52 protein-coding genes and 2 pseudogenes (1 of these 54 cut by a window edge) are annotated in these 56176 nt (G+C 75.1%); 23 read left to right on the forward strand and 31 right to left on the reverse strand.

The features are described 5' to 3' along the window. Positions 1-216 precede the first annotated feature (216 nt). The 3 genes from D0Z06_RS20655 to D0Z06_RS20665 are packed head-to-tail and all read right to left on the reverse strand — an operon-like array spanning position 217 to position 3289. Positions 217-1683 (reverse strand): aldehyde dehydrogenase, encoded by a 1467-nt coding sequence (locus D0Z06_RS20655; RefSeq protein ID WP_117379436.1) that lies wholly within the window; start codon positions 1681-1683, stop codon positions 217-219. A gap of 27 nt (positions 1684-1710) precedes the next feature. After that, positions 1711-2157, reverse strand: coding sequence for a nuclear transport factor 2 family protein (locus tag D0Z06_RS20660; RefSeq protein WP_117379437.1), 447 nt, complete (start codon positions 2155-2157; stop codon positions 1711-1713). Positions 2158-2167: 10 nt separating this feature from the next. After that, the gene (locus D0Z06_RS20665) at positions 2168-3289 is read right to left on the reverse strand and encodes an NDMA-dependent alcohol dehydrogenase (RefSeq protein WP_117379438.1); all 1122 of its coding nucleotides are present in this window, start codon (positions 3287-3289) and stop codon (positions 2168-2170) included. A gap of 249 nt (positions 3290-3538) precedes the next feature. Here D0Z06_RS20665 and D0Z06_RS20670 point away from each other — a divergent pair, with 249 nt between their 5' ends. The 5 genes and pseudogenes from D0Z06_RS20670 to D0Z06_RS20680 all read left to right on the forward strand — a co-directional run bounded on the left by D0Z06_RS20670 (position 3539) and on the right by D0Z06_RS20680 (position 8054). Continuing rightward, positions 3539-4480, forward strand: a complete 942-nt coding sequence (locus D0Z06_RS20670; RefSeq protein ID WP_117379439.1) for an alpha/beta hydrolase — start codon at positions 3539-3541, stop codon at positions 4478-4480. Positions 4481-4499: 19 nt separating this feature from the next. After that, positions 4500-4940, forward strand: coding sequence for a flavin-containing monooxygenase (locus D0Z06_RS26520; RefSeq protein ID WP_233517853.1), 441 nt, complete (start codon positions 4500-4502; stop codon positions 4938-4940). A gap of 6 nt (positions 4941-4946) precedes the next feature. Then, positions 4947-6191 (forward strand): flavin-containing monooxygenase, encoded by a 1245-nt coding sequence (locus D0Z06_RS20675; protein WP_233517854.1) that lies wholly within the window; start codon positions 4947-4949, stop codon positions 6189-6191. Positions 6192-6360: 169 nt separating this feature from the next. Next, positions 6361-6546, forward strand: a pseudogene (locus tag D0Z06_RS27220) (NAD(P)-binding protein); the annotation flags it as partial. A gap of 17 nt (positions 6547-6563) precedes the next feature. Continuing rightward, positions 6564-8054, forward strand: coding sequence for a flavin-containing monooxygenase (locus D0Z06_RS20680; RefSeq protein WP_255419366.1), 1491 nt, complete (start codon positions 6564-6566; stop codon positions 8052-8054). Positions 8055-8109: 55 nt separating this feature from the next. On the opposite strand, the gene D0Z06_RS20685 is transcribed toward D0Z06_RS20680, so the two are convergent. From D0Z06_RS20685 to D0Z06_RS20695, 3 genes are read right to left on the reverse strand one after another with little or no spacing between them, the layout of a single operon-like run. Next, on the reverse strand, positions 8110-8952 hold the full coding sequence (locus D0Z06_RS20685; protein WP_117379440.1) for a mycofactocin-coupled SDR family oxidoreductase: 843 nt from the start codon (positions 8950-8952) through the stop codon (positions 8110-8112). Between the two features lie 30 nt (positions 8953-8982). Further along, the gene (locus tag D0Z06_RS20690; protein WP_117379441.1) at positions 8983-10032 is read right to left on the reverse strand and encodes an LLM class flavin-dependent oxidoreductase; all 1050 of its coding nucleotides are present in this window, start codon (positions 10030-10032) and stop codon (positions 8983-8985) included. Positions 10033-10062: 30 nt separating this feature from the next. After that, positions 10063-11196: an acyl-CoA dehydrogenase family protein gene (locus tag D0Z06_RS20695; RefSeq protein ID WP_117379442.1), complete on the reverse strand. Its 1134-nt coding sequence runs from the start codon at positions 11194-11196 to the stop codon at positions 10063-10065. A gap of 143 nt (positions 11197-11339) precedes the next feature. Between D0Z06_RS20695 and D0Z06_RS20700 the strand changes: the two genes are divergently transcribed. Genes D0Z06_RS20700 through D0Z06_RS20710 form a run of 3 tightly spaced genes read left to right on the forward strand, consistent with a single transcriptional unit; the run spans position 11340 to position 14111 of the window. Beyond that, positions 11340-12530: a thiolase family protein gene (locus D0Z06_RS20700; RefSeq protein ID WP_117379443.1), complete on the forward strand. Its 1191-nt coding sequence runs from the start codon at positions 11340-11342 to the stop codon at positions 12528-12530. A gap of 34 nt (positions 12531-12564) precedes the next feature. Beyond that, positions 12565-13329, forward strand: coding sequence for an SDR family NAD(P)-dependent oxidoreductase (locus D0Z06_RS20705; RefSeq protein ID WP_117379444.1), 765 nt, complete (start codon positions 12565-12567; stop codon positions 13327-13329). Continuing rightward, positions 13326-14111, forward strand: a complete 786-nt coding sequence (locus tag D0Z06_RS20710) for a crotonase/enoyl-CoA hydratase family protein (RefSeq protein WP_117379445.1) — start codon at positions 13326-13328, stop codon at positions 14109-14111. The genes D0Z06_RS20705 and D0Z06_RS20710 overlap by 4 nt, the downstream gene beginning before the upstream one ends. Before the next feature lie 213 nt (positions 14112-14324). Here D0Z06_RS20710 and D0Z06_RS20715 read toward each other — a convergent pair whose 3' ends face one another. After that, on the reverse strand, positions 14325-15083 hold the full coding sequence (locus D0Z06_RS20715; protein WP_117379446.1) for a FadR/GntR family transcriptional regulator: 759 nt from the start codon (positions 15081-15083) through the stop codon (positions 14325-14327). A 208-nt stretch (positions 15084-15291) separates the two neighbouring features. On the opposite strand from D0Z06_RS20715, the gene D0Z06_RS20720 reads away from it, so the two are divergent. Further along, on the forward strand, positions 15292-15693 hold the full coding sequence (locus D0Z06_RS20720) for a cupin domain-containing protein (RefSeq protein WP_117379447.1): 402 nt from the start codon (positions 15292-15294) through the stop codon (positions 15691-15693). Between the two features lie 22 nt (positions 15694-15715). Here the strand turns inward: D0Z06_RS20720 and D0Z06_RS20725 are convergent, their stop codons facing one another. The 3 genes from D0Z06_RS20725 to D0Z06_RS20740 all read right to left on the reverse strand — a co-directional run bounded on the left by D0Z06_RS20725 (position 15716) and on the right by D0Z06_RS20740 (position 20679). Then, positions 15716-16987: an AI-2E family transporter gene (locus D0Z06_RS20725; RefSeq protein WP_117379448.1), complete on the reverse strand. Its 1272-nt coding sequence runs from the start codon at positions 16985-16987 to the stop codon at positions 15716-15718. A gap of 141 nt (positions 16988-17128) precedes the next feature. Next, a complete protein-coding gene (locus tag D0Z06_RS20735) occupies positions 17129-18241 on the reverse strand; it encodes an acetate/propionate family kinase (RefSeq protein WP_117379485.1) in 1113 nt (370 codons plus the stop codon). Next, on the reverse strand, positions 18238-20679 hold the full coding sequence (locus tag D0Z06_RS20740; protein ID WP_117379450.1) for a phosphoketolase family protein: 2442 nt from the start codon (positions 20677-20679) through the stop codon (positions 18238-18240). Before D0Z06_RS20740 ends, D0Z06_RS20735 begins: the two co-directional genes overlap by 4 nt. 164 nt (positions 20680-20843) lie before the next feature. Here D0Z06_RS20740 and D0Z06_RS20745 point away from each other — a divergent pair, with 164 nt between their 5' ends. The 6 genes and pseudogenes from D0Z06_RS20745 (at position 20844) to D0Z06_RS20765 (ending at position 29500) form a co-directional block, all read left to right on the forward strand. Beyond that, positions 20844-23066, forward strand: a complete 2223-nt coding sequence (locus tag D0Z06_RS20745) for a cation-translocating P-type ATPase (RefSeq protein WP_199522451.1) — start codon at positions 20844-20846, stop codon at positions 23064-23066. 2 nt (positions 23067-23068) lie between these two features. After that, positions 23069-23583 (forward strand): annotated as a pseudogene (locus D0Z06_RS25935) (cation transporting ATPase C-terminal domain-containing protein). Positions 23584-23668: 85 nt separating this feature from the next. Next, positions 23669-24961, forward strand: a complete 1293-nt coding sequence (locus D0Z06_RS20750; protein ID WP_117379451.1) for a hydroxyacid-oxoacid transhydrogenase — start codon at positions 23669-23671, stop codon at positions 24959-24961. A gap of 45 nt (positions 24962-25006) precedes the next feature. After that, the gene (locus D0Z06_RS20755) at positions 25007-27823 is read left to right on the forward strand and encodes an FAD-binding and (Fe-S)-binding domain-containing protein (RefSeq protein WP_117379452.1); all 2817 of its coding nucleotides are present in this window, start codon (positions 25007-25009) and stop codon (positions 27821-27823) included. Positions 27824-27852: 29 nt separating this feature from the next. Continuing rightward, a complete protein-coding gene (locus D0Z06_RS20760) occupies positions 27853-28338 on the forward strand; it encodes a cation:proton antiporter regulatory subunit (protein WP_117379453.1) in 486 nt (161 codons plus the stop codon). 4 nt (positions 28339-28342) lie between these two features. After that, positions 28343-29500, forward strand: coding sequence for a cation:proton antiporter (locus D0Z06_RS20765; RefSeq protein WP_117379454.1), 1158 nt, complete (start codon positions 28343-28345; stop codon positions 29498-29500). A gap of 204 nt (positions 29501-29704) precedes the next feature. Here D0Z06_RS20765 and fabG (D0Z06_RS20770) read toward each other — a convergent pair whose 3' ends face one another. The 8 genes from fabG (D0Z06_RS20770) to D0Z06_RS20805 all read right to left on the reverse strand — a co-directional run bounded on the left by fabG (D0Z06_RS20770) (position 29705) and on the right by D0Z06_RS20805 (position 35169). Further along, positions 29705-30469, reverse strand: a complete 765-nt coding sequence (gene fabG / locus D0Z06_RS20770) for a 3-oxoacyl-ACP reductase FabG (RefSeq protein ID WP_117379455.1) — start codon at positions 30467-30469, stop codon at positions 29705-29707. After that, complete coding sequence (locus D0Z06_RS20775; protein ID WP_370453377.1) at positions 30466-30966, reverse strand: AAA family ATPase; 501 nt, start codon at positions 30964-30966, stop codon at positions 30466-30468. Before D0Z06_RS20775 ends, fabG (D0Z06_RS20770) begins: the two co-directional genes overlap by 4 nt. Before the next feature lie 26 nt (positions 30967-30992). Continuing rightward, the gene (locus tag D0Z06_RS20780; RefSeq protein WP_117379486.1) at positions 30993-31256 is read right to left on the reverse strand and encodes a hypothetical protein; all 264 of its coding nucleotides are present in this window, start codon (positions 31254-31256) and stop codon (positions 30993-30995) included. 88 nt (positions 31257-31344) lie between these two features. Next, positions 31345-32637, reverse strand: a complete 1293-nt coding sequence (locus D0Z06_RS20785; RefSeq protein ID WP_117379456.1) for an AI-2E family transporter — start codon at positions 32635-32637, stop codon at positions 31345-31347. Between the two features lie 107 nt (positions 32638-32744). Further along, positions 32745-33500 (reverse strand): dienelactone hydrolase family protein, encoded by a 756-nt coding sequence (locus D0Z06_RS20790; protein WP_117379457.1) that lies wholly within the window; start codon positions 33498-33500, stop codon positions 32745-32747. A 37-nt stretch (positions 33501-33537) separates the two neighbouring features. Then, the gene (locus tag D0Z06_RS20795) at positions 33538-34101 is read right to left on the reverse strand and encodes a hypothetical protein (RefSeq protein ID WP_117379487.1); all 564 of its coding nucleotides are present in this window, start codon (positions 34099-34101) and stop codon (positions 33538-33540) included. Between the two features lie 48 nt (positions 34102-34149). Beyond that, positions 34150-34635, reverse strand: a complete 486-nt coding sequence (locus D0Z06_RS20800; protein WP_117379458.1) for a hypothetical protein — start codon at positions 34633-34635, stop codon at positions 34150-34152. Positions 34636-34701: 66 nt separating this feature from the next. Beyond that, positions 34702-35169: a PPOX class F420-dependent oxidoreductase gene (locus D0Z06_RS20805; protein ID WP_117379459.1), complete on the reverse strand. Its 468-nt coding sequence runs from the start codon at positions 35167-35169 to the stop codon at positions 34702-34704. A gap of 78 nt (positions 35170-35247) precedes the next feature. Here D0Z06_RS20805 and D0Z06_RS20810 point away from each other — a divergent pair, with 78 nt between their 5' ends. Together D0Z06_RS20810 and D0Z06_RS20815 are read left to right on the forward strand one after the other, a co-directional pair. Then, entirely contained in the window at positions 35248-36582 is a 1335-nt protein-coding gene (locus D0Z06_RS20810) for an AI-2E family transporter (RefSeq protein ID WP_233517855.1), read from the forward strand. 67 nt (positions 36583-36649) lie between these two features. Then, positions 36650-37594, forward strand: coding sequence for a proteasome assembly chaperone family protein (locus tag D0Z06_RS20815; protein ID WP_117379460.1), 945 nt, complete (start codon positions 36650-36652; stop codon positions 37592-37594). A gap of 45 nt (positions 37595-37639) precedes the next feature. Here D0Z06_RS20815 and D0Z06_RS20820 read toward each other — a convergent pair whose 3' ends face one another. From D0Z06_RS20820 to D0Z06_RS20845, 6 genes are all read right to left on the reverse strand, one after another. Continuing rightward, the gene (locus D0Z06_RS20820; RefSeq protein ID WP_199522454.1) at positions 37640-38944 is read right to left on the reverse strand and encodes an MFS transporter; all 1305 of its coding nucleotides are present in this window, start codon (positions 38942-38944) and stop codon (positions 37640-37642) included. 155 nt (positions 38945-39099) lie between these two features. Continuing rightward, on the reverse strand, positions 39100-39996 hold the full coding sequence (gene purU, locus D0Z06_RS20825) for a formyltetrahydrofolate deformylase (protein ID WP_117379461.1): 897 nt from the start codon (positions 39994-39996) through the stop codon (positions 39100-39102). Between the two features lie 204 nt (positions 39997-40200). Next, on the reverse strand, positions 40201-41121 hold the full coding sequence (gene ligD, locus D0Z06_RS20830; RefSeq protein WP_117379462.1) for a non-homologous end-joining DNA ligase: 921 nt from the start codon (positions 41119-41121) through the stop codon (positions 40201-40203). A 19-nt stretch (positions 41122-41140) separates the two neighbouring features. Further along, positions 41141-42199 (reverse strand): non-homologous end-joining DNA ligase, encoded by a 1059-nt coding sequence (ligD, locus tag D0Z06_RS20835; RefSeq protein WP_233517856.1) that lies wholly within the window; start codon positions 42197-42199, stop codon positions 41141-41143. Position 42200: 1 nt separating this feature from the next. Then, entirely contained in the window at positions 42201-43295 is a 1095-nt protein-coding gene (gene ku, locus D0Z06_RS20840; RefSeq protein ID WP_117379463.1) for a non-homologous end joining protein Ku, read from the reverse strand. Between the two features lie 123 nt (positions 43296-43418). Beyond that, entirely contained in the window at positions 43419-43985 is a 567-nt protein-coding gene (locus D0Z06_RS20845; protein WP_117379464.1) for a DUF1360 domain-containing protein, read from the reverse strand. A 143-nt stretch (positions 43986-44128) separates the two neighbouring features. On the opposite strand from D0Z06_RS20845, the gene D0Z06_RS20850 reads away from it, so the two are divergent. Both D0Z06_RS20850 and D0Z06_RS20855 read left to right on the forward strand, forming a co-directional pair. Then, positions 44129-44542, forward strand: a complete 414-nt coding sequence (locus D0Z06_RS20850) for a hypothetical protein (protein WP_117379465.1) — start codon at positions 44129-44131, stop codon at positions 44540-44542. A 319-nt stretch (positions 44543-44861) separates the two neighbouring features. Then, positions 44862-45260, forward strand: a complete 399-nt coding sequence (locus D0Z06_RS20855) for an STAS domain-containing protein (protein ID WP_117379466.1) — start codon at positions 44862-44864, stop codon at positions 45258-45260. A 78-nt stretch (positions 45261-45338) separates the two neighbouring features. Here D0Z06_RS20855 and D0Z06_RS20860 read toward each other — a convergent pair whose 3' ends face one another. Together D0Z06_RS20860 and D0Z06_RS20865 are read right to left on the reverse strand one after the other, a co-directional pair. Next, complete coding sequence (locus D0Z06_RS20860) at positions 45339-46343, reverse strand: DNA topoisomerase IB (RefSeq protein ID WP_233517857.1); 1005 nt, start codon at positions 46341-46343, stop codon at positions 45339-45341. Between the two features lie 57 nt (positions 46344-46400). Next, positions 46401-48227 carry a SpoIIE family protein phosphatase gene (locus tag D0Z06_RS20865; RefSeq protein WP_117379467.1) on the reverse strand — a complete coding sequence of 609 codons (1827 nt, stop codon included), beginning with the start codon at positions 48225-48227 and terminating at the stop codon, positions 46401-46403. Positions 48228-48437: 210 nt separating this feature from the next. Between D0Z06_RS20865 and D0Z06_RS20870 the strand changes: the two genes are divergently transcribed. Beyond that, on the forward strand, positions 48438-48935 hold the full coding sequence (locus D0Z06_RS20870) for an ATP-binding protein (RefSeq protein WP_117379468.1): 498 nt from the start codon (positions 48438-48440) through the stop codon (positions 48933-48935). After that, positions 48932-49954 (forward strand): RNA polymerase sigma factor SigF, encoded by a 1023-nt coding sequence (locus tag D0Z06_RS20875; RefSeq protein ID WP_117379469.1) that lies wholly within the window; start codon positions 48932-48934, stop codon positions 49952-49954. The genes D0Z06_RS20870 and D0Z06_RS20875 overlap by 4 nt, the downstream gene beginning before the upstream one ends. A 166-nt stretch (positions 49955-50120) precedes the next feature. Here D0Z06_RS20875 and D0Z06_RS20880 read toward each other — a convergent pair whose 3' ends face one another. Further along, a complete protein-coding gene (locus tag D0Z06_RS20880; RefSeq protein ID WP_117379470.1) occupies positions 50121-51359 on the reverse strand; it encodes an SPFH domain-containing protein in 1239 nt (412 codons plus the stop codon). Positions 51360-51407: 48 nt separating this feature from the next. Continuing rightward, on the reverse strand, positions 51408-51851 hold the full coding sequence (locus D0Z06_RS20885; RefSeq protein WP_117379471.1) for an NfeD family protein: 444 nt from the start codon (positions 51849-51851) through the stop codon (positions 51408-51410). Between the two features lie 115 nt (positions 51852-51966). Here D0Z06_RS20885 and D0Z06_RS20890 point away from each other — a divergent pair, with 115 nt between their 5' ends. Continuing rightward, the gene (locus D0Z06_RS20890; RefSeq protein ID WP_117379472.1) at positions 51967-52704 is read left to right on the forward strand and encodes a hypothetical protein; all 738 of its coding nucleotides are present in this window, start codon (positions 51967-51969) and stop codon (positions 52702-52704) included. A 72-nt stretch (positions 52705-52776) separates the two neighbouring features. On the opposite strand, the gene D0Z06_RS20895 is transcribed toward D0Z06_RS20890, so the two are convergent. The 3 genes from D0Z06_RS20895 to fabG (D0Z06_RS20905) are packed head-to-tail and all read right to left on the reverse strand — an operon-like array spanning position 52777 to position 55468. Further along, positions 52777-53922 carry a ferrochelatase gene (locus tag D0Z06_RS20895; RefSeq protein ID WP_117379473.1) on the reverse strand — a complete coding sequence of 382 codons (1146 nt, stop codon included), beginning with the start codon at positions 53920-53922 and terminating at the stop codon, positions 52777-52779. Positions 53923-53975: 53 nt separating this feature from the next. Beyond that, entirely contained in the window at positions 53976-54746 is a 771-nt protein-coding gene (gene fabI, locus D0Z06_RS20900; protein ID WP_117379474.1) for an enoyl-ACP reductase FabI, read from the reverse strand. A gap of 5 nt (positions 54747-54751) precedes the next feature. Next, positions 54752-55468 carry a 3-oxoacyl-[acyl-carrier-protein] reductase gene (gene fabG / locus D0Z06_RS20905; RefSeq protein ID WP_199522455.1) on the reverse strand — a complete coding sequence of 239 codons (717 nt, stop codon included), beginning with the start codon at positions 55466-55468 and terminating at the stop codon, positions 54752-54754. A gap of 135 nt (positions 55469-55603) precedes the next feature. On the opposite strand from fabG (D0Z06_RS20905), the gene D0Z06_RS20910 reads away from it, so the two are divergent. Beyond that, positions 55604-56176: the 5' portion of a thioesterase family protein gene (locus D0Z06_RS20910; protein WP_117379476.1), read on the forward strand. 210 nt of this gene lie beyond the right edge of the window; 573 of the gene's 783 nt are visible here — the first part of the coding sequence; its start codon is at positions 55604-55606; its stop codon lies beyond the right edge, outside the window.

A 56176-nucleotide genomic window follows, 5' to 3' on the forward strand; every position in this document is an offset into this window, starting at 1 on the left:
GCATCGGTAGAACCCGGCGCGGAATTCCCGCAGTCGATCGGCGGCCTCCGCGGCCGAGACCTCGCCAACGCCGCCTTGCGGGTGAACACTGTCCATCACGGCCACCGGTGATCGTTTGCAGCTCGCAACTCCAAAGGATCACCCGGTGGCCGCCCTCATGCCAGCCCCCGGATCACGGTCCTGTCATTCGAGGACCCACGGGGTTAAACGACAAGCTCAGATGCCCTGGATCATCTTCGTCTCGAGGAACCCGCTGATGCCCTCGGGGCCACCCTCGCGGCCCAGCCCCGACTGCTTGAAGCCGCCGAAGGGCTGGGTGACGCACATGCCCCAGTCGTTGACGTAGATCTGGCCGGTGCGCACCTGCCGGGCGATCCGCTCGCCGGCCTCCCGGTCGGCGGTGAAGACCGCGCCGGAGAGGCCGTACTGGGAGTCGTTGGCGATGCGGACGGCGTCCTCGACGGTGTCGTAGGGGATCACCACGATCACCGGGCCGAAGATCTCCTCCTGCGCGATGCGCATGGCGTTGTCGACGTCGGCGAAGAGCGTGGGCTGCACGTAGTAGCCCGTGTCCAGCCCCTCGGGCCGCCCCCCGCCGGTCACCAGGCGGGCGCCCTCCTCCAGGCCCACCCGGATGTAGCCCTCGACGCGGTCGCGCTGCCGCTCGGCGGCCAGCGGGCCCAGGACGGTGCCCTCCTCGCGGGGGTCACCGACCGGCACCGACTCCATGATCGCCTTGACGTTCTCGACCACCTCGTCCTGCTTGTCCCGGGGGACGACGAGGCGGGTGAGGGCGGCGCACACCTGGCCGGAGCTGCCGATGCCGGCGAAGGTCACCGTCTGCGCGACCGAGGCCATGTCGGCGTCGGGGAGGACGATCGCGGCCGACTTGCCGCCGAGCTCGAGCGTCACGCGGGCGATCCGCTCGGCGCACAGCGCCATGATCCGCCGTCCGGCGGCGGTGGACCCGGTGAAGGAGACCTTGTCCACGCCGGGGTGCTTGACCAGGTACTCCCCCACCTCCCGGCCGCCGGGCAGCACGCTGACCACGCCCTCGGGCAGGCCGGCGGCCTCCAGCGCCTCCGCGAGGAGGAACACCGACACCGGCCCCTCGGGCGCCGGCTTGAGCACCACGGGGCAGCCGGCGGCCAGCGCCGGGGCGATCTTCAGCGAGGCGGTGGCGACCGGACCGTTCCACGGGATGATCACCGCGGCGACCCCCACCGGCTCGCGCACGATGGTGACCTCGGTGCCGTCGGGCAGCGTGCGCCGCTCCTCGGTCTCGAGGGAGGAGGCGAGGGTGGCGGCGTCGTCCCACATCGCCGAGGCGTTGGCGTGGAACGCCTTGCTGATCATCGCCGGGGCGCCGATCTCGACGGTGAAGGACGCCTCCATCGCCGGGATCCGCTTGGCCACCTCCTCCCCGACCCGGCGCAGGACGGCGGCCCGGTCGGCCGGTGCCATCCGCGGCCAGGGGCCCTCGTCGAAGGCCTTGCGGGCCGCGGCGACGGCGGCGTCCATGTCGGCGGGGCTCGCCGCCGGGACGGTCGCCACGACCTGCTCGGTGATCGGCGAGACGACCTCGATCACCTCGTCGGTCGCGGGCGCCACCCACGAGCCACCGATGAAGAGCTTGTCGAACGAGCGGACGCCGGCGTCGGCGCGCTCCTGGACGGCGGTCATGCGGATCCTCCTGGGGTGGGGGTGCGCTCAGGCATCGAAGCCCTCGAGCTGGGGCGGGGTGAGCGCGGAGATGCGGCGCTCGGCGATCCGCCAGCCCTCGGGCGTGCGGCGGTAGACGTCCTCGTTGAGGGCGATCGCCTTGAAGGCGGCACCGCTCTTCGTGTGCCCCTCGGAGAACACGTAGTTGGTGCCGCGCGCGGTCACGCCGTCCCCGTCGAAGTCGACGACGTGGTTGGTGATGATGTGGAACTGGTCGGCGATCGCCGCGGCGTCCCGTTCGAAGAAGCCGAGGATCTCCGCGCGGCCGGCGAACCGCTCCAGGCCCACCGCGGTGGCGTCCCAGACGGCGTCGTCGGTGAACGCGGAGGCCGCCTCGGCCGGGTCGAAGCGGTCCAGGCCGCGGGCGTAGACGTGCGTGGCCCGCTGGATGTCGAGCAGGTCGGCGGTGCGGGTGTCGGCCGGGGTGAGCGTCATCGTCGCCCCCTCAGTGGTCGTAGACGATGACGCCGCGGATGTTCCTGCCCTCGCGGAGGTCGGCGAAGGCCTCGTTGATGTCCTCGAGCCGGTAGGTCTTCGTGATCAGCTCGTCGAGCTTGAACTGGCCGTTCTTGTACATGTCGGCGATCAGCGGGATGTCGTTCTTCGAGTTCGTCGTCCCGTAGAGCGAGCCCTGCAGGCGCTTGCCCGACATGGCGAAGCTGAACAGGTCGAACTGGACGTCGCGCTGCATCACCGGGGCGGCCGCGGTCAGCACGATGACGCCGCCGCGGCGGGTCAGCTGGTTGGCCTGCTCGACGATGTCCCCGCGGGCGACGTCGACGGTGATGATCACCCGGTCGGCGCCCTGCCCGTTGGTCATCCGCTCGATCAGCTGCGCGGCCTCCTCGAACGAGGCGACCGGGTGGGTGGCGCCGAACTCCTTGGCCTTCTCGCGCTTGAAGGCCACCGGGTCGACGGTGACGATGTTCTTGGCGCCGCGGTGCGCCGCGCCCTGGACGGCGTTCATGCCGACGCCGCCGGTGCCGAAGATGACGACGGTGTCCCCGAGCTGGATCTCGGCCGCGTAGACCGACGAGCCCCAGCCGGTGGGGACGCCGCAGCCGATGAGCGAGGCCGGCATCAGCGGGATCTCGGGGTCGATCTTGACCACGGCGTCGACCGGGACGGTGGCGTAGGGCGCGAAGGTGCCCAGGTAGCTCATCGGGCCGACGCCCTTGCCGCGGGCGTGGATGCGGTGCGTGCCGTCGGGGGCGAAGCCGGCCAGCACCCCGGCGCCGAGCTCGCACATGTTGCTGCGGCCGGCCACGCACATGCGGCACTTCCCGCACGAGGGCAGGAACGACATCACCACGTGGTCGCCCTCCTGGAGGTCGGTGACCTCCGGGCCGACCTCGGTCACCACCCCGGCGCCCTCGTGGCCGCCCAGGATCGGCGCCCACGGCAGCGGGATGTCCCCGGTGTCGAGGTGGTCGTCGCTGTGGCAGATGCCGGACGCGGCCAGCTGCACCGTCACCTCCCGGCGCTTGGGCGGGTCGATCTCGATCTCCTCGACGCTCCACCCGGAATTCGTGCCCGGCTCCCAGAGCAGTGCTCCCACGGTCTTCACGTGCAGCTCCTCGTGTCGGCGGCCGGGGGCACCGTCGCCCCCGGGTTGCCGGTGACCCTAGCCACATCCCTGCGCAGGGATCCAGAGTCCCTGCGCATATTTCGGCGCTTTCCTCGCCGACATGCCGACTCGTCGACGGCGACGCGCCGCACCCCCCTTGATGCCTCCGCATACATGCGCCTAGTTTGCGACGCACGTCACAGGCTGCCCGGCAGAGGGGCCGGAGCGGCGCCGAGCGGAAGGCGAACGATGGCACTGGACGAGGCGACGACGGCACTGCTCGCGCAGATGGCCGAGAGCGGCACCAAGCCGCTGCACGAGATGACCCCTGAGGAGGCCCGCGGGCTGACCGCGGCCCTGGGCGAGATGTACGGGCCCGGCCCGGACGTGCACCGGGCGGAGATGACCTCCGCACCGGCCCCGGACGGGTACGCGATCCCGCTGCACGTCCTCGTGCCCAGCGAGCGACCGCGCGGCGTGCTCGTCTACTACCACGGCGGCGGCTGGGTGATCGGCGCGCTGCCGGAGTTCGAGACCCTCGGCCGCACGCTCGCCGTGCGCACCGGCTGCGCCGTCGTCCTGGTCGACTACCGGATGGCGCCCGAGAACCCGTACCCGGCGGCCGTCGACGACTCCTGGGCGGCGCTGCGGTGGGTCGACGAGCACGTCGAGGACATCGCCGGGGCGCGGGTGCCGCTGGTCGTCGCCGGCGACAGCGCGGGCGGGAACCTCGCCGCGATCGTCGCGCACAGGGCGCGCGACACCGGTGGGCCGGCCCTCGCGATGCAGGTCCTCGTCTACCCGGTGACCGACTGCAACCTGGACAACGAGACCTACCGGGACCCGGAGAACCAGACCCTGCTGACCAAGGAGTCGATGGCCTGGTTCTGGGACCTCTACGCCCCCGAGCACGCCATGCGGCAGAACCCCGACGCCTGCCCGTCCAAGGCCGACGACCTCTCCGGGCTGCCGCCGGCCGTCGTCCTGCTCGCCGAGCACGACGTGCTCCGCCAGGAGGGCCAGGAGTACGCCGATGCGCTGGCCGGCGCCGGGGTGCCCGTGCAGAGCCTCGTCTTCGACGGCCAGATGCACGGCTTCTTCACGATGGTCAACGTGCTGCCCGGCAGCGAGGCCGGGATCGCCTACGTCGCCGAGGCCGTCGACCGCCAGCTCACCGCCCAGCCCGCCTGACCGACAGGAGCACGGACCCATGACGCAGAAGGACCACCAGCCGTCGAGCACCGCGGTCAGGGGCATCCCGGAGGTCGACGCCGTCGTCGTCGGCGCCGGGATGTCGGGCCTGTACATGCTGCACAAGCTGCGCGGCCTGGGCCTGACGGTCCAGGTCTTCGAGAAGGGCGACGGCGTCGGGGGGACGTGGTTCTGGAACCGCTACCCCGGCGCCCGCGTCGACGTGAAGAGCATGGACTACAGCTTCTCCTTCGACCCCGACCTGGAGCAGGAGTGGGAGTGGACGGAGAAGTACCCGCCCCAGGACGAGCTGCTCCGCTACATCAACCACGTGGCCGACCGCTTCGACCTGCGCCGCGACATCAGGTTCGAGACGACGGTGACCGAGGCGGTCTTCGACGAGGACGTCGACCGCTGGCACGTGCGCACCGACCGGGGCGACCAGCTCTCGACGCAGTAGGTGGTCATGGCCACCGGCTGCCTGTCGGCGTCCAAGGTGCCCGAGGTCCCGGGGCTCGACCTCTTCCGCGGCCGCTGGTTCCACACCGGGCACTGGCCGAAGGAGGGCGTGGACTTCAGCGGGCAGCGGGTCGGCGTCATCGGCACCGGCTCCTCCGGCGTCCAGGCCATCCCGCTCATCGCCGAGCAGGCGGCCGAGCTGACCGTGTTCCAGCGGACGCCGAACTTCGTGCTGCCGGCCCGCAACCACCCGATCGACCCCGAGCACCAGCGGGACGTCAAGTCGCGGTACGCCGAGGTTCGCCAGGCCGCCCGGGAGTCCGGCTTCGGCATCGCGGTCCCGACGCCCACGAGGTCCGCGCTCGAGGTCGCCCCGGAGGAGCGGCAGGCCCGCTACGAGAGCGTCTGGTACGACGAGGACAACAACCTCGTCGACATGCTGGTCAGCTACAACGACATGATCACGAGCCAGGCGGCCAACGACACGGCGGCGCAGTTCGTGCGCGACCGCATCGCCGAGATCGTCGAGGACCCGGAGACCGCCGCCGCCCTGCAGCCGCACGACCACCCCTTCGGCACCAAGCGGCCGTGCCTCGGGACCAACTACTACGAGACGTTCAACCTGCCGCACGTGCGCCTGGTCAACGTCCGCAAGACGCCCATCGTGGAGATCACCCACCGGGGGCTGCGCACCACCCAGGAGGAGTTCGAGTTCGACGACCTGGTCTTCGCCACGGGCTTCGACGCGATGACCGGCGCGCTGACGGCGGTCGACATCCGGGGCCGCGGCGACGTGAAGCTGGAGGACAAGTGGCACGCCGGCCCGCGCACCTACCTGGGCATCCAGGTGGCGGGCTTCCCCAACCTGTTCACCATCACCGGGCCCGGCAGCCCGTCGGTGCTCTCCAACATGATCACCTCGATCGAGCAGCACGTGGAGTGGGTGGCCGACGCCATCGCCTCGATGCGCGCCGAAGGCCTGTCGACGATGGAGCCCACCGTCGAGGCCGAGGACGCCTGGACCGCCCACGTCGACGAGGTCGGGCACATGACGCTCTACCCGACCGCGGACTCCTGGTACATGGGCTCGAACGTGCCCGGGAAGCCGCGGGTGTTCATGCCCTACATCGGCGGGGTCGGCGTCTACCGGCAGAAGTGCGACGAGGTCGCGGCCAACGGCTACGAGGGCTTCGTCCGCAGCGGTGCCCGCCAGGCGGTGGGTGCCGGGCGACCGTCGTCCCCGGCCGGCTGAGCCACCCCGGGGGGCGGGACGACGGCCGTCGTCCCGCCCCCCGGCAGCTTCCTTGACGCCGATGTCAACGCCCTCCTAGGTTGTGAGACAGGTCACGACGACCTCCGCCACCTCGCCCCTGGGCTCGCGGCCGGGCCCGCAGGGACGTTCTCCCCGAGGAGGGCCCTCCATGACGCAGTCCGCGCACGCCCACACCCCCGACGGCACCGCCCCGCGCACCGTCGACGTCGTCGTCATCGGCGCCGGGTTCTCCGGCATGTACCTGCTGCACCGGCTCCGGGGCCAGGGATTCGCCGTCCAGGTCTTCGAGATGGCCGACGGCGTGGGCGGCACCTGGTTCTGGAACCGCTACCCGGGCGCGCGCGCTGCGACATCAACAGCCTCGACTACTCCTACTCGTTCGACCCCGACCTCCAGCAGGAGTGGCACTGGACGGAGAAGTACCCGACCCAGCCGGAGATCCTGCGCTACGCCGACCACGTCGCCGACCGCTTCGACCTGCGCCGGGACATCCGGTTCCGCACCCGCGTCGAGTCCACCGTCTGGGACGACGACACCGAGCGATGGGTGGTGCGCACCGACGCCGGCGACGAGGTCTCGGCGCGGTTCGTCGTCCACGCCTCCGGGTGCCTGTCGATCTACAAGAGGCCGGAGATCCCGGGACTGGAGAGCTTCCGCGGCCCGTCGTACCACACCGCCCGCTGGCCGCACGAGGGTGTGGACTTCACCGGGCAGCGGGTCGGCGTCATCGGCACCGGCTCCTCGGCGATCCAGGCCATCCCGCTGATCGCGCAGCAGGCCGCCGAGCTGACCGTCTTCCAGCGGACGCCGAACTTCGCCATCCCCGCGAACAACCACGAGTACCCGCCCGGCCACCAGGAGGCGGTGAAGGCCCGGTACGACGAGCACCGCGAGCGGGCGCGCGCGTCGATGCTGGGCGTGCCCTACGAGATGCCGGAGAGGTCCGCCCTCGAGGTCGACGAGGAGGAGCGCCGGCGGCGGTACGAGAACGCCTGGTCCAACGCGGACAACGTGCTGGCGGACATGTACCTGGCCTTCACCGACACCCTGTCCGACCAGGCGTCCAACGACACCGCGTCCGAGTTCGTCCGGCAGCGGATCCGCGAGATCGTCGCGGACCCGGACGTCGCCGAGACGCTGTGCCCCAAGGACTACCCGATCTGCACCAAGCGGCTCTGCGTGGCCACCGGCTACTACGAGACCTACAACCGCGAGAACGTCCGCCTGGTCGACCTGCGCAAGACCCCGCTGGTCGAGATCAGCCCGGCCGGTGTCCGGACCACCGAGCGCGAGCACGAGCTCGACGCCCTGGTGCTGGCCACCGGGTTCGACGCGCAGACCGGCGCGCTGACGGCGATCGACATCCGCGGCAGGGGCGGCCTGCCGCTGCGCGAGAAGTGGTCGGCCGGGCCGCGCAGCTACCTGGGCATCGGGGTGGCCGGGTTCCCCAACATGTTCGTCGTCACGGGGCCGCAGAGCCCCTCGGTGCTCACCAACATGATGACGGCGATCGAGCAGCACGTGGAGTGGATCTCGGACTGCGTCGCCTGGGTCCGCGACCACGGCGTCCGCACCGTCGAGCCGACGGCGGAGGCCGAGGCCGACTGGGTCGCGCACAACGACGAGGTCGGCAACGCGACGCTCTTCCCGACCGCGAACTCCTGGTACATGGGCTCGAACGTCGAGGGCAAGCCGCGGGTGTTCATGCCCTACATCGGCGGGTTCGGCCCCTACCGGGACAGGTGCGCCGAGGTGGCTCGCAACGGCTACGAGGGCTTCCTGCTCGACGGCGCGCCGAGCGGCGCCCGCAGCGGCGACGCCGAGCCGGCCGGCATGAGCTGACGTCCGGGCGGAGCGGGGGGCGCGGGCGATGCGCCCTCCCGCTCCGCCCGGCGCGTCAGATCAGCAGGGTGCCCATGTCCACCGGCAGCGCGGTGCCGGTGACGTACTTCGCCTCGTCGGAGAGCAGGAACAGCACGCCGTCGGAGATGTCACCGGGCTCCACCGGGCCGCGCTCCATGACGTTGGCCATCCACCCGGGAGGGGCGTCGGCCTGCAGGTCCTTGGTGAAGAACTCGTTGACGATCATGGGCGTGCTCACGCCGGCCGGGATGATGGTGTTCACCCGGATCCCGTGCTTGCCCAGCGCCATGGCGTAGTTGCGCATGAGGGCGAGCACGCCGGCCTTGGCCGCGCCGTAGGCCATGTGCCCGGGGTTGAGCATCTCGGTCTTGTACGCGACCCCGCGGAACGTCGACGTGGACCCGGTGATGACGATGGCGCCGCCGCGGCCGCGCTCGACCATGCCGGGGGTGACCGCCCGCAGCGTGTAGAAGACGCCGGAGAGGTTCGTGGCGATCGTGTCGTGCCAGGCGCTCAGCCGCTGGGCGTGCGGGCCGGTCGAGGGCAGGATGCCGGCGTTGGCGCAGACCAGGTCGATGCCGCCGAGGCGCTCCTCGACCTGCGCCACCGCGGCGTTCACCTGCTCCTCGTCGCGCACGTCGCCGGTGATGCCGACGAACTCCCGGCCGTGCTCGCGGACGAGCTTCTCGGTCTCGGCGAGGTCCTCCGGCGTGGACATGGCGTACTGCACCGAGTCGAACTGGCGGGTGACGTCGATGACCGCGACGTCGGCCCCCTCGGCGGCCAGCCGGACCGCGTGCGAGCGGCCCTGCCCCCGTGCGCCGCCGGTGACGAAGGCGACCTTGCCCTCGAAGCGGTTGCCGGTGGAACGCCCCATGGTTGTCTCCTGTCGGTCGATCGGTTCGGGTCAGGCCGTGCTCGCCGCGGGCACGGGCTCGGGCTGCGGTGTGGGCAGCGCCCGGATGGCGGGCACCACCTCCCGGCCCAGCCGCTCGATGGCGGCGATGGTCTCCTCGGCGCTCATCGACGGCCACTGCGGGCGCAGGAGCAGCGGGTCGACCGGGAAGCGGGTGCACAGGTCGGTGAGCTCGGCGACGACCTCGGCATCGGTGCCCAGCACCGCGTGCTTGGTGACCGAGGCGACGAAGTCGGCGTCGAGGTCGTCGGCGCTGCCGGCGTGCTTCATGCCCTTCTGCGCGTAGGACAGGTACTTGCCCTTCGACTGCCGGGCGTACTCGACGACCGCCTCCTCCCGCGAGTCGGCGACCAGCACGTTGCGGCGCACCGGCTGCGGCCCGAACGGCTTGCCGCGGGCGGCGAAGCCCTCGCGGACGGCGGCGAAGCGCTCCTCGATCTCGGCGTAGGTGGCCTCCGGGGTCACCGGGAAGGCGTCGCCGAACCGGCCGGCCCGCCGGGCACCGGCGACGCTCTGCGCCCCCACCCAGATCGGCGGGTGCGGGTCCTGCACCGGCTTGAGGTGCGGGCGGACCCCGTCGAGCTGCCAGAAGCGGCCGGAGTGCGTGACCTCGTCCTGGGTCCAGAGCTTGACCAGCAGCTCGAGGATCTCGTCGGTGCGGGCGGCGCGCTCCTTGAACGGGATGCCGAGGTGGTCGAACTCCTCGGGCCGGTAGCCGATGCCGGCGCCGAACACCAGCCGGCCCTCGGTGACCACGTCCAGCGTGGCGAGCTCCTCGGCCAGCATGACCGGGTGGTAGAGCGGCGCGATCATGATCTGGGTGGCGAGCCGGGTCTCGCGGTCGCAGTCGGCCGCCAGCCGGGCCAGCAGCGGCACCGGCTGCAGCCAGCGCAGCTCGCCGTAGAGGAAGTGCTGGCCGATCGCGATGTAGGTCATGCCGTTGCGCTGGGCGGCCTCGACGATGCGGCGCACGTCGTCGAACTGCTTGGCAGGGCTGACCGAGGTGGGGACGTCGGAGAGCAGCATGCCGACGGCGACCATGGGGGACCTCTCTTCCGGGGGGCCTGCGGCTCAGCCGCGGGCGGGGCGGGTGAGCGCCTTGGCGAGCTGACCGAGCAGCACCTCGTTGCCGCCCTCGTAGATGCGCATCGGGCGGGCGTTGCGGTAGAGCCGCTCGATCGTCGAGCCGGTGGTCACCCCGAAGCGGCCCATCATCTGCACGCAGCGGTCGGTGACCCGGCCGGCGGCCTCGGTGGCGGCGACCTTGGCCATCGAGGACCAGTCCAGCGCCCCGAGCGGGTCGGCGGCGGCGCGGGTGGCGGCCGCGTAGGTGAGCAGCCGGGCCTGCTCGATCTCGCTCCAGCTGGTGCCGAGCATCTGCGGGATCGGGCCGAGCCGGGCCAGCGTGCTGCCGAACTGCTCGCGGGAGGTCGTGTGCGCCACCGCCTCGTCGAGGGCGGCCTGGGCGACACCCACCGCCGCGCCGGCGACCGACACCCGGAAGGTGGCCAGGGTCTGCAGCACCAGCGGGAAGGCCTGCCCGGGGTTGCCCACACGGGCGTCGGCGGGGACCCGCACGCCGTCGAAGCGCACCTCGCCGATGATGTGCGGGGCGATCAGGTCGGGGCCGGGGGTGACCGTGACCCCCGGGGTGCCGACCGGCACGAAGACCAGGGAGAAGCCCTGCTCCTCCTTGGCCAGCACGGTGAAGAAGGCCGCGGCCGGCGCGTTGGTGATGAAGGACTTGTGCCCGTCGAGCACCAGCTCGCCGTCCCGCTCGGTCAGCGTCGTGGTGATCGAGCGCAGGTCCGACCCGACGTCGGGCTCGGTGAGGCACAGCGCGGCGATGGCCTCGACCGCGACCACCCGCGGCAGCCACTCGGCCTGCACGCGCGGGGAGGCGGCGACCGACAGCGCGTAGCTGCCGATGCCCTGCATGCCGAACAGCGAGTCCAGGTGCGCCGACACCCCGCCGAAGACCTCGCGGACGACGGTGACGGCCAGGGGGTCGACCCGCTCACCGGCCCCGCCGTGCGCGGCCGGCACGGTCAGCGCCGCCAGCCCGCTCTCCTGCAGCGCCTCCCGCATGACCGGGTCGACGTCGGTCGCGGCGTCGGCCTCCCCGGCCCGCCAGCGGATCTTCTCGGCCACCTCGCGGGCCCGCTGCTGGAGCTCGCGGTGGGCGGTGGGCAGCTCGAACGACATCTGGTGGCCCTCCCCGGGTCGCGCCCGGCGTCGCCGCCGGGGTCCGACCGGCCGTCGGGCCGGACGTGGTCGGTATCCATGTTATTGGTGTTCATGGTTATTGTGTCAACGCCCACACCGCCTCCGGAGAGGACGCTACGGACATGACCTCCGCCGTGATCGTCGACGCCGTCCGCACCCCCATGGGCCGGGGCAAGGCCGGGGGTGCGCTGTCCCGGGTCCACCCGGTCGACCTGCTCGCCCAGGTGCTCTCCGCCCTGGCCGAGCGCTCCGGGCTCGACCCTGCCACGGTCGACGACGTCCTGGTCGGGTGCGTCGGCCAGAACGGCGAGCAGTCGGCCACCCCGGGCCGGCAGGCACTGCTGGCCGCGGGCTGGCCCGAGACCGTCCCCTCGGTGACCATCGAGCGCAAGTGCGGCTCGGGTCAGCAGGCGCTCGACTTCGCCGTGCAGGGCGTGGTCGCCGGCGCCTACGACGTCGTGGTCGCCGCGGGGGTGGAGTCGATGAGCCGGGTGCCGATGGGCTCGGCCCGGGGGGACGCCGATCCGCACGGGCCCCGGGTGCGCGAGCGCTACTCCCCCGGCCTGGTCCCGCAGGGCATCTCGGCCGAGCTGGTCGCCGAGAAGTGGGGGCTGACGCGCGAGCAGCTCGACGGCTACGCCGCCCGGTCGCACGAGCGCGCCGCCGCGGCGGCCGCGGGGGGCGCCTTCGACCGGGAGGTCGTGCCGGTGACCACGCCCGACGGGACGGTGACCGCCGACGAGACCATCCGCCCCGGCACGACGCCGGAGAAGCTCGCCGGGCTGAAGCCCGCGTTCGCCACCAGCCCGCACGCCGCCCGCTTCCCCGAGCTGGACTGGAAGATCACCGCGGGCAACTCCTCCCAGCTGACCGACGGCGCGGCCGCGCTGCTGGTGATGAGCGAGGAGCGCGCCGCGGCGCTCGGCCTGACCCCCCGCGGGCGGGTCGTGGCCAGCGCCGTCACCGGGGACGACCCCCTGCTCATGCTGACCGGGCCGATCCCGGCGACGCACCGGCTGCTCGCCCGGTCCGGCCTCTCGATCGACGACATCGCCGCCGTCGAGGTCAACGAGGCCTTCGCCTCCGTGCCGCTGGCCTGGCAGGCCGAGTTCGGCGTCGACGACGCGCGGCTCAACCCCCGGGGCGGCGCGATCGCCCTGGGCCACCCGCTGGGTGCCTCCGGCACCCGCCTGGCCACCACCCTGCTCGGCTTCCTCGAGGACACCGGGCAGCGGTACGGCCTGCAGACCATGTGCGAGGCCGGCGGGATGGCCAACGCCATGGTGATCGAGAACCTCTCCGCCACGCAGTAGGCGGACCGACCGGACGAGAGCGAAGGGCTGCCGCATGGACGTCACCGCAGGATCCGCCGTCGTCACCGGGGGTGCCTCCGGCCTCGGGCTGGCCACCGCCCGGCGCCTGGTCGAGAAGGGGGTGCCGACCGTGCTCGTCGACCTGCCCACCTCGGCCGGCGCCGACGTCGCCGCCGGGCTCGGGGGCGGGACGCGGTTCGCCGCCGCCGACGTGACCGACCCCGACGCCGTGGCCGCGGCGGTCGCGGCCGCCGACGAGCTGGCGCCGCTGCGCACGCTGGTGCACTGCGCCGGCCGCGGCGGGGCGATGCGCGTCGTCGACAAGGAGGGCCGGCCGGGCTCGCTGGAGTTCTACGAGTCGATCGTCCGGGTCAACCTGATCGGCACGTTCAACGTGCTCAGCCAGGCCGCGGCGCGGATGGCCGCGCACGAGCCGGTCGAGGGCGAGCGCGGGGTCTGCGTGCTGACCGCGTCGGTCGCGGCGTGGGAGGGGCAGATCGGCCAGCTGCCCTACGCCTCGGCGAAGGCCGGCATCGTCGGGCTCACCCTCGTCGCCGCGCGCGACCTGGCCAGCAAGCTGATCCGGGTCGTGACGATCGCCCCGGGCACCTTCGACACCCCGATCCTCGCCCGGCTGCCGGAGAACGTGCGGGAGTCGCTGGGCCAGATGGTCCCGCACCCGCGCCGGCTCGGCGTCCCCGACGAGTTCGCCCGGCTGGCCCTGGCCGTCGTCGACAACCCCATGCTCAACGGGGAGACGATCCGGCTGGACGGCGCGATCCGGATGCAGCCGAAGTGAGCGGCAGCGGGCACCCCGGCGAGGGCGGGGTCGTCGTCGAGCGGGACGGCGCCGTCCTCGTCGTCACGATCGACCGGCCGCAGGCGCGCAACGCCGTCAACCGCGCCGTCGCCGAGGGCATCGGCGCGGCGATGGACGAGCTGGACGGCGACGACTCGCTGTTCGTCGGGGTCGTTACCGGTGCCGGCGGCACCTTCAGCGCCGGGATGGACCTGAAGGCCTTCCTGGCCGGGGAGAAGCCGCACGTGCCCGGCCGCGGGTTCGCCGGGCTGGTGGAGCGCCCGCCGCGCAAGCCGCTGATCGCCGCGGTGGAGGGCTACGCGCTGGCCGGCGGGTTCGAGATCGCGCTGGCCTGCGACCTCGTCGTGGCCGCCGAGGGCGCGTCGTTCGGCCTGCCCGAGGTCAAGCGCGGGCTGCTGGCCGGTGGCGGCGGGCTGCTGCGGCTGCCGGTCAAGGCCGGGCTGCCCAAGGCGACCGAGTGGGCGCTGACCGGTGACCGGGTCAGCGCGGCCGACGCGCACGCGGCGGGGGTGGTCAACCGCCTGGTGCCCGACGGCGAGGCGCTGCCCGCGGCCCTGGAGCTGGCCCGGCAGATCGCCGCCAACGGCCCGCTGGCCGTGCAGGGCACCAAGCGCATCCTGGCCGAGGGCCCGGGCTGGCCGGCCGAGGAGGCCTTCGCCCGGCAGTGGGAGGTCTACGCGCCGATCCGGGCCTCGGAGGACGCGCAGGAGGGCGCGCGGGCGTTCACCGAGAAGCGGGCCCCGGTCTGGAGAGGCCGCTGAGGGGACGACCACCCCTCCTGGCCGCCGGGGCAGCGCCGGCCGCCTCGGCTGCCCGCCGGGGCAGCGCCGGCCGCCCCGGCGGGCAGGACACTCCGGTGCCGCCACCTACGTCAGTGAGTGCAACTGCACTCACTGACGTAGGTGGCCGAGCGGCTCGCTGTCGGGCGCCCGGTGGCGCCGCCGCCCCCGGCAGGGCTTGGTCCCGGCCGGGCCTCAGCGCCAGTCGATGACCTGGTCCATCAGCTGCGGGTGCTTCTTCCGGACCCAGTCGGCGTACTCCTGCATGTGGTCGTGCATGAGCCGCTCGGCGGCCTCGGCGTCCCCGTCGGCGATGGCCTGGGCGATGGCGGCGTGCACCTCCAGCACGTGCCTGCGCTCGTCCTTCGGCGAGAGCAGACCGGTGACCTGGTCGCGGAAGATGTCCTCCAGCGAGACGCTGAGCAGGTTGAGCACCGGGTTGCCCGACATCGAGGCCACCCCGCGGTGGAAGTCCGTGGTGGCGTCGTAGTACGTCGCGTCATCCTCGACGCGGGTGCGGTCCGGGTCGGCCAGGGCGCCCACCAGCTCCTGCCCGCGCCGCTCGGCGGCCAGCCGGGCCATCATCGGCTCGAGCACCAGCCGGGCCTCGATGAGCTGCTGGAACGTCATGCCGCCCAGGTGGAAGAAGAGGGTCGACATGCGGCCGTAGTCGCGGGTGCCCACCTCGATCACCATCGGCCCGCCGTTGCGGCCCGGCTTCATGGTGATCAGCCCGTGCACCTCGAGGATCCGCAGCGCCTCGCGCAGCGAGCCGCGGCCGACCCCGTAGTCCTCGAGCATCTGCGCCTCGGAGGACAGCAGCGTGCCGGGCGGGAGCTTGCGCGAGACGATCTCGTGCACGATCTCCTGGGCGAGGGCCTCGGCGACCTTGGCGCCGCGCTTGATCGGCCGCGGGGCCGATCCGTCGGTGCGGGGACGCTGGGCAGGGAGCATGAGCAGAGGGTAGTCGGATGGGGCGGTCTCGACCGCTTTCCGGGGGTCTATCCCTGGATCTGATGAGCAGGGTTCACGCTCCGGGTGATCACCGCCTCCGGGCGGGGAGGACTAAGCGCGCACGTCGGCGGGCAGGAGCACCCGCGTCCCGCCGGGCCCGTCCCCGGCGCCTGGGCCAGCGACCACCCCGAGGAGAGGAGACGAGTCGATGGCGTCCGTCATCCACTACACCATCGCCACCGAGGCCGAGAAGCACGACGACTTCCGCCGGGTCCTGTGGACCGGGAAGAACACCCAGCTGGTCATCATGACCATCCCGCCGGGCGGGGAGATCGGCGCGGAGGTGCACGAGGACATCGACCAGATCCTGACCTTCGTCAGCGGCACCGGTGAGGCGCGGATCTCGGGGAGCAAGAGGGCGGTCGCCCAGGGCGACCTGGTCGTCGTCCCGGCCGGCACCAAGCACAACTTCGTCAACACCGGCCCGAACCCGCTGGTGCTCTACACCGTCTACGGCCCCCCGGAGCACGCCGACGGCGCCGTGCACCGCACCAAGGAGGAGGCCGACGAGGCGGAGGAGTCCGGGAAGGACGAGCCGCCGACGTCCTGACCCGGCGGTGCGGGGGCGGCGGTCAGCCCCCCGGCCCCGCACCACCGGCCCGGGTCGCCCCCACCGGTGGCCGGCCCCGCCACGGCGGGCGCCGGCGGCGGGGCGGCTCCTCGGCCGGGGCGTGCCGGGCGGCCACCGCCGTCCCGACCGCGTAGAGGACGGCGGTCAGCGGCACCGCCACGACCGCCCCGGCCAGCCCGTAGAGCAGGCCGCCGACGGTGAGCGCGTACACCGTCGCCAGCGGGTGCAGGTAGACCGCGCGGCGCATGATGACCGGCTGCAGGAGGTTGCCCTCGACCTGCTGCACGAGCACGACCGCACCCAGGGTCAGCAGGGCGTCGGTGATCCCGCCGGCGGCGAAGGCGACGACCACCGCGGCGATCCCGGCGACGAAGGCGCCGACGATGGGGACGTAGGCGCCGAGGAACGTCAGCAGCGCCAGCGCGAACGGCAGCGGGACGCCGATGAGCACCAGCGCGATCCCGATGCCCACGGCGTCCATCAGCGCCACGAGCGTGATGCCGCGCAGGTAGCCCCCGAGCGTCGCCCAGGCCTGCTGCCCCGCGGCGTCGACACCCTCGCGCTGGGCGGCCGGCACGGCGCGCAGCGAGTGCCGCCACACCCGCTCGCCGTCGTAGACGAGCCAGAACGCGGTGAACAGGGCCAGCACCACCGCGGCCAGCAGGCTGACCACCGTGGTGACCCCGGTGACCAGCGTCCCGCCGCCCAGCGCCCCGCCCTGCCCCGCCGGGCCGGCGTCCCCGCCCGGGGTGAGCTGCCGCAGCAGGCCGTCGACGACGGAGTCGACCTGCTCCTCCGAGAGCCCGACCGTGCCGGTGAGCCAGCGGCGGATCTCGTTGAGCCCCTCGGCGAGGGTCGGCAGCAGGCTCGCCAGCTGCCCGCGGATCCGCTGCTCCAGGAACCACCCGGCACCGCCGAGCAGGAGCACGAAGCCGACGACGACCAGCCAGGTGGCGGCCAGCCGGTTCACCCCCGCCCGGTCGAGGCGGGTGACCACGGGGCGCAGCAGTGCGGTGAGCAGCAGGCCGGCGGCGAAGGTGAGCAGCACCGAGCCCAGCAGCACGGCCAGCTGGAGGGCGAACCAGACGACCAGGCCGACGACGAGCGCCCACAGGCACCACAGGCCGGCGGCCCGGGCGCCCGGGGGCAGCGTGCCGGCCGCCCGGGCCACCGGTGCGGCCGGCGGTGCCGCCGGTGCGGCGGCCGCCGGCTGCCCGTCCCCGGCCGACCGCTCCCCCGCCGTGCCCTCCCCCGCCGTCCCCTCCCGCGTCACTGCCCGTCTCCTCCCGGCACGCGGCCGCCCCGTCCGGGCACGGCCCCCGGTCCCCCGGTGCCCGCGCAGCCGCCCGGCACCCGCGCGGTCGCCGGTCCGACACCACTCCGTCATGGACGGGCGCGGGCGAGAGCCGCCGGGTCAGGCCGGGACGTCGGCGGCGCCCAGCACCTCGAGCACCTGCCGGCGGACCTCGAGGTCCTCCCGGGCGGTGACCACGACGGTGCGGGCCGCGGCACCCGGGGCGCTGACGTCGGCGTCCCCGGTCGCCTGCCGGTTGGCCGCCCCGTCCAGCGCCAGCCCCAGGTGCGGCAGCCGGGCGGCGAGGTCGGCCCGGACCTGCCAGGCGCGCTCCCCGACCCCGCCGGTCAGCACCAGCAGGTCGAGCCCGCCGGTGGCCGCGGTCATCGCCGCCACCTCGCGGGCCAGCCGGTGCAGGTAGACGTCGTAGGCCAGCGCGCAGTCGGGGTCCCCGGCCTCCCGGCCGGCCAGCACGTCCCGCAGGTCGCCGGAGGTGCCCGACAGGCCCTTGAGCCCGGCGTGGCGCTCGAGGACGTCGGCCACCTCCGCCCGGGGCTCACCGCCGTGCTCCAGCAGCCACAGCAGCAGGCCCGGGTCGACCGTGCCCGGCCGGGTGTTCATGACCAGGCCGGCCAGCGGGGTGAAGCCCATCGTGGTGTCCACCGAGACCCCGCCGACGACGGCGGCGAGCGACGCGCCCGCCCCCAGGTGGGCCGAGACGACGCGCAGCCGGGCCGGGTCGGCTCCCACCAGCTCGGCGCCGCGGCGCACCGCGTGGGCGTGCGAGAGCCCGTGGAAGCCGTAGCGGCGCAGGTCGAAGCGGCGGTTCCACTCCCGGGGCAGCGCGTAGGTGCGGGCGGCCGGCGGCAGCGTGGTGTGGAAGGTGGTGTCGAAGCAGGCCACCGCAGGGACGCCGGGCAGCAGCTCCTCGACCGCGCGGATGCCGGCCAGCGCCCGCGGGTTGTGCAGCGGCGCCAGGTGGCTGGTCGCGTACAGCCCGGCGACGAGCACCGGGTCGACCAGCGCCGGCCCGGTGTGGCGCGGTCCGCCGTGCACCACCCGGTGCCCGACGGCGTCGACCGGGCCGCAGCCGGCCAGGAACTCCTCCAGCGGCCGGAGGTGCCCCTCCCCCTGCCAGCGCTCCACCGTCCCGGCCGCCGTGACGGTGCCCTCGCCGTCGAGCCGGGTGAGCTTCAGGCTGCTGGACCCGGCGTTGACGACGAGCAGCCTCACGGCTCGGGCTCCTGCAGCGGGCCACCGCCGGAGGTGGTCGGGCCGGCCGCGCCGCTCCACCGCCAGTCGCGGATCCCGGGCATGTCCTCGCCGTGGGTGCGGATGTACTGCCGGTGCTCGATGAGCTGGTCGGTGAGCGCCTCGCGGGCGTGCGCGGAGACGTCGCGCAGCCGGGGGATGCGGTCGATGGCGCTGATGGCCAGGTTGAACCGGTCGATCCGGTTCATGACGCACATGTCGAACGGGGTGGTCGTCGTCCCCTCCTCGACGTAGCCGCGCACGTGCAGGTTCTCGTGGTTGGCCCGCCGGTAGGTGAGCCGGTGGATCAGCCACGGGTAGCCGTGGTAGGCGAACACGATCGGCCGGTCGACGGTGAACAGCGCGTCGAAGGCGGCGTCGGACAGGCCGTGCGGGTGCTCCCGCTCGTCCTGCAGGCGCATGAGGTCGACGACGTTGACCACCCGCACCCGCAGGTCCGGGAACCAGGCGCGCAGGATCTCCACCGCCGCCAGGGTCTCCATCGTGGGGACGTCGCCGGCGCAGGCCATGACCACGTCGGGTCGGGTCCCGGCGTCGCTGCTGGCCCAGTCCCAGATGCCGATGCCCTTGGTGCAGTGCACGATCGCCTGCTGCATGTCCAGGTACTGCAGGGCCCGCTGCTTGCCCGCCACGACCACGTTGACGTACTGCCGGGTGCGCAGGCAGTGGTCGGCCACCGACAGCAGGGTGTTGGCGTCCGGGGGGAGGTAGACCCGGATGACGTCGGCCTTCTTGTTGACCACGTGGTCGATGAAGCCCGGGTCCTGGTGGGAGAACCCGTTGTGGTCCTGCCGCCACACGTGCGAGGTCAGCAGGTAGTTCAGCGACGCGATCGGCCGCCGCCACGGGATGCCGTTGGTCGTCTTCAGCCACTTGGCGTGCTGGTTGACCATCGAGTCGACGATGTGGATGAACGCCTCGTAGCACGAGAAGAACCCGTGCCGGCCGGTGAGCAGGTAGCCCTCCAGCCAGCCCTGGCAGGTGTGCTCGGAGAGGATCTCCATGACCCGCCCGTCCGGGGCCAGGGAGTCGTCGTCCGGGCGGCGCTCGGCCACCCAGGCCCGGTCCGTGGCCTCGAGGACGGCGCCGAGCCGGTTGGAGTTGTTCTCGTCGGGCGCGAACACGCGGAAGTTGCCGCCGTTGCGCCGCACCACGTCGCGCAGGAAGGTGCCCAGCACGCGGGTGGCCTCCACCGCGCCGGTGCCCGGCTCCGGCACCGGGACGGCGTAGGCGCGGAAGTCCGGCAGCCGCAGGTCGACCAGGAGCTTCCCGCCGTTGGCGTGCAGGTTGGCGCTCATCCGCCGCTCCCCGGCCGGGTGCAGGTCCCGGACCAGGGGCACGGGCGCACCGGCCTCGTCGAAGAGCTCCTCGGGCCGGTAGCTGCGCAGCCACTCCTCGAGCACCGCCCGGTGGGCGTCGTCCTCGCGCGCGTTGGCGAACGGGACCTGGTGGGACCGCCACGACCCCTCGACCCGGTGCCCGTCGACCTCCGCGGGCCCCGTCCACCCCTTGGGGGAGCGCAGCACGATCATCGGCCACCGGGGCCGCGTTCCGTCGCCGTCCCGCCGGGCCCGCCGCTGGACGGCGGCGATCTCGTCGAGGCAGGCGTCGAGCGCGGCGGCGAACTCCTGGTGCATCCGGGCGGGGTCGTCCCCGGCCACCAGGTACGGGGTGTGGCCGTAGCCGCGCATCAGCTCCAGCAGCTCGTCGTCGCCGATGCGGGCCAGCACGGTGGGGTTGGCGATCTTGTAGCCGTTGAGGTGCAGGACCGGCAGGACGGCGCCGTCCCGGCGGGGGTCGAGGAACTTGTTCGAGTGCCAGCTCGCCGCCAGCGGCCCGGTCTCGGCCTCGCCGTCCCCGACGACCGCGGCGACGACCAGGTCGGGGTTGTCGAACGCCGCGCCGTAGGCGTGCGAGAGCGCGTAGCCGAGCTCGCCGCCCTCGTGGATGGAGCCCGGGGTCTCCGGCGCCACGTGGCTGGGGATGCCGCCCGGGAAGGAGAACTGGGTGAACAGCCGGTCCAGGCCCTCGGCGTCCTGCGAGACGTCGGGGTAGACCTCGCTGTAGGTGCCCTCCAGCCAGGCGGCCGCCACCGGCCCCGGCCCGCCGTGCCCGGGGCCCATCACGTAGACCATGTCCAGGTCGCGGGCGGTGATGGCCCGGTTGAGGTGCGCGTAGACGAAGTTCAGCCCCGGCGTGGTGCCCCAGTGCCCGAGCAGCCGCGGCTTGACGTGCTCCGGGCGCAGCGGCTCGCGCAGCAGCGGGTTGCCCATGAGGTAGATCTGGCCCACCGAGAGGTAGTTGGCCGCCCGCCACCAGGCGTGGACGGCGTGCAGCTCCTCCCCGGACAGCGGGCCGCCGCCCGCCTCCACGACCGCGGCCTCCACCTGCACGTCCATGCCTGCACTCCCGGGGTCGTCGGCGCCGCTCGGCGGGGCGCGGCCCTGCCGGCCCCGGTCCACCGTGCCCGGTCGGGCGGCCGGGAGCCAGCGGGCCGGGCGTCCCGAGGGCCCGGGTCCTAGGTCACTGTCCGGCCGGTTGCCGGGCTGCGGAGGCTCGGTCCATGACGTTGCCCGCCGAGGACGTCCGTGCCGCGGTCGGCTCCGCGCACCACGAGCTGCCCGCCCACGAGGTCCTCCTGCTCCTGGAGACCCACCCCGAGCGGGGGCTGTCGACCGAGGAGGCCCGCAGGCGCCGCGAGGTGGTGGGACGCAACACGCTGCCGCGGATCGGCCGCCGCGGCCCCTGGCTGCGATTCCTCCTGCAGTTCCACCACCCGCTGATCTACGTGCTGCTCGCCGCGGCCGCGGCCACGCTCGCGCTCGGCGACGTCGTGGACTCCGGCGTGATCCTCGCCGTCGTGCTGGTCAACGCCGTCATCGGCTTCGTGCAGGAGTCCCGCGCCGAGCGGGCCCTGGACGCCCTCATGGCGATGGTGCGCACCGAGACGACGGTCCTGCGCGACGGCCGGCGGCACCGCATCTCCTCCGACGACCTGGTCCCGGGCGACGTGGTGGTGGTGGAGGCCGGGGACAAGGTGCCGGCCGACCTGCGACTGGTGACGGTGCACGAGCTGGAGATCGACGAGTCCGCGCTCACGGGCGAGTCGCTCGCGGTGGCCAAGTCCCCGGTCGAGCTCCCGGCAGGGACGGTGTTGGGCGACCGAGCCAACATGGCGTGGTCCGGCAGCCTGGCCACCCGCGGCCGGGGCCGCGGGGTGGTGGTGGCCACCGGCGGGGACACCGAGATGGGCCACATCAACCGCCTGGTCGGCGAGGCCCACGTCCTGGAGACCCCGCTCACCCGCAAGATCGGCCGCTTCAGCCGCGTGCTCACCGTCGTGGTCCTGGGGCTCGCCGCGGTCACGTTCCTCCTCGGCACGGTGCGCGGGGAGCCACCGGCCGACATGCTCACCGCGGCGGTGGCGCTGGCCGTCGGGGCGATCCCCGAGGGGCTCCCGGCCGTCGTCACCATCACCCTGGCGATCGGCGTGGCGCGCATGGCGCGCCGCCGGGCGATCATCCGCCGGCTGCCCGCGGTCGAGACGCTGGGCAGCACGACGGTGATCTGCACGGACAAGACCGGCACGCTGACCGCCAACGCCATGACCGTCACCGCGGTCGTGGCCGGCGGCCGGGCCTACGCGCTCACCGGCACCGGGTACGGGGCCGAGGGCAGGGTGCTGCTCGGCGGGGAGCCGGCCGACCCGGCCACCGACGCCGCGCTGCGCGAGTGCCTGGTCGCCGGCGCGCTGTGCAACGACAGCCGGCTGACCGACCGGGAGGGCACCCGGGAGGTGGTCGGCGACCCCACCGAGGCCGGGCTGCTGGTCTCGGCGGAGAAGGCGGGCCTGGACCCGGCCGCGCTGCGGGCCGCGCTGCCCCGCGTCGACGCGATCCCCTTCGACTCCGACCGGCGCTGGATGGCGACCCTGCACGCGGACGGGAACGGCCGGGTCGTCGCCTACGTCAAGGGTGCCGTGGAGCGGCTGCTCGACATGGCCGTCGACGAGCTGCGCGCGGACGGTTCCACGGGACCGGTGGACGTCGACGCCGTGCACCGCGTGACCGGCCAGCTGAGCGGGCGGGCGCTGCGGGTGCTGGCCATGGGGCGGGTGGAGCTGCCCCCCGGCACGACCGGGCTGCCCGCGGAGCTGCTCGCCGGCCGGGTCACCCTGCTCGGCGTCCAGGGCATGCTCGACCCGCCGCGCCCGGAAGCCCTCACCGCGGTGGCCGCCTGCCGGGAGGCCGGCATCCACGTCGTGATGATCACCGGCGACCACGCCGGCACCGCCCGGGCCGTCGCCGGGCAGTTCGGCCTCGGGGACGGCGGGGCGGGCGGGGAGGTCCCGGTGGTGACCGGCGCCGAGCTGGCCGACCTGCCGGCCGCCGAGCTGCCCGAGGTCGCGCGCCGGACGGCGGTCTTCGCCCGGGTCGACCCCGAGCAGAAGCTGCGGCTGGTGGAGACGCTGCAGGAGCAGGACCACGTGGTCGCGATGACCGGCGACGGGGTGAACGACGCCCCGCCCTGCGCCGGGCCGACATCGGGGTGGCCATGGGCCGGGGCGGCACCGAGGTGGCCAAGGAGGCCGCCGACATGGTCCTCACCGACGACGACTTCGCCACCATCGAGGCCGCCGTCGAGGAGGGGCGGGGCGTCTTCGACAACCTCCGCAAGTTCATCACCTTCATGCTGCCGACCAGCTTCGGGCAGGGCCTGGTCATCCTCGTCGCGGTGGTCCTGGCCGCGACGCTGCCGGTGCTGCCGGCGCAGGTCCTCTGGGTGAACATGACCACCGCCGTCGCCCTGGGCATCGTGCTGGCCTTCGAGCCGCTCGAGGAGGGGATCATGCGGCGGCCCCCGTGCCGCCGTCCCGGCCGCTGCTGACCGGGGAGCTGGCCGCGCGCATCGTGCTGGTCTCGGCGCTCATGGTGGTCGGCGCCTTCGGCCTGTTCGAGTGGGCGCTGGCCCGGGGCGAACCGCTCCCGGTCGCGCGCACGGTGGCGGTCGACGTGTTCGTCGTCGTCCAGGTCGCCTACCTGCTCAGCTGCCGGTCGCTGGAGCGCTCGGTGCTCGCCGTCGGCCTGCTGAGCAACCGGTGGCTGCTGGTCGGGGTGGCCGCCATGCTGGCCCTGCAGCTGCTGTTCACCTACGCCCCGTGGATGAACACCCTGTTCGACAGCGCGCCGGTCGACCCGGTGTGGTGGCTGTGGGTGACCGGCGTGGGCGTCGTCGTCCACCTGGTCGTCGAGGCGGAGAAGGCGCTGCGCCGGTCGCGGCGCCGCCGGTCCGCTGGACCCTGAGCGGACCCGGCAGCACACTCGCAGGCGCCGAACCCGGCCCGTCAGCGCCGACCGAGAGGGTTGCCCCACGATGCCGTCCAGCACGATGCCCACCGACCACGTCCCCGCCTCCCCGGAGAGCGTGTTCACCTACGGCGCGCCGCAGCTGAAGTTCGGCCCCGGCGCCTCGGACGAGATCGGGTACGACCTCAGCCAGACGGGGGCGAGGCGGGTCCTCGTCGTCACCGATCCCGGCGTGGCCGCCACCGGCCACCCGCAGCGGGTGGCCGACCAGATGGAGCGCTTCGGCATCGAGGCCGTGGTGTACGACCGGGCGCGCGTCGAGCCGACCGACGAGAGCCTGCAGGAGGCCGTCGCGTGGGCCCGCGAGCACGGGCCGTGGGACGCCTTCGTCGCCGTCGGCGGCGGGTCGAGCATCGACACCGCGAAGGCCGTCGACCTGCTCACCAGCAACCCCGGCGAGCTCATGGACTACGTCAACGCCCCGGTCGGCGGGGGCCGCGCGCCGGTCAACCCGCTGGCCCCGCTGGTCGCCGTCCCCACGACCACGGGCACCGGCGCGGAGAGCACCACGATCTGCGTGCTCGACGTGCTCTCCCTCAAGGTCAAGACCGGCATCAGCCACGCCCGCCTGCGGCCCGCGCTGGCGGTCGTGGACCCCGCGCTCACCCGCAGCCAGCCGGCCGGGGTGACCGCCGCCTCCGGCATGGACATCCTCTGCCACGCCCTGGAGAGCTACACCGCCCGGCCCTACACCACCTACGAGCGCAAGCAGCCCGAGCAGCGGGTGCCCTACTGCGGGGCCAACCCGATCGCCGACATGTGGGCGGAGAAGGCGATGTCCCTGCTGGCCGGCTCGTTCCGGCAGGCCGTGCGGCACGGCGAGGACGAGGCCGCGCGGGCCGACATGGCGATGGCCGCCACCTTCGCCGGGATGGGCTTCGGCAACGCCGGGGTGCACATTCCGCACGCCAACGCCTACCCCGTCGCCGGGCGGGTGAAGGACTTCCACCCCAAGGACTACCCCGCCGACGAGCCGATGGTGCCGCACGGCATGTCCGTCGCCCTGACCGCGCCGGAGGCCTTCCGGTTCACCTTCGACGCCGACCCGGAGCGGCACCTGCGGGCCGCCCGCCTGCTCGACCCGGCCGCCGAGCAGACCGACGACCCGCGCGAGTTCCTGCCCGCCGTGCTCACCGCGCTGATGCGCGACATCGACATCCCGGCCGGGCTGGGCGCGGTGGGCTACGACGAGGGCGACGTCCCCGACCTGGTCGAGGGGGCGATGAAGCAGCAGCGGCTGCTGGCCACCGCCCCCCGGGACGTCACCGCGGACGACGTCGCCGGGATCCTGCGCCGGTCGATGCAGCTCTGGTGAGGGTCCGGTCCCGGGTCCCGCGCGGCCGGGGGTGAGACTGGCGGGGTGACCGCGACCGACGCCGACCTGCTCGCCGCGCTGGACCGGGCGGGGGTGGCCGACGCCGATGCCTCCGGCCTGGCCCGGGCGCTCTACTCCTCCGACGGCTCGCTGTACCGGGTGCTGCCCCGCGCGGTGGTCCGCCCCCGGCACGCCGACGAGATCGACGCGACCCTCGCGGTGTGCCGGGAGCTCGGCGTCCCCCTCACCGCCCGGGGCGCCGGCACCTCCATCGCCGGCAACGCGGTGGGCCCCGGGGTCGTGCTCGACACCAGCCGGTACCTCGCCCGCGTGCACGGCATCGACGCGGAGGCCCGGACCGCGACCGTCGACCCGGGCGTGGTGCAGGCGGCGCTGCAGGCGGCGGCCCGCCCGCACGGGCTGCGCTTCGGCCCCGACCCGAGCACCGCCAACCGGTGCACCGTCGGCGGGATGATCGGCAACAACGCCTGCGGCTCGCGGGCGCTGGGCTACGGCCGGACGTCGGACAACGTGGTGGGCCTCGACGTCGTCACCGGCACCGGGGAGGGGCTGGTCCTCGACGGCGGGCCCGCCGGCGGGGACGGCGTGGCCGGCCGGCTGCGGCGGCTGGTCGACGGCGACCTGGCCCTCGTCCGCACCGAGCTGGGCCGCTTCGGCCGGCAGGTCTCCGGCTACGGCCTGGAGCACCTGCTGCCCGAGCGCGGGGCCGACCTCGCCCGCGCCCTGGTGGGCAGCGAGGGGACGCTGGCGCTGGTGCGGCGGGCCACCGTCCGGCTGGTCGCCGACGCGCCGTTCCGGGGGCTGGTCGTGCTCGGCTACCCGACGATGGCCGACGCCGCCGACGCCACGCCGGCGCTGCTGCGGCACGAGCCCACGGCCGTGGAGGGGCTCGACCAGCGGATCGTGCAGCGGCTGCGCGACGTCCCGGCGGCCGTGGTGCCCGAGCTGCCCCGCGGCGGGGGGTGGCTGGTCGTCGAGGTCACCGGGGGGACCGCCGCCGAGGTCGAGGACCGCGCCCGCCGGGTGCTGGCCGACGCGGCCGCGCTCGACTCCCTCGTGGTGACCGACCCGGCCGAGGCGGCGGCGATCTGGCGGATCCGCGAGGACGGCGCCGGGCTGGCCGCCCGCACGCCCGACGGGCGCCCGGCGCACGCCGGGTGGGAGGACGCCGCCGTGCCGGTCGAGGGGCTCGGGGACTACCTGCGCGGGTTCGAGGCGCTGCTCGACGAGCACGGCCTGCAGGGCGTCCCCTACGGCCACTTCGGGGACGGCTGCGTGCACGTCCGCATCGACTTCCCCCTCGGCGCGGGCCCCGACCGCGGCCGCGGCGCCTACCGGGCCTTCGTCACCGACGCCGCCGCGCTGGTCGCCCGGCACGGCGGGTCCATGTCCGGGGAGCACGGGGACGGCCGGGCCCGCAGCGAGCTGCTCGGCCACATGTACTCCCCCGCGGCGCTGGACCTCTTCGCCCGCGTCAAGGGGCTGTTCGACCCCGACGACGTGCTCAACCCGGGGGTGCTGGTCCGGCCCGCCCCGGTGGACGCCGACATCCGGGTGGCCGACGCCCCCCGCCGCAGCGCCGGCCTGGCCTTCGCCTACCGGCACGACGGCGGCGACCTCTCCACCGCGCTGCACCGCTGCACCGGGGTCGGGAAGTGCCGGGCCGACCTGCCCGCGGCCGGCGGGGTCATGTGCCCGTCGTGGCCGGCCACCCGGGAGGAGAAGGACACCACCCGCGGCCGGGCCCGGGTGCTGCAGGAGATGCTCGCCCCCGGCGGCCCGGTGCGCGACTGGCGCTCCCCCGAGGTGCACGCGGCGCTGGACCTGTGCCTGTCCTGCAAGGGCTGCTCCCGGGACTGCCCGACCGGCGTGGACATGGCGACGTACAAGGCCGAGGTCCTGCACCAGGCCTACCGGCGGCGGCTGCGCCCGCGCGCGCACTACACGCTGGGCCGGCTGCCCCGCTGGGCCGACCTCGCTGCGCGGGCGCCCCGGCTGGTCAACGCGGTGATGGCCTCCCGGCTCGGCGGCCGGTTGGCCAGGTGGGGGGCGGGCGTGGACCAGCGCCGCGACCTGCCCGCCTTCGCCGGCCGGACCTTCCGCGCCCGGTGGGCCGACCGCGGCCCGGGGCCCGCGACCGGGGCCCCGGTGGCGCTGTGGGTGGACTCCTTCACCGACCACTTCGCCCCGGAGGTGGCCGAGGCCGCCGTCACCGTGCTGGAGCGGGCCGGCTACCGGGTGCAGGTGCCGCCGGCCGACACCTGCTGCGGGCTGACCTGGATCACCACCGGGCAGCTCGACGCCGCCCGCCGCACGCTGACCCGCACCGTGGAGCTGCTCGGCCCCCTGGCCGCGGCCGGGGTGCCGGTGGTCGGCCTGGAGCCCTCCTGCACCGCGGTGCTGCGGCACGAGGCCCGCGAGCTCGTCGGCGGGGAGGCCGCCGAGGCGGTCGCGCGCGCCACCCGGACGCTGGCCGAGCTGCTGCGCGACAACCCGGGCTGGACACCGCCGTCCCTCGCCGGGCTGGAGGTGGTGGCCCAGCCGCACTGCCACCACCACGCCGTGCTGGGCTGGGCGGCCGACGAGCGGCTGCTGCGCGACGCCGGCGCCGCGCTGCGCCGGGTGGGCGGCTGCTGCGGGCTGGCGGGGAACTGGGGGGTCGAGCGGGGCCACCACGACGTGTCGGTCGCCATCGCCGGCCAGCAGCTGCTGCCCGCCGTCGCCGAGGCCGGCCCGGACGCCGTCGTCCTGGCCGACGGGTTCTCCTGCCGTACCCAGCTCGACCAGCTGGCCGGCCGCACCTCCCTGCACCTCGCCCAGCTGCTCGCCGGCCGGGCCTGAACGGCACCGGGGTCTGCGACGATGCGGGCGTGGAGCTCGAGGAGACCCTGCTGCCCGGCGTCGGCGTCCGCTACGAGCTGCAGACGCGGGCGGGCCAGGTGCTGGCCATCGTCGTCCAGCGCGACGGCGGGGCGGAGGCCGCCGTCTACGACCGCCGCGACCCCGACCGCGCGCTCGGGGTGGTACGCCTGGAGCCCGAGGAGGCCGACGCGGTGGCCGAGGTGCTCGGCGCGCCACGGCTGACCCAGCGCTTCGCCGACCTCTCCAAGGAGGTGCCCGGGCTGGAGTCCGGGCGCTTCCCGATCCGCCCGGGCTCGGCCTTCGCCGGGCGGCCGTTGGGCGACACACGGGCCCGGACCCTCACCGGCTGCTCGATCGTGGCCATCGTCCGCGACACCGACGTCGTCCCCTCCCCCGGTCCCGGCGACCTGCTGCAGCCAGGGGACGTGCTGGTCGCCATCGGCTCGGAGTCCGGGTTGGAGCAGCTCGAGCACCGGCTGGCCCGGCCGGCCTGAGCCGGTGGAGCACGTCGCCGCCCTCCTGCTGGAACTGGGCCTGCTCTTCCTCGGGCTCGCCCTGCTCGGCCTGCTCGCCCGCCGGGTGCAGCTCTCGCCCGTCCCGTTCGTGCTGCTCGCCGCCCTGGCACTGGGCGACGGCGGCCTGGTCCCGCTGACCACGGCCCAGCCGTTCATCGAGGCGGCCGCCGAGATCGGCGTCGTCCTGCTGCTCCTGGCGCTGGGCCTGGAGTTCTCCCCCGACGAGCTGTTCGGCTCGCTGCGCCGCCACGGCCCCTCGGGGTTGGTCGACCTGCTGCTCAACGCACCGCCCGGCTTCGTCGCCGGGCTGCTGCTCGGGCTGCCCTGGGAGGGGGCGCTGGCGCTGGCCGGCGTCACCTACATCTCCTCGTCGGGGATCATCGCCCGGCTGCTCGGCGACCTGGGCCGGCTGGCCAACCGGGAGACGCCGGCGGTGCTGTCGGTGCTGGTGCTCGAGGACCTCGCGATGGCGCTGTTCCTGCCGCTGCTGGTGGTGGCCCTCGCCGGCGCCGGCCCGGCCGCGGCCGCCGGGGGCATCGGGCTGGCCCTCGGGGCCGTCGTCGTGGTGATCCTGGCCGCCCAGCGGCACGGGCACCGGCTCGGCCGGCTGATGGCCCACCCCGACGACGAGCAGGTGATGCTGCGGCTGGTCGGGCTGACCCTGCTGGTGGCCGGCCTGGCGCAGGCGCTGGGGGCCTCGGCCGCGGTCGGGGCCTTCCTCGTCGGGCTGGCCCTCCCGGAGTCCTTCGCCGACCGCGCCCGGGCCATCCTGGGGCCGCTGCGCAACCTCTTCGCCGCCACCTTCTTCGTGGCCTTCGGGCTGACCACCGATCCCGGGGAGGTGCTGCCGGTGCTGCCCGCCGTCGTGCTGCTGGGCGTGGTCACCGCGGCGACCAAGGTGGCCACCGGGTGGTTCGCCGCCCGCCGGGACGGTGTCGGCGTCCCGGGCCGCCTGCGCGCGGGCACGGCGCTGGTGGCCCGCGGCGAGTTCTCCATCGTCATCGCCGGGCTGGCGGTCGCCGCCGGCATCCCCGAGCTGGGCCCGGTGGCCACCGGCTACGTGCTCCTGCTGGCCGTGCTGGGCCCGGTGCTGACCCGCTTCGCCGAGCCGCGCGGCCTGCGCCCGGCCCTGCCCCGCTGACCCCTCGATGATCAGGTGACCCGGTCGTTGCCGGTCCTGGCTGACCGCGGCCCCGTCCAGGGCACCGCCCCGAGCGGAGCGAGGGGTGGGGAGGGCAGGGGTGCTTCCTCCGGCAACGGTGAGCCCGGAGCCCGCTGAAGGGCCTCCGGACGCACCGCGGGGCCCGGCCGGGTGCTCCCGGCCGGGCCCCGTGGGCAGCCGCGCTCAGGCGCGCGGGCCGCCCGCGGCGTAGACGACCTGCCCGGAGACGAACCCGGCGCCCTCGCTCACCAGGAACGACACCAGGTGGGCGATGTCCTCGGGCTGGCCGACCCGCTGCACGGGGATCTGCGCGGCGGCGCCCTTGATGAAGTCCTCGAACGGGATGCCCATCCGGTCGGCGGTCGCCTTGGTCATCTCGGTCTGGATGAAGCCCGGGGCGATGGCGTTGGCGGTGACGCCGAACTTGCCCAGCTCGATGGCCAGGGTCTTGGTGAAGCCCTGCAGCCCGGCCTTGGCGGTCGAGTAGTTGGCCTGGCCGCGGTTGCCGAGCGCCGAGACGCTGGAGAGGTTGACGACCCGGCCCCACTTGGCCTCGATCATGTGCTTCTGCACCGCGCGGGTCATGAGGAAGGCACCCCGCAGGTGCACGTTCATGACCACGTCCCAGTCGACCTCGGTCATCTTGAACAGCATGTTGTCGCGGGTGACGCCCGCGTTGTTGACCAGCACGGTCGGGGCGCCGAGCTCGGCGGCGACGCGGTCGACCGCCGCCTCGACCTGCTCGGCGTCGCTGACGTCGGCACCGACGGCCAGGGCGCGCCCGCCGGCGGACTCGATCGCCGACACGGTCTCCTTGCCGGCCGACTCCTCCAGGTCGAGCACGCCGACGGCGAAGCCGTCCTGGGCCAGTCGCACGGCCGTCGCCGCGCCGATCCCGCGGGCGGCTCCGGTGACGATCGCCACGCGGGTGCTGGTTGCCTCGGTCATGGGGTCCCTCTCTCGTCGGTTGCGCCGTCCGGCGTCCCCGACACGGTACGGCGGGCCCCCGCGGCACCTACCGGCCGGTAGCCCGACCCGCCGGGCCGGCCTCGGGAGGGCCCGGCGGCACCACGTCGACCCCGTCGAAGCCCTCCCCGGCCGGGGGCGGCACGAACCGCCGCGCGGTGCCCCGGAAGCCCGCCTGGCGGCACCCGCGCGCGACCGGTGCGGGCGTCGTTGCGGGCGGCGCAGGTGGCCGGCGGCGTGGCCAGCCACACCGCGCGGACGGCGACGCCCGCGGCGCGGGCCGCCGTTACGAGCGGGGCCCGCTCGGCCGGGGTCGGGTTCGTGGTGTCGACGACCACGCTGCGGCCGGCGGCGAGCAGCTCGGCGACCACCCGGCGCCGGGCGTCGGGCCCGTGGTCCTTGCTCACGACCGCGTGCGTCGCGGCGAGCCGCTCGCGCACCCAGGTCGGCTTCCCGCTGCCCTGGAGCCCGGCCACCACGACCAGCTCCGCGGCCGGCCCGCCGGCTACGCCGACCTCCGCAGCGGGGTCACCTCCGTGTCGTCGTCCGCACCGGGCCGCGGCGCGGGGTGCTCGACCAGCGCCAGGACGCGGCCGGCCATGAACCGGGCCGAGCGGACGGGGGTGCCGCCGCGGGTGGTCTCGGTGACCTCGACCAGGCCGCGGCCGTGGGTCACGTCCACCCGGCGGCCGGCCCGGGTGGCCTCGATCTCGTAGGTCCGGGTGCTGCCGCCGGCGTCGATCACGACCTCGACTCGATCGCCCTTCATCTCCACCTCCGGGGGATCCTGCCGGGCGGGCGCCCGGCCTGGGGACAACGTCCTCCAGGGGTCCGACATTCCGCGCTGACCTGCGCGTTCAGTCCTCGTGGTGGCGCCGGTGCGGCCGCGGGACGTGCAGCGCGCGGACCGAGGCCAGCGCCGCGCGGCGGCGGTCGGCGCGCTGCCGGGCCCGGCTGGTCCGCGGCGCGCGGGGCTCCTCCCGCAGCAGCGCGTCGAGCCAGTGGCCCCGGGGGTCGACGTCGACGAGCAGGGCCTTGACGAGCAGGGTCAGCGGGATGGCGAGCAGCGCCCCGAGCGCCCCGAGCACCCAGCCCCAGAACAGCAGCGCGACGAAGGTGACCGTCATCGACAACCCGACCGAGTCACCCACGAACCGCGGCTGGACGAGCGTCTGGACGACGAAGTTGAGCAGCGCGTAGACCGCGACGACGACCCAGAACTCGGTCCACCCGCCGGAGAGCAGGCCGAGGATGGCCGGCGGCACCAGGCCGAGCACGAACCCGATGTTGGGCACGTAGTTGGTGATGAAGGCCAGCAGCCCCCACACGATCGGCAGCGGGATGCCGATGACGGCCAGGGCGATCGCGTCGAACACCGCCACGATCGCGCCGAAGACCGTGCTCACCAGCAGGTAGCTGCGGGTGCCCCGGGAGAACAGCCCCAGCGCGATCGGCAGGTGCGGGCGCTCCGCGGCCACCAGCGCCAGCCGCCGTCCCCAGCCGCCGGACTCGATGGCCAGGAACACCAGGGCCGACAGCAGGAGCACCAGCGTGGTCGCCGCGTCGGTGACCCGGGTGAGCAGGCCGGTCGCGACGCCGACCAGCTGCCCGTAGTCGAAGTCGGCGACGAGGTCGGAGAGCTGCCCGGAGACGATGCCCCGGTCGTTGAGGTCGGTGACCACCTCGGCCAGCAGCACCTCGGCCTGGCCGGCGTAGTCGGGCAGCAGCGCGGCGAACTGCGCGATGGACACCACGAGGAGGGCCACGAAGGCCAGGAGCACCGCCCACACCAGCACGAGCAGGACGGTGGCGCCGGCCCACCGCGGCCAGCCCAGCCGCTCCAGGACGCGCTGCACGGGCATGAGGGCGATGACCACGACGAGGGCCACCAGCACCGGGCCGACCAGCCAGGCGATGGACCGGACGCCCGCGATCGCGATCGTGGCGGTCGCCCCACCGACGAGCAGGAGCAGCCAGCGCGGCAGGAGCCCCTCGGGTGCCTGGGGCGCCTGGGGCAGGACGCCGGGCGCCGGGGCGCCCGCCTGCGGCTCGGCGTCCGGCGCGGCGGGGGCCGCGGCCTCCCCGGCGTCCCCGCCCCCGGTCGGCGCCGGCTGCCCGGCGCCGCCCCGCCGTCCCTGCTGCACCACCATCTCCGACCTCCCCCGGGCCCCGTGTCCCAGGACAGCCTGACACCCTCCGCGGGCAGCGGTTCAGCGCCCCGTGCGGCCCGTGCGGCGTGGCAGCGCGGTCACCGCGGTCACGCGCCCCGGTCGGCGGCCACCCGGTCGGTGAGGGCGAGCACCCGGCGCCACACGTCCGCGCAGGCCTCGGCCCAGTCGCCGTGGGCCCGGTCGAAGAAGGAGTGCGGGGCGCCGTCGTACACGGCGGTCTCCACCTCGGCACCGCCGGTGCGCAACCGCCCGGCGAGCTCGAGCTGGTCCTCGACCGGGGTGGCGGCGTCGGCCCCGGCCACGACCAGGAGCGTGGGCCGGGTGGCGACGACGTCCCCGACCAGGGCGGGCCGGCCGTAGAAGCCGACGCAGGCGGCGAGGTCGACGTCCCCGCCGGAGAGCCGCCAGGCGTGGCTGCCGCCGAAGCAGAACCCGACGACCACGACGGGCAGGTCGGGCCGGTCGCGCCCGCGCAGGTGCGCGATCGCGGCGGTGACGTCGGAGTCGACGCCCGCGGCGGTCACGCGGGGCACGTGCTCCTGCCAGTCGAAGTCCGGCCCCCTGGTCCCGGCCTCCGGCACGCCCGCGGTGCGACCGAACCAGTCGACCGCGACGGCCGGCAGACCCGCCTCGGCGAAGCGCTCGGCGAGGGCGACGTAGTAGGGGTGCAGGCCGCGGACGTCGGGGAGCAGCACCACGCCGACCGAGGCCGTCCCGGAGGGGGCGGCCAGGGCGGCGGCGACCTCGGTGCCGTCAGCGGCGGTCAGCGTGAGCAGGCCGCGCTCGCCGACCGGCCCGGAGCGGGGCGGCGCCGGGGGGCGGCTGTCGGGGTCGTGGCACATGGGACCGGTTCTACCGGTGCGCCCCCCGGACCGCGCGTCAGCGGTCGGCCGCGGCGTCCGGGGCGTCGGGGTCGCCGCCGAAGATGCGGGCGGCCACCTCGCGCCGCGCCTCCGTCAGCCACGCGTGCTGGCGGTTGGCCTGCTCGATGAGGCCGTCGACGACCTCCGCGGCGACCCGGTCGTCGACGGCGGCCACCTCGCGCAGCGTCTCGAAACCGCTCCGCTTGGCCCGCACCGCCGAGGCGAGGAACTCGAACTCGACCAGGTCCGACAGCGGCGAGCGGGTCACCCAGCGCCCGTTGGGCTTGACCCGGCTGACCTTCTCCGCCGTCCAGAGCAGCACCTTCTTGATGTGCTGCACCGGCAGCCCGAGAGCGGAGATGACCCGCTCGAGCTCCTCGTTCTCCTCGTGCAGCTCCCGGCGCAGCTGCTCCAGCGGGGCCTCGTAGGCGCTGCCCCGGTGCACGCCGATCATCCGGCCGACCAGCTCGATGCCGCCGACGCTGGCCGCGAGGTGGTCGTTGAGGTAGACGGTGAGCAGGTCGGCGTTGCGCAGACCCGTGCTGGTCTCGGGCACGGCCACCTCCGGTGAGCGGGACATCGCACCCATTCTCGCCGCCCGGGGATCACCGCGCTCGACCGGTCCGGCTCAGCCCGCCGCCCGGTCGAGCAGCCGGGCGGCGGTGCGCCGCAGGTCGCGCTCGACCTCCCACTGGGCGGCCAGGAGCCGCTGGCCGACCGCCTGCCGGGAGATGCCGAGGGCCGCGGCCGCCCTCGCCTGCGTCCGCCCGGCGCACACGAGCTCGATCGCCTCCCACGCCTGGGCGCTGCGCCGCTGCACCAGCCCCGCCAGGGCGGTGAGGACGGCCTGCGCATCGGCTGCCTCGGCCGGGTCGGCCCCGCGGACCGCCAGCCGGGCCGGCCGCCGGCGGGCGGCCTCCAGCGCGCGCCGGGCGGCCGGCGCCGCGGCGCCGGGTCCCGCACCGGCGGGCCCCGCCCCGACCCCCACGGTCCGGCCGGGGCGGCGGACGAGCCGCAGGACCGCGTCGACCACCGCCTCGGACCCGTCGAGAACGGGCGGGACGGCGGGGTCCGGCCCGTCGACGGTGCCCAGCACGGCCACCACGAACGGCACGGGGAGAGCCTGGCACCCGGCACGCCCGCGACCCGGGAGCCGGGCCGGAGCGCCGCCGGCGGCGGGTCACGTCGCGGCGGCCACCTCGGGCGGGAAGCCGCCGGTGGCCACGGGCCCCCACCGCTCGACGGTCACGCGCAGCAGCGACTTGCCCTGCCGGGTCATGGCCGCCCGGTACTCGTCCCAGTCGGGGTGCTCGCCGCTGATGGCGCGGAAGTAGTCGACCAGCGGCTCGAGGGCCTCCGGCAGGTCCAGGACCTCCGCCCGGCCGTCGACCTGCACCCACGGGCCGTCCCAGTCGTCGGAGAGGACGCACAGGGAGACGGCGGGGTCCCGGCGGGCGTTGACCACCTTGGCCCGCGACGGGTACGTCGAGACGACCACGCGCCCCTGCCCGTCCAGGCCGCACGTCACCGGGGACAGCTGCGGGGACCCGTCGGAGCGGCGGGTGACCAGGAGCGCCCGGTGGCGGGGGCGCAGGAAGTCCTCGAGGGCGGCGCGGTCGACCCGGTCGGCGGTGGCGGTCTTCGGCATGGCCCGACGGTATGGCCCGACGGCGCGACGCGCCCGGGAGATCGTTTCCGGACCCGGTCGCGGGTACATGCTCGTGTCGTGATCGATCGCATGAGGCTCCGCTCCGGCCGGTCCGCCCGGGCCGACGTCCCCCACGACCGCCGCGACGCCTCCCCCGGGGACGAGGCGGCGCAGGAGGCGGCATCGCGGGACGCGGCGCGCGACCCGGGCCGCGCCGAGGCCCGGACTCCGGCGCCGGCCGAGGGCCGCGGGCCCCGGCTGCGCGCCGCCGTCCGGTCGCTGGCCGTGATCAGCGCCCAGCTGCTGCTCATCGTGGCCGCGGTCGTCGTGCTCGGCTGGGTGGCCGGGCGGTTGTGGGTCATCCTGCTGCCGATCGTGCTCGGCCTGCTGTTCGCGACGGTCCTGTGGCCGCCGGCCCGCTTCCTGCGCAAGCACCGCTGCCCGCCGGCGCTCGCGGCGGTCGTCGTCCTGCTGGGCTTCCTCGCCGCCATCGGCGGGCTGATCGCCTGGATCGCCCCGTCGGTGGTCGACCAGGGCCAGGAGCTCGCCGACGCCGCCACCGCCGCGCTGGAGGACATCCAGGAGTGGCTGCAGGGCCCGCCGTTCAACCTCGGGCAGGACCAGATCGGCCAGTACGTCGACCAGGCCATCAACTCGGTCCAGGCCAACGCCCAGAGCATCGCCGGCGCCGCGGTCACCGGCGCCTCGGCGATCGGGAACGGGCTGATCAACCTGGTCCTCGCCCTGGTGCTGGCGTTCTTCTTCATCAAGGACGGCCCGCGCTGGACGCCGTGGCTCTCGGCGCAGACCGGCCCGAAGGCCGCCCCGCACGTGGCCGCGCTGTCCTACAAGACCTGGACCACGCTGTCGGAGTTCATCAAGCAGCAGGCGCTGGTCGGCTTCGTCGACGCCTTCTTCATCGGGCTGGGGTTGTGGATCCTCGGCGTCCCGCTGGTGCTGCCGCTGGCGGTGCTGACGTTCTTCGGCGCCTTCATCCCGATCATCGGTGCCTTCGTCGCCGGCGGGTTCGCCGTGCTGATCGCGCTGGTCAGCAACGGGTGGACGACGGCGCTCATCGTGCTCGGCATCGTCATCCTCGTGCAGCAGATCGAGGGCAACGTCCTGCAACCGGTCATCCAGGGGCGCGGGTTCAACCTGCACCCCGCCGTGGTCATCCTGGCGGTGACCGCGGGGGCCAGCCTGGCCGGGATCATCGGCGCCTTCCTCGGCGTGCCCGTGGCGGCGCTCATCGCGGTCGTCTACCGGTACGTGCGCGACGAGCTCGACGGTCGCTCGCCCGAGGTCACCGAGGACGGCGACCGGCCGCGGGTCACCGGCGACGAGGAGCACGCCCGCGTGGTGCACGACCCGGTGGGGGACGGCGGCGACGGCGGCGCCCCCGAGCGGGGCTGACCCCGGGGCCGGGAATGCCGCGCGCGCCCGGGGGCTTGTCCGTGCAGGACACGACGGAGGAGGAGCCGTGCGCCACCACCCGGAGGACCTCGTGGAGTTCCTGCCCGAGGCCGAGCCGCTGCTGGGCCGCGAGGCCGCCGGCTCCCCCGGCGAGCGGCGCGGGCTGGTGCTGGTCCACGACCTCGCCGGGGAGTTCGACGCCGCCCACGCCGGTGCGCTGGCCGGCTCGCACCTGCTGGCCTCGCTGCCGTCGCGGGTGATCGCCCGCTTCGACGCCGACAGCCTGGTCGACTACCGCGCCCACCGGCCGCGGATGACCTTCGACGGCGACCACTACGAGTCCTACACCGCCCCGGAGATCCTGCTGCACGCGGTGGAGGACGACGCCGGCGAGACCTTCCTGCTGCTGCACGGCGCCGAACCCGACTTCGCCTGGGAGGCGTTCGTCGCCGCGGTGACCGCGGCGGTCCAGCGGCTGGGCGTGACCCGCGTGGTGGCCCTCCAGGCCATCCCGATGCCGGTCCCCCACACCCGCCCGGTGACCGTGACCGCGCACGCCACGCGGCGTGCCCTCATCGAGTCCTACCCGGTCTACTGGGGCGAGGTGCGCATCCCCGGCAGCGTGGCGGCGCTCCTGGAGCTGCGCCTGGGCGAGGCCGGGGTCGACGCCCTCGGCGTCGCGGCGCACGTCCCGCACTACCTGGCGCAGGCGACCTTCCCCGCCGCCTCGCTGACGCTGCTCGAGCACCTCGGCCGGCTGACCGGGCTGATCCTGCCGACCGAGGCCCTGCAGGAGGCCGCCGAGACCCACCGGACCGAGGTCGACGAGCAGATCGCCCGCTCGCCGGAGAACACGTCCGTGGTGGCGGCGCTGGAGCAGCAGTACGACCAGTTCGCCGCCGCGCGCGAGGGCAGCGACCTGCTCAGCGACCTCGGGGAGGTCCCCAGCGGCGAGGAGATCGGCGCGGAGTTCGAGCGCTTCCTGGCCGAGCAGGACCGCCGCGGCGACTGACCCCGGCCGCCGGGCGACCGACCCCGGCCGCCGGGGTGGGTCGGCTCAGGTCCGGACGGCGCGCGCCAGGCTGATGCCGAGGGCGCCGAGCACCCCGACGCCGGCGAAGACGTAGAAGCCCCAGGGGAAGGCCAGGCCGGCCGCGTACAGGGCGCCGGTGAGCACGGGGCCCACGATGGCGCCGACCCGCCCGGCCCCCGCCGACCAGCCCAGCGCGGTCGCCCGCAGCTGCGGCGGGTTGTTGGCGCTGACGAAGGCGTAGACCAGCACCTGCGCGCTGAACACGAAGCACCCGGTGAGGAGGACGAGGGCGTAGAGGCCCACCGTAGGCAGCCGCACGGACAGCAGCGCGAGGAACAGCGCACCCCCGGCGAACCACGCGATCCCGGCCCGCCGGGCGCCGACGCGGTCGGCCACGGCGCCGGCGACGAGCAGACCGGCTATCGCACCGACGTTGAGCACGAGCAGGAAGGCGAGCGCCGTGCCGAGCTCGTAGTCGGCCTCGCGCATGATGGTGGGCAGCCAGGTGTTCAGCCCGTAGACCAGCAGCAGGCCCATGAACGAGGTCACGCCGATGGCCAGGGTGTTGCGCAGGTGCTCGCCGGTGAACAGCAGCGAGAGCCGGAACGACGCGCCGCCGGCGACCGGGTCCTGCCGGGGGCGGGGCGCGGGCGGGGCCTCCAGCCGATAGCGGCGGGCGACGTCCTCGGCCTCCTCCCGGCGGCCCTGCGAGAGCAGGAACGCCGCCGACTCCGGCAGGTGGCGCAGCATGACCGGCACCAGCAGCAGGCCGGGCAGGCCGCCGACGACGAACATCCAGCGCCAGCCGACCGGCTCGACCACGACGATGGCCAGCGCGGCGGTCACCACCGCACCGACGTGGTACCCGGTCATGACGGTGGTCGTCGCCCGCCCGCTGCGACCGGCGCGGGTGAACTCGTTGACCATCGCGATGGCGGTGGGCAGGCAGCCGCCGAGGCCGAGCCCGGCGAGGAAGCGGAACACCCCGAAGACGCCCGGGCCCGGCGCGACCGCGCAGAGCAGGGTGAACAGCGAGAAGGAGGCCACCGCGCCGATCAGCGCCCGGCGCCGGCCGATCGCGTCGGTGATCGACCCGACGAGCAGGGCGCCGATCATCATGCCGACGAGCCCGACCGTGACCACGAGGGTCGACGCGGTGCCCCCCAGCCCCCACTCCTCCGGGGTCTGCAGGGTCGGCAGGACCGCACCCACCACGACCAGGTCGAAACCGTCGAGGAGCACCGCGATCCAGCAGAGCGGGGCCACCCAGCCGGCCGCCCGGGCCGCCGTCCCCCGCGTCGACGCCGACGTGCCGATCTGTCGACCCACGTCCCCTCCCCGTGCCCGGTCCGTACGACGGGACACTGGGTGCGCAGCGGACGCCTGTCGAAACCAGCCCTTCCACCCACCGGGAGACCGGACCGGACGGACGGTGGCCGGCCGGGACCCGGGACCGGCCCGCGGCCCGCCGCGGTCGTGCCGGGTCAGGCGAAGACGATCGTCCGGTCACCCTCGACGATGACCCGGTCCTCGACGTGCCAGGTGACCGCCTGGGCCAGGACCTGGCGCTCGACGTACCGGCCGATCCGGCGCATGTCCTCGACCGTCGCGCGGTGGTCGACGCGGGCGACCTCCTGCTCGATGATCGGCCCGGCGTCGAGGTCCGGGGTGACGTAGTGCGCGGTCGCGCCGATGAGCTTGACCCCGCGGTCGTGCGCCGCCTGGTACGGGTTCGCGCCGACGAAGGCCGGCAGGAAGCTGTGGTGGATGTTGATCAGGCGCTCGGGGAAGCGCGCGCAGAACTCCGCCGACACGATCTGCATGTAGCGGGCGAGCACGACGAGATCGACGTCCCCCACCAGCTCCAGTGCCCGCTGCTCGGCCTCCGGCTTGGTGCCGGGCGTGACCGGGACGTGGTGGAAGGGGACCCCGGCGCCGCGGGCCACCGGCTCGAGGTCGGGGTGGTTGGAGACGACGCAGGCGATCTCCGCCTGCAGGTCCCCGGCACGGACCCGGTACAGCAACTCCTGCAGCGCGTGATCGGTCCGGCTGACGAACACCGCCAGCCGAGGTCGGTGCGCCACCTCGGTCAGCCGCCAGGTCATCTCCCACTGCCGGGCGAGGAGGTCCAGCGCCCCCTCGAGCTGGTGCCGGCGGGCAGCGAGGTCCGCGAGGACGAACTCCAGCCGGAGCGTGAACGTGCCGCCCACCGGGTCCGAGGAGTGCTGCTGCGAGTCGGTGATGTTCGCGCCGACGTCGGCGAGGAGCCGGGAGAGGACGGCGACGATGCCCGGCCGGTCGGGGCACCGGACGACGAGGCGTCCCACGTCGGTCAGCCGCGCGTCGGGGGGACGGGGACTCGGCGGGAGCGGAGCGGACACGGGAAGGGAGGATGGCAGACCCTCGGTCGCGGTGCTGTCACCGGTCGCAGCACCGTCACCGGTCGCCGGGTCAGAACGGCAGTCAGCGGCGCAGGGACGCAGGCGCGGTCGTCGAGGTGGCGGCTCGGCGGGAAGTGCGGGAGCGAGGCGGGCGGGAGCCAGGCGGGCATGCACCGGGCGGACGACCCGCTCGGGCCGCGGACCTCAGGCCGGCGGCAGGACGGCGCGCCGGGCCCCGGCGACGTCGAAGAGGTCGCCGTACTCCTCGACCCGGGCCAGCACCTCCTCGGTCCGGAACCGCAGCAGCCCCGGGTCGGCGCCGTCGAGGACCGCCTCCACCTCGTCCCAGCCGATCGGCGTGGACACCGTCGCGTCCGGTCGGGCCCGCATGGAGTACGGGGCCACCGTGGTCTTCGCCGGGTTGTTCTGGCTCCAGTCGACCAGCACCTTCCCCGGGCGCAGGGCCTTCTCCATGCGCCACACCACCCGGTCGGGGGTCTGCGCGGACAGCTCCTGGGCGAGCGCCCTGGCGTAGCGGCTCGGGTGCTCCCGGTCGGTCACCCGGATCGGGGCGTAGACCTGCATCCCCTTGGAGCCGGAGGTCTTCACCACGGGGTCGAGCCCGTCGTCGAGCAGGCGCCCGCGCAGCCGGTCGGCGACCGCGCAGCACTCGCGGAGCCCGGCGTCCGGCCCGGGGTCGAGGTCGAGGACGAGCAGGTCGGGCAGCGCGGGCTGCAGGCGGCTGCCCACCTGCCACTGCGGGACGTGCAGCTCCAGCGCGGCGAGGTTGGCCGCCCAGGCCAGGTCGGCGACGGTCTCCAGGACGACCATGTCGAGGGTCTCGCGACCGCGGGAGGACCCCGGGCTGGGGATCCGCACGCGGCGCACCCAGTCCGGCGCGTGCCGGGCGCTGTTCTTCTCGAAGAAGGCCTGGCCCTCGACGCCGTCCGGCCAGCGGGTGAAGGTCACCGGCCGGCCCGACAGGTGCGGCAGCAGGACCGGGGCGACGCGCACGTAGTAGTCGATGACCTGCGCCTTGGTGAACGAGACCTCGGGGAAGAGCACCTTCTCCAGGTTCGAGACGTGCAACTGCCGCCCCTCCACCCGCACCAGCTGCCGGCTCACGTGACCACCGGTACCCGGTTCACCACTCCTCGACCACGTCCTCGGGGGCCACGTCGTCCCGCAGCCCCCTCCAGGACGGGTGGCGCATCCGGCCGTCGGCGGTCCAGACGGCGAAGGCGACCTCTCCGACCAGCTCCGGCTCCACCCAGCGGGCGTCCCGGGTCACCTCCCGCGGCAGGGCGTCGGCGAACGGCGACGTCCGCCGTGGGGTGACCAGCCCGCCGATGTCGCGCAGCGCCTGCGCGGTGAAGCCGGTGCCCACGTGCCCGGCGTAGACCAAGCGCCCCGCGTCGTCGTGGACGCCGACCAGCAGCGACCCCACACCCCCGGCCCGGCGCCCCTGCCCCGGCCGCCACCCCCCGACCACCACGGCCTGCGTGCGGAGGTTCTTCACCTTCCGCCAGTCGGGGCCGCGCACGCCCGCCCGGTACGGCGAGTCCAGCCGCTTGGCGACGACGCCCTCCAGCCCGTTCTCCCGGCTGGCGGCCAGGACCGAGGCCCCGCCCCCGCGGAACCACGGGGTGGTCACCCACCGCTCCCCGGTCGGGGCGAGCCCGTCGAGCCGTGCCCGCCGCTCGGCGTAGGGCCGCTCGGTGAGGTCCTCCCCATCGAGGGCGAGCAGGTCGAACACCAGGTAGGTGACCGGCGCCGCCGCGGCCATCCGGGCCACCTCGGGCCCGGTGCGGTGCATGCGGCCCTGCAGCACCCCGAAGTCCGGCCGGCCGGCGGGGTCGAGCGCGACGACCTCCCCGTCGAGCACCGCCTCGCGGCCGCTCAGGGCCGTCGGGAGCCGGGTCAGCTCCGGGTAGCGGACGGTGATCTCGGTGCCGCTGCGCGCCCACAGCGCCGGTCGCCCGTCGGCGACGACGGCGACGGCCCGGACGCCGTCCCACTTGAACTCGTAGCCCCAGCGCCGGTCCTCCGCGGCGGGCGGCAGCTCCCCGGCGGTGGCCAGCATCGGCGTCGGCGCCGCCGGCACCGCCCGCCCGGCCGGGGGGACCGACCGGGCGGTGCGCGCCGGGTCCCGCCCCACGCGCTGCTCGGCGGGCGGGTCCCCGCGGCGGGTCCGGGCGGGCACCTCAGGCGCTGCGGCGGGCCCGCTTGGCCGGCTGCTCGTCGGTGCCGGTGGCCTTCTTCGCCGTCGCCTTCCGCGCCGTCGCCTTCCGCGCCGTGGTCTTCCCCGCGGTGGCCTTCTTCGCCGTCGCCTTCCGCGCGGGCGCCTTCTCGGCGGCGGGCTTCTCCGCGGTGGCCTTCTCCGCGGTGGCCTTGCGCGCCGCGCGCCGCGTCGGGGCCTCGTCGTCCCCCGGCGAGGACGCCGCGCCCCGCCGGGCGGGCGTCGCCTTCCGTGCCGCGGTGGCCTTCTCGGCGGGGGCCCGCCGGGCCGGCGCCTCCTCCTCGGCGCCGCCGCGGGCCGCCTCGACGCTGCGGCGCAGGGCGCTCATGAGGTCGACGACCGCGGCGCCGGAGTCGGCGGTCTCGGGCAGGGGCTGCACGTCCCCGCCGGTCTGCTTGGCCTCCAGCAGGGCGGTCATCGCCACGCGGTAGTCGTCGGTGAACTCGGCGGGGTCGAAGTCGCCGGTCATCGACCCGATGAGCGCCTCGGCCATCTGCAGCTCCTGCGGCCGGGGCGCGACGTCCTCGTCCAGGAAGGCGAAGTCGGGACGGCGGATCTCGTCGGGCCAGCGCATCGTGTGCAGCACGAGCACGCCCTCGCGGACCCGCAGCGCCGCGAGCGACTCCCGCTGGCGCAGCGCGATCTTCGTGATGGCCACCCGGCCGGCGTTCTCCAGGGCGTCGCGCAGCAGCACGTAGGGGCGCGTCGCCGGGCCGTCGGGTTCCAGGTAGTACGTCTTCTCGAAGTGGATCGGGTCGATCTCCTCCTGGTCGACGAACTGCAGGACCTCGATCTCCCGCCGGGTGGCCAGCGGCAGCTCGTCGAAGTCCTCGTCGGTCAGGACGACCAGCTGCCCGTCGGGCAGCTCGTAGCCCTTAGCGATGTCGCGGTACTCGACCTCCTCGCCGTCGATCGAGCAGACCCGCTTGTACTTGATCCGCCCCCCGTCGGTGACGTGCACCTGGTTGAAGCGGATGTCCTTGTCCTCGGTGGCGGAGTACAGCTTCACACCGATGCTGACCAGGCCGAACGACACCGCCCCACGCCAGATCGACCGCATGCCGCTCTCCTCGCCAGGTGCACCGTCCTCGCCGCGGCGGGGAAGACCGGGCGGCCAAGATCACAGGATAGGCGCGGGTGGGGGGCCGTGGCAGCCCGAGCCGCCCGCCGTCCTCCCGACGGGTCAGCCGCCGTCCTGCCCGCCGCCCCCCGTGCCGGCGCTCTGCACCGCGTCGTAGGCGAACTGCAGGACGTCGGACCCCGCGACCGCGGTCATGGTCAGCGCGGCCAGCCGGGTGGCCCGGGGCGCGGCGACGTAGCTGAGCACGAAGCCGGTCCCGACCCACTGCGCCAGGCAGAACGGGCAGGTCACCAGCTCGCCGACGGCGTGCTTCCAGCCGTGCTCCACGCGGACGCCCTCGGCCAGCTCCGCCTCCCCGGAGGCCCCGCCGAAGCTGGCGAACGGCGCGCGCAGCGGGCTGGTCACCGGGTCCTTCGCGATCCGCCGGGCCAGCCGGAAGGTCCCGACGGTGAGCAGCACGGCGTCGCCGAGGGGGATCCGGTCCGGGAGCGGCCGGCCGGAGGCCCGCACCGCCGCCGCGGCCGCGGCCACCACCGTCGTGTAGACGCTCATGGCGCCCAGGAACCCGCCGAGCGGGCGGTCCTCCCCGTGGCTGTAGGCGTGCTGCTGGGCGCGGGCCCACCGGCGCACCGGCGCACCGATGCGTTGGACGTCGTCTGCGATCGCCATGGGTTGCGCGCTACCCGTCCACCCGCGGCGGCATGCGGCCGACGCCACGCATGGGCCGGGGGCGGTCGGGTAGGCGCACGTGCAGTCGGCGGCCGGGACCGGCCGCACCCCGAGACGAGCACCGCCTGACGAGGAGGCACCGCATGACCCAGCCCGAGGGCCAGACCGCCCGCGACGTGTTCCCCGAGGACGAGGGCGTCCCCGAGGTCTCGCAGGACGACTCGCCCACCCAGCGGCGCAACGAGGACCCGGAGTTCGCCCCCGTCCCGCGGGAGGACCCCGGCGCCAGCGTGGACATCGGGACCACGGCCTTCGAGCAGTCCGAGGGCGAGTCGCTGACCGGCCGCCTCGACCGGGAGGTGCCGGACGTGCAGCCCGGGGTACGGACCGCCGAGGACCCCGAGCGGGCCTCGGTGCAGCTGGAGCAGGACACCTCGACCACCCCGGAGTCGGACTCCGGGACCAACCGGACCGCGGACGACGTCGAGGCCGCCGGCGACCTGCCGGTGGGCGGGGAGAGCGCCGAGGAGGCCGCCGTCCACACGACGGACGGCTGAGGCGGCGCTCCCCGCTCCCGGGGACCGGTCCGGCGCTCCTCCGGAGCAGGCCCGCGGGCGACCCCGGCGGGGGGCCGGGGGCGGCACGACGGTGTGACACGGCGACGACGACCGTCGCCGTGGGTTGGCGCGTGGCCTGGGCTGTGTCTACTTTGGTGCAGCGGTTGAGCAGGCAGCCGCTCGCGTGCCGGAACCGACCCGGCACGCAGACGACCGGCAACGTGCGCAGACGGGGGCCACCACGCCGCGCGTCCGCCCCGGCGGTAGATTGGCCGGGCGGTAGCGCCGCGGGGCGCCGCCGCTGAGAGGAGCTCAGCCCGTGACCACATCCGACCTGCCAGCCGAGGGGCAGTCCGACGTGCCGGCCGACGGCGCCGAGGCGCCCTTCGACGACGTGATCACGCTGTCGACCGCCACGAGCGAGGACGGCGAGGTCACGGTGACGGTCGTCGGTGAGGTCGACACGTTCACCGCGCCCGTGCTGCGGTCCTCGCTCGACACCCAGCTCGAGCAGCAGCCGAAGGCCCTGGTGATCGACCTGTCCGGGGTGCAGTTCCTGGGCTCCGCGGGCCTCGCCGTCCTGGTGGAGACCCAGAAGTCGGCCCGCTCCCGCGACGTCGACCTGCGCCTGGTCGCGACCACCCGGGCGGTCACCCGCCCGCTGGAGGTCACCGGCCTGATCGACCTGTTCACGATCGTCGACGGCAGCGCCCGCTGACCACCCGCCCGGGCCGACCGGCCCGGGACGACCCGCGCGACGAGGCCCCGCTCCGGCGGGGCCTCGTCGCGTCGTGCGTCAGGCGCTGAGCAGGGCGCAGACCGCCGCCTCCACGACCCGCTGGGCCTCCCGGTCGTCGTCCGCCCCGGCCGCCTCGGTGAGCGCGTCGGCCACCGTCTCGCCGTTCTCGTACCGGTCCACCACGCGCGGGTCGACGTAGCTGGCCTTGCAGACCGCGGGCGTGTTCCCCAGCTGCTCGGCCACCTCCCGGTAGGCGGCGTTGACCGTGCGCTTGCGCGCGGTCCGGCTGCGCGGGGGCGGCGCCTCGGCCAGCCGGGCGGCCATCAGCACCGTGGCGTTCCACGTGCGGAAGTCCTTGGCGGTGATCTCGGCGCCGCTGACCTCCTTGAGGTAGGCGTTGATCTCGTCGCTGGTGACGTCGCGCCACCCGTCCGGGGTCTCGTAGGCCAGGAGCTCCTCGCCGGTGTCGTCGGGCCGCTCGAGCAGGTGCCGGACGACGGTGGCCGTGGGCCGGTCGACGATCTCCACCTCCCGCTCGATGCCCCCCTTGGCCGTGTAGCGGAAGAACGTCCGCTCCCCGCGGACGGTGACGTGCTCCCGCCGCAGGGTGGCCAGGCCGTAGGTGCCGTTCTCCTCGGCGTACTCCTCGCTGCCGATGCGGAAGGTGCCCAGGTCCAGCAGGCGCAGGGCGCAGGCGAGCACCCGTTCCCGGTTCAGCCCCCGGGTCCGCAGCGCCGCCGCGATCGAGTCGCGGACGTCGGGCAGCTGGTGGGCGATCTCCAGCACCCGCTCGTGCTTCTCGGCGTCCCGCTTGGCGCGCCACGCGTCGTGGTAGCGGTACTGGCGGCGGCCGGCGGCGTCCAGCCCCGTCGCCTGGATGTGCCCGTTGGGCCAGGGGCAGATCCACACCTCGCGCCAGGCCGGGGGGATCGCCAGGGCGCGCAGCCGGTCGAGCCGGTCGTCCCTGATCAGCGCCCCGGTCTCGTCGTAGTAGGCGAACCCGCGCCCGGCCCTCCGTCGACGCCACCCGGGGCCGTGCACGTCGCTGCGCCGCAGTCTCACGGGCGGTGGATGCGCACCGCGGGCCCCGGTCAAACGGGGACGGCGGCGCGTTCCCCCTCAGCGCAGCTCGACCAGGCCCCCGAGGCCGCTGATGAGGAGCACGTGGCGGGTGACCCCGCCCTCCGGGGCGTGCACGACCAGCCGCCAGCCCTCGCCCGACGCGATCCGGGCCATGGCGAGGACGACGCGCACCGCCGCGCTGCTGAAGAGGGTGACCCCGGCCAGCTCCAGCTCGACCTCACCGGTCCCCCCGTGGCTGGCCTCCAGCAGCCGGATCCGCAGCTGCTCGGCGCTGACCACGTCGACCTCGCCGGCGACCCGCACCACCGGGCGGGCGCCGGAGCGGTCGACGGCGACCGCGGCCGCGGCCGGACCGCCGTGGCGCTCCTCGGGCTGCTCGGGCCCGTGCCGCAGCCGCATGTTCAGCGTGACCGTGGTGCCGTGCTCACCCTGCAGGACCACCCCGTCGACGAGCTGCCGCATGATGAGCAGCCCCCGCCCGCGGTCCCCCGGGTCCCGGTCCGGAGGCTTCCACCGGCCCTCGTCCCGGACCGTCACGGTGAGCAGCCCGTCGACGTCGACGGCCGCGGTGACCAGCATCCGGCCGGGCTCGGTCCCGCGGTAGGCGTGCTCGACGGCGTTGGCGCAGGCCTCCCCGACGGCGACCATGACCCCGACCCGGTCCTGCTCCCCCATGCCCAGCCCGGTCAGCCACGCGCTCAGGTGCCGCCGCACCCGCGGCAGCGAGGCGGGGACGGCGGTCAGCTCCAGCGCGAGCGGCCGGAGCCGGTCGGCCGGCCGGTGGGCCACGAGGACGGCGACGTCGTCGGGCTGCTCGGAGGTCAGGAGCTCCCCGGCCACGGCGGCGGCCAGCCCCGCCGGCCCGTCCCCCTGCAGCGCGCCGGGCCGGCCGACCACCTCGCGCGCCGCCTCGGCCAGCCGGGCCATGCTGTCGGCCGGGTGCTGGCCCGCGGTGGCCAGCGCGCCGTCGGAGTAGAGCACCAGCGTCGCCCCGGGCTCGAGCACGGCGGTGGAGACGACCGTGGGGACACCGGGCACGCTGCCCAGCGGGGGGCGGGCCACCAGCGGCAGCGGCGCGCTGCGGCCGTCAGGGTGCACGACCAGGGGCGTCGGGTGACCGGCGGCGGCGTACACCAGCCGCCCGGTGCCGGCCTCCAGCAGCCCGTAGAAGACCGAGGCCCCCTCGACGTCCTCCATCTGCGCGGCGAAGGCGTCGAGGGCGCCGATCACCGCCGCGGGGGTCGGGTCGCGCAGCGCCGCCGAGCGCATGGCGCCCCGGAGCCGGCTCATCGCGCCCACGGCCGGGACGCCGGAGCCGACCGCGTCGCCCACGACCACCCCGACCCGCCCGGAACCGAGCGGGACGGCGTCGTACCAGTCGCCGCCGGCCGCGCGCACCGACGAGGCGCGGTGGTAGCTGCCGGAGAGCCGGATGTCGGGCAGCAGCGGGAGGGAGGGCGGCAGCAGGGACAGCTGGACCTGGTCGACGAGGTCCGGCGGCGCCCCGCCGGGGTCGTCGTCCTCGAGCAGCACGAGGACGCCCGGGGAGCCGGCCACCCGGACCGGCTGGAGGACCGCCGTCCCGGTGCCGCCGTCGACCGCCCCGGCCACGGTCTCGGGGTGGCCGGTCCGCAGCACGGCCTGGGCCAACTCGGCCACGGGGCGGCCGTCGACGGCGGGCAGCACCTCGCCGATGGGCCCGCGCTCGCGGGCCCGGGCGTTGGCCCACACCGGCTCGAGGCCGGGGCCGCTCAGGACGAAGACGGCAGCGGGCGCGGACTCGAGCGCCGCGGCCAACGCGTGGGCGCCCTCGTCCGCGTCGGGACGGGGCCCGGGCGGCCCGTCGTCGTGGCTGGCGTTCATCTGCGAACAGGGAACAACAGGCCCTCGGGCCCGGCAACCGGGCGGTTCTGCCCGTTTGGCCGCCCGTCGCGCCGGGTAGGACTCGCCGCCGGTGCGCCGCGAGCGGCGCCGACGCCACCGGCCGCCAGCGGCGGTGGGGCAGGATGGGACGGGAGCACGCGACGGACGACCGGCGCGGCGACGAGGACGAGCACGAGGAGCGGACGACGGATGGTGGACTCGAGGGGTGCCCTCGCGCACGACGGGCGGCGCGCCGAACGGCTGGAGCTCCGGGTGCCCACCACCGCGTCCCAGCTGCCCGCGGTGCGGGCCATGGCCGGCGACCTCGCCATCCGCATGGACTACGACCTCGACGCGGTGGAGGACCTCCGGCTGGCCGTCGACGAGGCCTGCGCCACCCTGGCCGCGCTGGTCGACGGTGAGGCGCGGCTGACCGTCGTCTTCGAGGCCAGCCGCTCCGGGCTGCACATCGAGGCCTGGGTGCCGACCGCCGAGGGCACCGATGTGCCGCGGGACGGCTTCGGCTGGACGGTGCTGGAGACGCTGGTGGACGGCGTCGACGCCGGCCGCGCCACCCAGGCCACGGTCCCGGCGGGTGACGGCAGCGACAGCCCCGTCGCGCTCATCGCCCTGGACAAGTACCTGCCTGGCCAGCACCCCGACCGCGCGGCCGGCAACCCCGGCCACGACGTCACGGTCGTGCGGTGACCCGGGCGACCGCCCGGGACCACCGCTCCGTGGAGGAGGACACCCTGCGCGACGACCAGTCCCCGACCGACCCGCGGGGGATGCAGGCAGCGGTGCCGGCCGAGGACGGACCGGTCGTCCCCGACCCCCGGTCCGAGCCGGCCGCGGCCGGGGAACCCCGCGCCGACGAGCCCGGTGCCGGGGAACCCCGTGCCGGGGAACCCCGTGCCGACGAGCCCGGTGCGGAGGGTGCCGGCGCCGACCCGGCACCGGTCTCCGACAACCGCCGCCGCGCCGAGCGGACCGCGCCGCTGTTCGCCGAGCTGGCCACGCTGGACAAGGACGACCCGCGCCGCGAGCGGGTGCGCGAGCAGCTGGTCGAGGAGCACCTGCCGCTGGTGCGGCACTTCGCGCGGCGCTTCAGCAACCGCGGCGAGCCCTTCGACGACCTCCTCCAGGTGGGCACCCTCGGCCTCATCGCCGCCATCGACCGGTTCGACCCGACCCGCGGGGTGGAGTTCCTCTCCTTCGCCGTCCCGACCATCACCGGGGAGATCAAGCGGCACTTCCGCGACCAGGGCTGGTCGGTGCGGGTCCCCCGCCGGCTGCAGGAGCTGCACCTGTCGCTCAACGCGGCGGTCGGCGAGCTGGCGCAGAAGAACGGTCGCGCCCCCACGCCGTCCGAGCTGGCCGAGCACCTCGGCATCCCGCGCGAGGACGTGCTCGAGGGCCTGGCCGTCGCCAACGCCTACCGCAGCAGCTCGCTCGACGAGCGGCTCTCCGGCGAGGACGACTCCCCCACGCTGGCGGCCACGCTCGGCGAGGAGGACGCCGCGCTGGAGGGCGTGGAGTACCGGGAGTCGCTGCAGCCGCTGCTGGCCACCATCCCCGCCCGCGAGCGGCGCATCCTCATCCTGCGGTTCTTCGGGAACATGACCCAGTCGCAGATCGCCGCGGACATCGGCATCTCGCAGATGCACGTGTCCCGGCTGCTCTCGCAGACCCTGGCCAAGCTGCGCGAGGGCCTGCTCAGGGACTGAGGAAGGACCCCGTCCTCCCCACCCTTCGCAGGCTCAGGGCGGTACCCGGGACGGGGCCGCGGCCAGGAGCCGCCCCCGGCCCGCGCGGAACCCTGCGGTCACGCCCTCCTCGGGGGGCCCTGCGGGCCCCCGCTCGTCGAGCCCTCGTCGAGCCGTAGCGGCGGGGTCAGGTCTCCCGGGCGTCTCGCGGCGGGCCCTCGCTGGGGGCGTCGGGGGCGGCGAACCGCTCCCGGACGACGGGGTCCGCGGCCGGCCCGCTCTCCCGGACGTCCTCGGTGACCTCCGACAGGGACGGCGGCGTCGGGACGGCGGGCGCGGTGTCGGCGATGCTCGACAGCTCGATGCGGGCCTCGGGCTGGTCGGCCGCACGGGGCAGCGAGGACTCGAACCAGCCGCTGGTGTCCATGTCCGCGGTGGGGCGCGCGGAACCGTTCGTCGAGGGGTCGACGTCCATCCACGAGCTGCCGTCGCCGTCGGCCCCGCCGAGCTTGGCGAGGCCCTCGAGGGCCTTGCTGAACTCGCTCGGCACGATCCACATCTTGTTGGCGTCGCCCTGGGCGATCTGCGGCAGGGTCTGCAGGTACTGGTAGGCCAGCAGCCCCTGGTCGGGCTTGCCGTCGTGGATGGCCTGGAACACCGTCTCGATCGACTTCGCCTGGCCCTGGGCCTGCAGGAACAGCGCCGCCCGCTCGCCCTCGGCCCGCAGGATGCGGCTCTGCCGGTCGGCCTCGGCCTCCAGGATCGCGGACTGCTTGCGCCCCTCGGCCGACAGGATGGCCGAGGCCTTCTCGCCCTCGGCGGTGGTGATCGCCGACTGCCGGGCGCCCTCCGCCTGCAGGATCATGGCCCGCTTGTCACGGTCGGCCCGCATCTGCTTCTCCATCGAGTCCTGGATGGAGTGCGGCGGGTCGATGGCCTTGATCTCCACACGGGCCACGCGCAGGCCCCACGGCCCGGTGGTCCCGTCGAGCACCTCGCGCAGCTGGCTGTTGATGCCGTCGCGGCCGGTGAGCGCCCCCTCGAGGTTCAGACCTCCCACGACGTTGCGCAGCGTCGTGGTGGTGAGCTGCTCCATGCCGGTGATGTAGTTGGCGATGCCGTAGGTGGCCAGCCGCGGGTCGGTGACCTGGAAGTAGACGACGGTGTCGATGCCGACCTGCAGGTTGTCGGCGGTGATCACCGGCTGCGGCGGGAAGGACACCACCTGCTCGCGCAGGTCGATCGTGGCCCGCACCCGGTCGATGAACGGCACGAGGATGGACAACCCGGGTGACAGCGTGCGGCTGTACCGGCCCAGCCGCTCGACCACCTTGGCCTGCGCCTGCGGCACGATCGTCACGCTCTTGGCGACGATCACGACCAGGAGAAGCGCCACCACGATGAGGGCGATGAGTGCGGGCTCCACGGGGTTCCCTTCGTCGGAGGAGTCGGGCCGGCGGGCGGTGCCGGCGGGTCAGCGGAGCTCGAGCGCGTCGCCGACGACCGCGGTCGCGCCGTCGACCTGGAGGATGCGCACGGTCGCCCCGACCGGGTAGTGCTCGCCGCCGAACTGGGTGCGCGCGCTCCACTCGTCGGCCCCGAGGCGGATCCGCCCGCCGTGGCTGTCGACGGCGCGGGTCACCTGCGCGGTGCGGCCGACCAGCGCGGCGACGCCGTCGAGCTGCTCGGGGGTGCCCTCGGCCAGGTGCCGCTTGGCCACCGGCCGGACCAGGACCAACAGCAGCGCCGACACCACGATGAACCCGACCAGCTGCAGGACGACCGGACCGCCCAGCAGGGCGACGGCCAACCCCCCCGCGGCGCCCCCGGCGAACATCAGCAGGACGAAGTCCCCGCTCGCCATCTCCCCCGCGGCGAACAGGCCGGAGGCGATCAGCCACAGCAGCCAGGCGTCCACGTCCCCACTCTCCCACCCCCGGGGGCCCTCATGATCGATCCCACCACGGCCGTCCCCACACCGGGGGGCACGGCGCCCGCCGGGCGCGCCGCGGGGCCCGTCTAGCCTCGACCGGGTGCGCGACTTCCCCGCCGGCCGGTTCGCGGCCTGGGCGACCGCCTGGCTCGCCGGCCGCACCTCCTACGACCAGGCGCTCGACGCCGTCTCCGCCGACGCCGCGCACCGGGTGACCGGCCTGCCCGGCAGCACCGGTGCGGTGCCCCTGGGCGCGGCCCTGACCGCCCTGCGCGGGCTCGGCGAGCAGCGGTTCCGGCTCGTGCTGCCCGTGCCCGGGGACGTCCGCGGGCTGCCGCGGGTCCCCGGCCTGACCGAGCCGGCCCTGGCGGCCGGCCAGGCGGCGGTCGGCACGCGCCTGGCCGTCGTCCCGGAGACCGCCGGGCCCGAGGTGCTGCAGTGGACGGTGCTGCCCCTGGACGGCGCGCACCCCGCGCCGCCACCGGTCGAGGGGACGCTGCGGGCGGCGTCCGGCGCGCTCGACCTGGCGGTCGGGGACGCGACGCGCGCGCTCGCGTCCCTGGACCTGGCCCGGTGGCACCCCGAGGTGCCGGCGCTGCTGGCCGGAATGGCGGACGCCGGTCGCGCGCCGTCCCTGCCCCCGGACGGCGATCCGCTGGCGCTCGCGCTGCTGACCCGCGCCCAGCGGCTGGCCGCCGTCCTGGACCTCGCGCTGGCCGACGCCCCCGGGGCCGCGGTCACCCACCGGCAGGTCTCGGCCCGGGACGAGGCGCTGCGCCCCCTGGCCGACGCCGTCCGCGAGGCGGTGACCGCCGCCTACAACGCCGTGCCGCGGTGACGGCCTCCAGCCTGTCGGGACGGGAGGAGCGGGGCCCGCAGGGTCCCCGACGAACGGCCGGTACGGCTCGGCTCAGGCCGGGGACGGCTCCTGGCCGCGGTGTCGCCCGGTGGGGCGACCGACGAAGCAGCAGGCGGCGGGGCAGTTCGTGCCCAGCCGGGGCGGGCCGCCGGCCCGGCGCTCCCGCAGCAGCCCGACCAGCGCGCGGACGAAGGCCGGGTGGGTACCGGCGGTCGCCGCGCGGGCCAGGGTCAGGCCCAGCTCCTCGGCGGTCTCGCGGGCCTCGTTGTCGAGGTCCCAGAGCACCTCCAGGTGGTCGCTGACGAACCCGACCGGGAAGAGCAGCACCGCCTTCTCGCCGTTCTCGGCCAGCGCCCGCAGGTGGTCGTTGACGTCCGGCTCGAGCCACGGGACCGACGGCGGGCCGCTGCGGCTCTGCCACACCAGGTCGAACTCCCGGCCCGGCGCGACGGCGTCCACCACCGCCCGGCCGGCCGCCAGCAGCTCGGTCTCGTAGGCGTGGCCCTCCGGCCCGGCGACGGCGGCCATCGCGGTCGGGATGCTGTGCGCGGTGGCGACCAGCCGGGCGGTGTCCCGCACGTCCGCCGGCAGGGAGGCCAGGGCCGCGGCGAGCGCGTCGGCGTTGGCGCGCACGAAGCCGTCCGCGTCGAAGTAGTGCGGCAGCTTCTCGGCGGTCGGCCCGCCCCCGGTGACCGCGCGGGCCCGGGCGACGTCCTCGTGGTACTGCCGGCACCCCGAGTACGAGGCGTACGCCGACGTGGCCAGCACGTACACGTGCTCGACGCCGTCGTCGGCCATGCGCCGCCAGACGTCCTCGACATAGGGGTCCCAGTTCCGGTTGCCCCAGTAGACCGGCAGGTCGATCCCCGCGGCGGCGAGGTCGGCCTCGAGCGCGGCCAGGAGGGCCTCGTTCTGCTCGTTGATCGGGCTGACGCCGCCGAAGTGGTGGTAGTGCTCGGCCACGTCGAGCAGCCGCTCGCGCGGGACGCCGCGGCCGGCGGTGACGTTCTCCAGGAACGGCATGACGTCGTCGTGGCCCTCGGGCCCGCCGAAGGAGAGCAGCAGCAGCGCGTCCCTCCGGCCGGGGGGTGCCGGCTCGGACGGCGGCGGGGCGCCGCCGTTGTTGCGGACCGCGAGCGAGGGCTCCTCGTCGGGCCGCTGGCCGGGGTGGAGATCGACACCGGTCGCCTTGGGCACGTCTGTCCTTCTGCGGTGGTTCGCGGGTGGATGCGGTCGGGGGTGGTGGCGCCTCACACACCCACGGCGTGGAAGCCCCCGTCCACGTGCACGATCTCGCCGGTGGTGGCGGGGAACCAGTCCGAGAGCAGCGCGACCACGGCCCTGCCGGCGGGCTCGGTGTCGGTGACCGACCAGCCCAGCGGCGCCCGGCCCTGCCAGGCGTCCTCGAACTGCTTGCTGCCCGGGATCGACTTCATCGCCATGCTGCGCAGCGGCCCGGCGGCGACGATGTTGGACCGCACGCCGTCGGGGCCGAGCTCGCGGGCCACGTAGCGGCTGACCGACTCCAGCGCCGCCTTGGCCGCGCCCATCCAGCCGTAGACCGGCCAGGCGACGGAGGCGTCGAAGGTGAGCCCGACGACCGAGGCCGGGTTCGCCAGGAGGGGGCGGCAGGCCTGCACGAGGGAGGCGTAGGACCAGGACGAGACCTGGAAGGCCGTCGCCGCGTGCTCCCAGGCGACCTCGGGGAAGCCCTCCCCCATCGCCTCCTGCGGGGCGAAGCCGATCGAGTGGACGACGCCGTCGAGGCTGTCGAAGCCCTGCTCGCGCAGCCGGTCGGCCAGGGTCGAGAGGTGCTCGTCGCTCGTGACGTCCAGCTCGACGACGGCGGCCTCCTGCGGCAGCCGCTGGGCGATGCGCTGGCACAGCGACAGCGCCCGGCCGAAGTTGGACAGGACGACGGTGGCGCCCTGCTCCTGCGCGATGCGCGCGGTCGCGTACGCGATCGACGCCTCCGTGAGGACGCCGGTGACCAGGATCTTCCTGCCCTCGAGGATGCCCATCTGCGTCAGTGCCCCATCCCTAGTCCGCCGTCGACCGGGACGACCGCCCCGGTGATGTAGCCGGCCGCGTCGCTCGCGAGGAAGCGGACGACGTCGGCGATCTCCTCCGCCGAGGCGTACCTGCCCAGCGGGACCTGCCCGAGGATCTCCTGCTGCCGCTGCTCCGGCAGCGCGGCGGTCATGTCGGTCTCCACGAAGCCGGGCGCGACCACGTTGGCGGTGATGCCGCGGCTGCCCAGCTCGCGGGCGATGGAGCGGGCCAGGCCGACCAGCCCGGCCTTGCTGGCGGCGTAGTTGGTCTGCCCGGCCGAGCCGAGCAGACCCACGACGGAGGAGACGAAGACGATCCGCCCGGACCGCGCGCGGACCATCCTGGCCGCGGCCCGCTTGCTCACCCGGTAGGCCGCGGTGAGGTTGGCGTCGAGGACGTCGGTGAAGTCCTCCTCCTTCATCCGCATGAGCAGCCCGTCGCGGGTGATGCCGGCGTTGCTGACGAGCACCTGGACCGGCCCCTGCCGCTCCTCGACCTCGCGGAAGGCGCGGTCGACGGCCGCGGCGTCGGTGACGTCGCACTGCACGCCGAACAGCCCCTCGGGGGCGCCGCTGCCGCGGTGGGTCACCGCCACCGCGTCGCCCTGCTCGGCGAACGCCCGGGCGATGGCCAGCCCGATCCCCCGGTTGCCGCCGGTCACCAGCACCGATCTGCCGCCGCTCGAACCCACCGCGCCACTCCCTCGCCGACCGTCGTGTGGTCGCTGACGAACCTAGCCGCTGGTGTCGGATCACACCGGTCGCGGGCAGGCAGGCCATGATGGCCGCCGGGGCGGCGGCACCGGCCGCCGCGGAGCGGAGGACGCGTGGCCGAGATCGCCGAGGCCTTCTACCTGCCGGCCGGCGAGGGCCGGTTCCGCCCGACCCGGGCGACCGAGAGCCCGTGGGACACCACCTCCCAGCACGGCGGTCCCCCGTCCGCGCTGCTCGTGCACTGCCTGGCCCGGGCCGCCGCACCGGGCCGGCGGGTGACCCGGGTGACCGTCGACTTCCTCGGCCCGATCCCCCGCCGCGAGCTGGCCGTCGAGGTGTCGCCGCTGCGCCCCGGCCGGCAGATCGCGCTGAGCGAGGCGCGCATGGTGGTGGACGGGCGCGCGGTGGCCACCGCCCGCGTGTGGACCATCGCCACCGGGCCGCGGCCGCCGGTGACCACGCCGTCGCCAACCCCGCCGCCGCTTCCCGAGGGCACCTCCGCCGCCGTGCTGCCGGACCTCACCGACTGGGGCTACGGGCAGGCGCTCGAGTGGCGCTACACTGCCGGCTCGCCGCACGAGCCCGGCCCCGCCGACGTGTGGACCCGCGTCCGCGTCCCACTGGTGGCCGGCGAGGAGCTCACCCCGCTGGCGCGCGTGCTGGTCGCCGCCGACGCGGCCAACGGC

This window comes from Geodermatophilus marinus (assembly GCF_003428645.1).
In the GTDB taxonomy this organism is placed as follows: Bacteria; Actinomycetota; Actinomycetes; order Mycobacteriales; family Geodermatophilaceae; genus Geodermatophilus.

Coding starts and splice junctions, on each gene's coding strand:
- D0Z06_RS20660 (WP_117379437.1), bottom strand. CDS start 2,157: ATGACGCTCACCCCGGCCGACACCCGCACCGCCGACCTGCTCGACATC.
- D0Z06_RS20685 (WP_117379440.1), bottom strand. CDS start 8,952: ATGGGGCGTTCCACCGGCAACCGCTTCGAGGGCAAGGTCGCCTTCGTC.
- D0Z06_RS20870 (WP_117379468.1), top strand. CDS start 48,438: ATGGTGGACTCGAGGGGTGCCCTCGCGCACGACGGGCGGCGCGCCGAA.
- D0Z06_RS20670 (WP_117379439.1), top strand. CDS start 3,539: ATGGCACTGGACGAGGCGACGACGGCACTGCTCGCGCAGATGGCCGAG.
- D0Z06_RS20865 (WP_117379467.1), bottom strand. CDS start 48,227: ATGAACGCCAGCCACGACGACGGGCCGCCCGGGCCCCGTCCCGACGCG.
- D0Z06_RS20690 (WP_117379441.1), bottom strand. CDS start 10,032: ATGGTCGCCGTCGGCATGCTGCTCTCCGACGTCCCCACCTCGGTCAGC.
- D0Z06_RS20780 (WP_117379486.1), bottom strand. CDS start 31,256: ATGAAGGGCGATCGAGTCGAGGTCGTGATCGACGCCGGCGGCAGCACC.
- D0Z06_RS20655 (WP_117379436.1), bottom strand. CDS start 1,683: ATGACCGCCGTCCAGGAGCGCGCCGACGCCGGCGTCCGCTCGTTCGAC.
- fabI (WP_117379474.1), bottom strand. CDS start 54,746: ATGGGCATCCTCGAGGGCAGGAAGATCCTGGTCACCGGCGTCCTCACG.
- ku (WP_117379463.1), bottom strand. CDS start 43,295: ATGCGGTCGATCTGGCGTGGGGCGGTGTCGTTCGGCCTGGTCAGCATC.
- D0Z06_RS20675 (WP_233517854.1), top strand. CDS start 4,947: ATGGCCACCGGCTGCCTGTCGGCGTCCAAGGTGCCCGAGGTCCCGGGG.
- D0Z06_RS20790 (WP_117379457.1), bottom strand. CDS start 33,500: ATGTGCCACGACCCCGACAGCCGCCCCCCGGCGCCGCCCCGCTCCGGG.
- D0Z06_RS20745 (WP_199522451.1), top strand. CDS start 20,844: ATGACGTTGCCCGCCGAGGACGTCCGTGCCGCGGTCGGCTCCGCGCAC.
- fabG (WP_117379455.1), bottom strand. CDS start 30,469: ATGACCGAGGCAACCAGCACCCGCGTGGCGATCGTCACCGGAGCCGCC.
- D0Z06_RS20850 (WP_117379465.1), top strand. CDS start 44,129: ATGACCCAGCCCGAGGGCCAGACCGCCCGCGACGTGTTCCCCGAGGAC.
- D0Z06_RS20795 (WP_117379487.1), bottom strand. CDS start 34,101: ATGTCCCGCTCACCGGAGGTGGCCGTGCCCGAGACCAGCACGGGTCTG.
- D0Z06_RS20805 (WP_117379459.1), bottom strand. CDS start 35,169: ATGCCGAAGACCGCCACCGCCGACCGGGTCGACCGCGCCGCCCTCGAG.
- D0Z06_RS20700 (WP_117379443.1), top strand. CDS start 11,340: ATGACCTCCGCCGTGATCGTCGACGCCGTCCGCACCCCCATGGGCCGG.
- D0Z06_RS26520 (WP_233517853.1), top strand. CDS start 4,500: ATGACGCAGAAGGACCACCAGCCGTCGAGCACCGCGGTCAGGGGCATC.
- D0Z06_RS20720 (WP_117379447.1), top strand. CDS start 15,292: ATGGCGTCCGTCATCCACTACACCATCGCCACCGAGGCCGAGAAGCAC.
- D0Z06_RS20715 (WP_117379446.1), bottom strand. CDS start 15,083: ATGCTCCCTGCCCAGCGTCCCCGCACCGACGGATCGGCCCCGCGGCCG.
- D0Z06_RS20705 (WP_117379444.1), top strand. CDS start 12,565: ATGGACGTCACCGCAGGATCCGCCGTCGTCACCGGGGGTGCCTCCGGC.
- D0Z06_RS20750 (WP_117379451.1), top strand. CDS start 23,669: ATGCCCACCGACCACGTCCCCGCCTCCCCGGAGAGCGTGTTCACCTAC.
- D0Z06_RS20695 (WP_117379442.1), bottom strand. CDS start 11,196: ATGTCGTTCGAGCTGCCCACCGCCCACCGCGAGCTCCAGCAGCGGGCC.
- D0Z06_RS20845 (WP_117379464.1), bottom strand. CDS start 43,985: ATGGCGATCGCAGACGACGTCCAACGCATCGGTGCGCCGGTGCGCCGG.
- D0Z06_RS20785 (WP_117379456.1), bottom strand. CDS start 32,637: ATGGTGGTGCAGCAGGGACGGCGGGGCGGCGCCGGGCAGCCGGCGCCG.
- D0Z06_RS20740 (WP_117379450.1), bottom strand. CDS start 20,679: ATGGACGTGCAGGTGGAGGCCGCGGTCGTGGAGGCGGGCGGCGGCCCG.